Source organism: Chromobacterium sp. HL1 (assembly GCF_057418835.1).
Window position 1 is genome coordinate 5,139,708 of record NZ_CP162399.1, and the last position, 54,687, is coordinate 5,194,394.

Here is a 54,687-nt window from a genome sequence, read left to right on the forward strand (position 1 = left end):
GCCGTAGCCGCCGCCGCTGATATGGCCGCCGGCGCCCACCGAGTAGCAAGAGCCGCCGGGCACGGTCTTGCCGGTGAGCTTGTACAGGCCGACATAGCCGTCCCAGTTCTGATTGCCGGCCAAGAGCTGAAAGCCGTAACGGCGGCCATCCGCCGTCACGTCGCGGCGCAGGCCGGAGAGCTGGCCGATGTCTATGATCAGGCCGCCGGGATTGTTGCTGACGAAGCCCTCGTAGCAATGGCCGCCGCTGCGAATGGTGGGTTTGAGACGGTGGTCCAGCGCGTATTGCAAGGCGGCGGCGGCTTCGTTCTCGTCGCTGCAGACGACGATGCCGCCGGCGGCCTGGCCGGCCTCCGGCCAGCGCAGATTGAAGCCTTTTTTCAGCGTTTCGTAACGGGGGTCGTCCGGGGTGATGGCATTCAGGCCCATGCGCTCTTCTCCTTGTGCGGCCGCGACGGCGGCTATGCGTTTTGAATGACATTGTTTTATAGACGAGCGGTGAGAGGGCGAGGCTGGCAAATGCTGAGCTTGGCCTTGGGGCGGGGGAGTCGCCTGGCTTCGACGGCCGTCGCGGCTGTCTTGGCCGTGTCGCGCGTCGACAATGACGGGCTGGCGCTAGCCGATGTCGGCTTGGGGCGCGGGCAAGCCCTCGGCGGCTTCTTCAAACAGCCAGTCGCGCAAGGCCCGCGCCGCCGGCTGGTTGGCGTCGCGTTGCGCGACGCTCAGGTAATAGGCCTGGCGGAATGGCGCTTCGCCGCGCAGCGGCCGCGCCAGACGTCCGGCCAGCAAATCGTATTCCACGCACAGCGCCTGTCCCAGGGCGACGCCCTGTCCGTCTATCGCCGCCTGCAACAACATGGATTCATCCGAAAAGCTCAAGCTCGGCTGCGCCTTGAGATCCAGATCGATCTGGACGTGATCCAGCCATTGCCGCCAGCCGGCGAACTGCCGCTCGTGCAGCAGCGTGCATTGCGCCAAATCCCGCGGCCGCCGCAGGCGCCGGGCCAAGTCGGGGCTGCAGACCGGAAAGAAGGCGGAGGAGGCGAAGGGCTCGGCGTTGAAGCGGGCCGGCCACGGCGGTCCCGTGCTGATGACGATATCGGCGGCGGAATATTCGGCCGCCGGCTCGGTATGGATTTCCACCGGCAGGCCGGGGTGCCGTTTCAAAAACCGGTACAGCCGGGGAATCAGCCATTTGCTGCCAAACAGGCGCGGCACATGGATATTCAAGGCCGGCGCCGTCTGCAACATCAATCCGTCCGTGGCTTGTTGCAGCGTGCGGAATGATTCTCTGATTCTGGGTAAATAATGCTCGCCCGCCGTGGTGAGTTTTAAACGATTGTTTTGGCGTTCGAATAAGGGCTGATTCAGAAATTGCTCCAGCTGTTTTATTTGATGGCTGACGGCCGCCTTGGTGACGAATAATTCTTCCGCGGCTCGGGTAAAACTCATATGTCGCGCGGCGGATTCAAAAACTCTCAAGGCATGCAGCGGTGGCAGGCGTTGGTACATGATTTCCCCTCGTGCAAATAAAATCTGCCAGATCCATTCGTTTAATAAAACTAAACCGATGTCAAATATAACTGTCTTGCGATAAAAAATTAGCTCATTAACAATATCACACAAGTCCATTATTTAAAGCGTGGAAATGATATTGACCATTGATGCCGGCACCACGAATACCCGCGCCACCTTATGGCGCGATTCAGTGCCGATTGCGCGCGCGGCGCAGCGGGTGGGGAGCCGGGATACGGCGATGACGGGCAGCCGGAACGCATTGCGGCGGGCGGTGAGGGAAACGCTGGCGCAGGCGTTGAGCCAGGCCGATGTCGGCATCGACGAGCCAAGCCTGCTGCTGGCGACGGGAATGATCAGTTCGAATATGGGCCTGTTGGAGATTCCCCACCTGCTGGCGCCCGCCGGCCGCGAGGCACTGGCCGCCGGGATGAGGGCCTGCGTGGTGCCTGAGGTGTGCGCGCGGCCGATCTGGTTTGTGCCTGGGGTGAAGAATCTGTCCGAGGACATCGGCCTGCACAACTGCGAGCGCATGGACATGATGCGCGGCGAAGAGGTCGAGGCGATGGCCTTGATCGACAGGCTGTCCATCCGCCAGCCGGCCATTCTGGCCATTCCCGGCTCGCATTCCAAATTCATCCATCTGGACGCGCGGCAGCGGATCGCCGGCTGCGTGACCACGCTGGCCGGCGAGCTCTTGCACGTGATTACCCACAACACCTTGCTGGCGGATGCGCTGGGCGGCTCGTTCGCCGCGGAGCTGGATGTGGAGATGTTGTTGGCCGGGGCCGAGCAGGCCAGCCGTATCGGCCTGGGCCGGGCCTGTTTCATGGTGCGCACGCTGGACCAGTTCACGGTGTACGACCACAACGCCAGAGCCAATTTCCTGTTGGGCGCGGTGCTGGGCGCGGACTTGCTGACCTTGAAAAACAGCCGCGCGCTGAATATGAGTCCGGGCACGCAATTCATCGCCACCGGCCGGCCGCTGCTGCGCGCGGCGCTGGGCTGCCTGGTGGCCGGCGATGAGTTCTTCTCCGGCAATGTGGCGATGGTGGACGAGGCGACGCAGGCGGATCTGGCCGGTCATGGAGCGATTTTGCTGGCGCGGACTCGGGGCTTGCTCTGAGAGCTTGTTCAAAGTCTCGCGGGCGGGGCGGTGGATTCAACAGGGAGCAAGAAATGGACAGCAAGCTGCCGCTGGTGGCGATTTTACGGGGCATCCGGCCGGAGGAGCTGGAGCTGCACGTGCCGGCCTTGATCGAGGCGGGCTTCGAGGCGGTGGAGATACCGCTGAATTCGGAGCGCTGGGAGGCCGGCATTCAGCTGGCGGCGCAGCGCTATGGCGATCAGGCGTTGATCGGCGCCGGCACCGTGCTGCGGCCGGAACAGGTGCGGCGCTTGGCCGAGCTGGGCTGCCGCTTGATCGTTACGCCCAACGTCGATGCCGAGGTGATCCGGCAGGGCCTGGCCGCGGGCATGCAATTGCTGCCGGGCTGCGCCACGGCCACCGAGGCTTTCGACGCCATCGCGGCCGGCGCGCGCCGGATCAAGCTGTTCCCCGCCGGCGCGCTGGGGCCGGCTTATGTGGCCGCCTTGCGGACGGTGCTGCCGGAAGCGGTGGATATCTACGCGGTGGGCGGAGTGAGGCCGGAGACGCTGGCGGATTATCTACGCGCCGGCTGCCGGGGGGCGGGGCTGGGCGGCGAGTTGTATCGCGCCGGCCAGCCGCCGGAGAGGACGCGGGCGCAGGCGCGGGCTTTCGCCCGCGCTTACCGGGAGGCAATGGCGGGATAGGAGAGCAATATGCGATACGACTACTTGTTCAAGGGCGCCTTGGTGGCGGACGGCAGCGGCGCGCCGGAGCGGCGGGCGGATGTCGGGGTGATAGGCGAACGCATCGCGGCGGTGGCCGCCGAGCTCGACGGCGACGCCGGGCAGCGCATCGACTGCGCCGGCCTGGTATTGGCGCCGGGCTTCATCGACGTTCACACCCATGACGACCTGGCGGTGATCCGGCGCCCGGACTACCTGGAAAAAACCTCGCAGGGCGTGACCAGCATCATCGTCGGGAACTGCGGACTCAGCGCGGTGGGCGCGGTGCTGGGCGACGAGGTGCCGGCGCCGATCAATCTGCTGGGCGAATTGGAGGATTTCCGCTATCCGGACCTGGCCAGCTACCGCGCCGCCATCGAAGCGGCGCGGCCCTCGGTCAACGTCGCCACCTTGATCGGCCACACCACCTTGCGGCACCGCTGTCTGGCGTCGCAGCAGGGGCCGGCGGACGAGGCCGGCATCGCCGCGATGCGCGAGCATTTGATCCTGGCGCTGGAGCAGGGCGCGCTGGGCTTGAGCACCGGCCTGTCCTATGACAGCGCGGCGCAGGCGTCTACCGAGGAAGTCTGCCGGCTGGCCGCGCCGCTGGCCGAATACCAGGGCGTCTACGCCACCCATATGCGCACCGAGTACGACGGGGTGCTGGAGGCGATGGAGGAAGCCTTCCTCATCGGCCGCAGCGCCAAGGTGCCGGTGCAGATCTCGCACCACAAATGCGCCGGGCTGAAAAACTGGGGACGCTCGGTGGAGACGCTGGCGCTGATCGACATCCGTCGCTTGGGGCAGGACATCAGCCTCGATTGCTACCCCTACCGCGCCGGCTCCTCCAATCTCGACCCCGGCCAAGTCACCGCCGACTACGACATCCTGATCACCTGGTCCGCGCCGCATCCGGAGATGGCGGGGAAAACCCTGCAACAGATCGCCGGCCTCTGGGCGTGCGACATCCACCAGGCGGCCGCCCGCCTGCTGCCCGCCGGCGCCATTTACTTCCAGATGCATGAGGACGATGTGCGGCGCATCCTGAGCCACCCGGCGGCGATGGTGGGCTCGGACGGCCTGCCCTGCGATCCCAATCCGCATCCGCGGCTGTGGGGGACTTTCCCCCGGGTGCTGGGCCATTACAGCCGGGACTTGCAACTGTTCCCGCTGTCCACCGCCGTCCACAAGATGACCGGCCTGCCGGCGCGGCGCTTCGCGCTGCGCGACCGGGGCTTGATCCGTGCCGGCTATTTCGCCGATCTGGTGCTGTTTGACTACCAGCGGATCGACGACGTCGCCAGCTTCCAGCAGCCGCGGCAGGCGGCGGCGGGCATTGAGCGGGTCTTCGTCAACGGGGTGCAAACCTATGCCCAGCAGCGGATGAGCGGAGTCCGCGCCGGGCGGTTCTTGAGCAGAAGCCGTCAGGCTGGTTAGAGCGTGTTTACGCTCTAGCGAGCAAGAGCGAGACAAGGCGAAAACGGCTGAGAAAGCGGAATGTACATACGGTACATGAGCATTTCGAAGTTGTACTCGCCGTGCCACGCCTCACGACGCGCAGCAGATCGTAAACAGGCTCTTAGGGGGAGGCAGCATGATTAAACGTTATGGAGTAAGCGGCAGCGCCGGCACCGGCGGGCAAGCGCTGCCTTTCGCCGCGGCGGCGGCGGCGGACGGCTGGTTGTACGTGTCCGGGCAAACCCCGATGCGGGACGGCGAAATCATCGCCGGCGGCATCGTGGAACAGTCGCGGCTGGCGATACAGAACTGCCTGGACATTGTGGCCGAGGCCGGCTTCGCGCCGGCGGACATCGTGCATATGCAGGTCTTTCTCAGCGACGCCCGTTATTTCCCCTCCTTCAACCGGGTGTTCCGCTCGTTCTTCGCCGAGCATCCGCCGGCGCGGGTGTGCTGCGTGGCGGAGCTGGTGGTGGATTGCATGGTTGAGGTGGACATGAGGTGTTTTAACGCCAAGTTCAAATATTAAGTATTTTGCGCCAGGCGCGGCAGCGCGGCCGATGAAAAGGAGAGGGCGATGGCGAATAGCGATTTTCTGACGTGGTTTCTGATCTACGCCGCCGGCATGATGACGTTGGGCTGGTATGTGACCCGGCATCAGAAGACCGGCGAGGACTTCATCCTGGGCGGCCGCAAGATGCCGATGCTGCTGACGCTGGGCTCGACGGTGGGCACCATGGTGGGCACCGGCTCCAGCATCGGCGCGGTCAGCTTCGGTTACGCCAACGGCTGGGCCGGCATGTTGTACGGCATTGGCGGCGCCACCGGCATCCTGTTGACGGCCTGGTGGTTCGCGCCGGTCCGGAACCTCCGCTTCATGACCATGAGCGAGGAGGTCTGCTACTACACCGGCGGCAGCAAGCTGGTCAAAAACCTGGTGGCCGTCATCATTTTCTGCGCCTCCCTGGGCTGGTTGGGCGCGCACATCCTGGGCGGCGGCCTGTACCTGGCCTGGGCCTCCGGTATTGATATCCGGGCGGCCAAGACCATCGTCGCCATCGGCTTCGTGTTCTATGTCGGCATCGGCGGCTATAAGGCGGTGTCCTGGATCGACACCTTGCAGTCCATCGTGCTCTTCCTCGGCTTCATCGTGCTGGCGGCCCTGTCGGTGCGCCATGTCGGCGGCTGGGAGACGGTGGTGAGCCGGACCGATCCGGCCGCGTTCACGCCCTTCGGCATCGGCAAGCTGGGCCTGCTGCCGGCCTTGTCGCTGGCCGCGGTGATCGGCGTGGGCGTGCTGGCCACGCCCTCCTACCGCCAGCGCATCTACGCCGCCGAATCCGCCAGCGTGATCCGCCAGTCCTTCATCATCACCGGCCTGCTGTATATGGGCTTTTCCTTTCTGCCGGCCATCATCGGCATGGCCACGCATGCGATGGAGCCCAATCTGGCCAATAGCAGCTTCGCCTTCCTGCACGCCACCACCGCCTTGCCGCAGGCGCTGGCCGTGGTGGTATTGATCGCCGGCATGTCGGCCAATATGTCCTCCGGCAGCTCGGACGCGATTGCCGGGGTCTCCATCATCCTGCGCGATCTCTATGTCTGGATGCGTGGCCGGATGCCGCCGCCGGAGCGGGCGATTGCGCTGTCCCGGCTGTTCCTGCTGCTGGTGATCCTGCTGGCCTATCTCTTCGCGCTGACTTCCAACGACATCATCGGCTACATCACCAAGATGATCTCCATGGTGATGTCCGGCATGTTCGTCACCGTGCTGCTGGGCCGTTTCTGGCCGCGCTTCAATTGGCAGGGCTGCATCGCCGCGCTGCTGGGCGGCAGCCTCGCCTCGCTGGCCGTCATCCTGTCGCCGTCGTGGCTGGCGCGGCTGGGCAATCCGGTGATTCCCGCGGTGCTGCTCAGCCTGCTGCTGGCCGTTGTCGTCACCTGGCTGACGCCGGCGAGCGCGCGTTCCCGGGAGGAGGTGCTGGAGATGATTACGACTGAGCGTGAAAGCCATGGCTGAGAACCTGTTCAATGTCTGCTGCGCGTCGGCGATATGGCGTTGAAAACAACTTCGAAATGCTCATGTACCACTTGTACATTCCGCTTTCTCAGCTGTTTTCGCCTTGTCTCGCTCTAGCTCGCGAGACTTTGAACAGGCTCTACGACTGGCGGATAGGGATACCAGGGAGAACAGGATGATGCTGAGCGAATTTGGAGCGGAGCCCGCGCGGCACAAGGCGGCGCTGATGTTCCGCGGAGAGGGCGGGGCCAATATCCTGCATGAGGACGCCTGCCTGCCGGCGCTGGTGATCAAGGAGGCCGCGCTGGACGGCAATATCCGCTGGATGCAAGGTTTCGCGGACGCGATGGGGGTTTCGCTGGCCCCGCACGGCAAGACCACGATGACGCCGGCGATTTTCCGGCGGCAATTGGCTGCCGGCGCCGAGAACGTGATCATCGCCAATCAAGTGCTGGGCCGGGCGAATATGGCGCTGCTTGCCGCGCTGCTGCGGCAAGGGCGCGCCGCCCTCCATTGCTGCGTGGACAGCGTGGACAATGCGCGGCGGCTGTCGGACTTTTTCGCCGCCCGGCAACTGCGGATGTCGGTCTTGCTGGAAATGGGCGCGCCCGGCGGGCGCTGCGGTTGCCGCACCGAGCGGCAGGCCTATGCGCTGGCGGAACACATCGCCAAGCTGCCGGGCCTGGCGCTGGCCGGCGTGGCCTTCTACGAGGGCGTAATCCATGGCGACGACGAGCAGGCGGACATCGCGGCGATACAGGCGCTGATTCAGCGCGCGGTCGCGGTGTGCGGCACGCTGCTGCGCAACGGCGACTTCGCCGGCGCGCCGGAAGTGTTGCTGACCGGGGCCGGCTCGGTCTGGTTCGACATCGTCAGCCGGCAGCTGCGGGACGCCGGCCTGTCCGGGGTGCGTCATGTGATCCGCCCCGGCTGCTATGTGACGCAGGACCACGGCATCTATCGGCAGGCTTACGCCGCGCTGCAAGCGCGCGAGCCGCTGGCGGCGCGGCTGGACGGTGGGCTCTCCCCAGCATTGGAGTTGTGCGCGCTGGTGCAGTCGCTGCCGGAGCCGGGCCTGGCCGTCGCGGGCTTGGGCAAGCGCGACGTGGCCTTCGACGCCGGCCTGCCGCAGCCGTTCGCGCAGTACCGCCAGGGGCGGCGCGTGGAATTCGCGCCCGGCGGCCTGCGCACCCGCGCCTTGATGGATCAGCACGCCTTGCTGGACCGCGGCCCCGGCCTGGACCTGCGGATAGGCGATTTGCTGGTGTTCGGCAGTTCCCACCCCTGCCTGAGCTTCGACAAATGGAAGCGCGTGTTCCTGGTGGATGAGGAGTACCGGGTGAGGGAGGAATGGGAGACGGTGTTCTGAAGCGGTTTATGCGCTGCTGAGCGGAAAACGCCTTGTCCCGCCCTGGCTCGCGAGACGTTGAACCGCGGCTAAGCGACGGGTAGGAAAATTTCAGCGCCTGACCCTAAGGCTTGGATAGGCTGGAAATCCTTTTCATTCTAAATGACATTTGGATTTTGTTTTGCTACGCTCCCTGCCAAAATCAGGAGCGAGCGGACATGATCAAGCAATGGATGGGCCTGGCCCTGCTGTTGGGCGGCTTGGGCGGCGCGGCGCAGGCCGGCGAGGCGTTTGGCGCGCCGGGACTGACGGCGGTGCGCGGCCCGGCGGCCAAGTCTTTCGTGGGCGTGGCGACGGAGGGGCCGTCGCGGGTGTATTTCACCGGCTATCGCGGCGTGGTGTCCGAGGTGTTCTACCCGGCGGTGGACACCCAGGCGGCGGTGGATCTGCAATTCCTGGTGGGCGACGCCGGCGGCGGCTTCGTCGACGAGGAAAAGCGGCAGGACTACCGCGTGCAGCGGCTGCATCCGCGCAGCATGAGCTGGCAGGCGCAGACCGGCAACCCGGCCCATCACTGGCGCATCAGCAAGCGCATCTTCACTGATCCGGCGCGCGACGCGCTGATCCAGCGCGTCACCTTCAGCGCGCTGGACGGCCGCCGCGTCGGCGATTTCCGACTTTATCTGCTGTTCAAACCCTATCTGGACAACGCCGGCGCCGGCAATAGCGCCGCCACCCTGGCGCGCGCCGGCGGCGGCGCGGCCTTGGCGGCCAGCCGCAATCAGCGCGCCTCGGCGCTGCTGAGCAGCCTGCCGTGGAAGACGCAGAACGGTCGCCGCATGCTGTCCAACGGCTTTGTCGGTCTCAGCGACGGCTGGACCGATCTGCTGGGCGGCGGTGCCGACAAGCGCATGGACTGGACTTTTGATTCTGCCGGCAACGGCAATGTGGCGCAGATGGGCTGGCTGGACTTGGGCGACCCGCGCGCGGCCAGCGTGTCCTTCGACGTGGTGCTGGGCTTCGGCGCCAGCCAGGGGCAGGCGCTGGACACGGCCGAGGCGGCGCTGGGCGGTGACCTGGGCGCGGCGCAGCGGCGCTACGACGCCGGCTGGCAGGCTTACGCCGCCGGCCTGTCCGATCAGGGCGGCAGCGCCGACGACGGCTACTACCTGGCGGCGATGACGCTGAAAACCATGCAGGACAAGGCCAGCGGCGCGATGGTGGCCGGTCTGGGCACGCCGTGGGGCGCCAGCCAGGGCGACGCCAACGCCGGCGGCTATCACCTGGTGTGGCCGCGCGACCTGTTCAAGTTCGCCAATGCCCTGCTCACCGCCGGCGACCGCGCCACCGCCGCGCGGGTGACGGATTATCTGTTCAACACCCTTCAGCAGCGCCGCGACTGCGGCGCGGCGGAATACGACGCCGCCGGCTGCCCGGACGGCTTCAGCCGCAACGGCCGCTTTCCGCAAAACGCCTGGGTCAGCGGCGCGCAGTATTGGCAGGGCACCCAGATGGACGAGCAGGCCATGCCCATCCTGCTGGCCTGGCGCCAGGGGCCGGCGGTGTATTCGCCGCTGTGGCCGCGCATCAAGCTGGCCGCCGACTACATCCTGAGCGCCGGGCCGTGGACCTACCAGGAGCGCTGGGAGGAGAACAGCGGCTATTCGCCGTCCACGCTGGCGGCGCAGATCGCCGGCCTGGCCGCCGCCGCCGACATCGCCCGCGCCAACGGCGACGACGCCAGCGCCGCGCGCTATCTGTCCGCCGCCGATTACTGGCAGCAGAACGTGGACGCCTGGACCTTCACCCGCAGCGGCGGCTTTGGCGACGGCCGTTATTATCTGCGCCTCAATCCGTCCGCGCGCGCAGGCGGGGCCGATCGCGCCGGCCAGGCGCCGACGCTGGGCCCGGACACGCCGCAGGCGCTGGAAGTGAAGAACGGCGGCGGCAGCCGCGACGCGCGCCGGGTGGTGGACGGCGGCTTCCTGGAACTGGTGCGCATGGGCGTGAAGCGCGCCGACGATCCGGCGGTGCTCGCCACGCTGGGCATTTACGACGCGGTGCTGGGCCAGCGCTTGGACCTGCCCGGCGCGCCGGCGCTGCCGGTCAACGCCTGGTTCCGCTACAACTTCGACGGCTACGGCGAACGCAACGACGGCGGCGATTTCGCCGGCAGCGGCGTGGGCCGCTTGTGGCCCATCTTCACCGCCGAGCGCGGCGTCTACGAGATTGCGCGCCAGGGCGGCGGCGCGGCCGGCCAGCCCTATCTGGCCGCCTTGAAGCAACTGGCCACGCCGGAGGGCATGCTGCCGGAACAGGTGTGGCCGCACAGCGCGGTGCTGCCGGACGGCTGGGCGGTGGAGACGCCGGCCGGCAACCGCGCCGGCACGCCCACCCGTTCGATCGCGCCGCTGAGTTGGGCGATGGGCGAGTACATCAGCCTGCTGGCCTCCATCCGCGCCGGACGCGTCGTCGATCTGCCGGAAGCCGCCTGCGCGCGTTACTACGCCTGCCGGGTGGAACCCAGGGCCGGAGAGGCGACGGTGGAGATCCAGGCCGCCGCCGATACCAGCTGGGGGCAGCAGCTGTACGTGACCGGCGCGGCGCGCGCGCTGGGCAATTGGAACACCGATCTGGGCCTGCCGGCGGACGCGGCGGCCTACCCGCTGTGGAAGACCCGGGTCAATCTGCCGGCCGGCCAGCGCATCGAGTACAAGTACTACCGCAAGAACGCCGACGGCAGCGTGAGCTGGGAGCAGCGCGCCGGCAACCGGGTGTTGCAGGCGCCGGCCGGCGGGCTGACGTTGAATGATCAGGTGGTGTGGTGAGGCGGGCGGGGATCAAATGCTTATTGATTTATTTGGAATATTGAAAGCAAATTTAATTACTTTTTGATATTAAACATGGCTTTTATAGTGTGCTGAGTCCCCCTTGTTCAGGAACTCGCCATGTCCATGTTCATCGCCCGCCGTTCCCTGCTGGCGCTCAGCCTCGCCAGCCTGTCCTTCCTCGCCTTGGCGGCACACGCCGCTGAGGCGCCCATCGTCATCGGCTACCAGACCGGGGTTGATCCCTCCAAAGTGGCCCAGGCCGACGGCTTGTATGAAAAAGCCATCGGCCGGCCGCTGCAATGGCGCAAGTTCGAGAGCGGCGCGGAAGTGCTGGCCGCGCTGGCCTCCGGCGATGTGCATATCGCCGATCTGGGCTCCAGCCCGCTCAGCGCCGCCGCCACCCGCCAACTGCCGATCCAGACCTTTCTGATCGTCGCCGAGATCGGCAACTCCGAGGCCTTGGTGGCGCGCAAGGGCAGCGGCATCAAGACCCCGCGGGACCTGATCGGCAAAAAGGTGGCGGTGCCCTATGTCTCCACCACCCATTACAGCCTGCTGGCCGCGCTCAAACACTGGAAGCTGGACCCGGCCAAGCTGTCCATCGTCAATCTGCGCCCGTCCGAGATCAGCGCCGCCTGGCAGCGCGGCGACATCGACGCCGCCTATGTCTGGGACCCGGCCTTGAGCCAGGCGCTGAAAACCGGCTCGGTGCTGGTCAATTCCGAACAAGTGGGGCAGTGGGGCGCGCCCACTTTCGAAGCCTGGGTGGCGCGCAAGGATTTCGCCGCCGCCCAGCCGCAGGCGCTGGCCGCCTTCGCCAAGGTGACTTTGCAGGCCTTCGCCGATTACCGCGCCAAGCCGGCGGCCTGGAGCGCCGGCTCGCCGCAGGTGGCCAAGATCGCGCGGCTGACCGGGGCCGATCCGGCGCAGATTCCCGGCCTGCTGGCCGGCAGCCGCTTCCCGCTGGCGCAGGAGCAGCTGTCGCCGCGCTTGCTGGGCGGCGGCACCGCCAAGGCGCTGCGCGACACCGCCTTGTTCCTGAAGGAACAGAAGAAGGTGGAAGCGGTGCTGCCGGATTATCAAGCCTATGTCGAGCCGCGCTTCGTGCGGCTGGCGCAGCCGCGCTGAGCGCGAGGAGGCCGCGATGGCTAGCTTGATCGTGGGAAACGCCGGCGTCAGCTACGCCGGCCCGTCCGGCCCGGTGCAGGCGCTGGACCGGGTGTCGCTGGAGCTGCGTTCCGGCGAGATCGTGGTGGCCCTGGGGCCGTCCGGCTGCGGCAAGTCCACCTTGCTGGGGCTGATGGCCGGCTTCCAGACGCCCAGCCAGGGCCGGGTGCTGGCCAATGGCCGGCCGGTGCGCGGGCCGGGCGCGGATCGCGGCGTGGTGTTCCAGGACGACGCGCTGATGCCCTGGCTCAACGCCGAGGACAATGTCGCCTTCGGCCTGCGTCTGCGCGGGGTGCCGCGCGAGCAGCGGCGCAGCGAGGCGCGCCGCATGCTGGGCTGGGTGGGGCTGGAAGCCTTCGCCGGCCACGCGCTCAGCCAGATGTCCGGCGGCATGCGTCAGCGCCTGGGCCTGGCGCGCGCGCTGGCGGCCGATCCCGACTTCCTGCTGCTGGACGAGCCCTTGGGCGCGCTGGACGCGCTGACCCGGGAAAAGATGCAGTCGCTGATCCTCAGCCTGTGGCAGCGCAGCGGCAAGGGCATCTTCCTGATCACCCACAGCATCGAGGAAGCGCTGTTCCTCGGCACCGAGCTCTTGGTGCTGACGCCGCGCCCCGGCCGCATCGCGCTGCGGCAGAAACTGGGCTTCGCCCATCGCTACGCCGCCGGCGAATCGGCGCGCTCGATCAAGGCCGATCCCGCCTTCATCGCCATGCGCGAGCATTTGCTGGACTGGATTTTCCGCGCCGAGGAGGCCGACCATGCCGCCGCTTGAACTGACTGAATTGGGCCCGGCCGCGCAGGCCGAGCTGAGCGCGCCGCCGCCGGCCCATGCCCCCGCACCGCTCTCCGGCCGCTTCGCCGCCTGGCGTCGGCGCTGGCCCAGCGTGCTGTCGGTGGGCGGCCTGCTGCTGCTGTGGTGGGCGGCCAGCGCCGGCGGCCTGGTGTCGCCGTTATTCCTGCCCGGCCCGGCCCAGGTGGCGACGAGGCTGGCGGACCTGGCGGTCAACGGCTTCATGGACGCCAGCCTGTGGCGTCACGCCGCCGCCAGCCTGGGCCGGGTGGGCCTGGCGCTATTGCTGGCCGCGGCCACCGCGGTGCCGCTGGGCATGCTGATGGGCCTGAGCCGGCGCGCGCATGCGGCGCTGGACCCGCTGATCGAGTTCTACCGGCCGGTGCCGCCCTTGGCCTACCTGCCCTTGATCGTGATCTGGTTCGGCATTGGCGAAGCCAGCAAGGTGCTGCTGATCTATCTCGCCATCTTCGCGCCGCTGGCCATCGCCACCGCCGCCGGCGTGCGCCGCGCGGACCCGGCGCGGCTGCAGGCGGCGCGCTCGCTGGGCGCCAGCCGCGGCCAGCTGCTGCGGCTGGTGGTGCTGCCCAGCGCGCTGCCGGAGATTCTGACCGGGCTGCGCATCGGCCTGGGCGTGGGCTGGTCCACCCTGGTGGCGGCGGAGCTGGTGGCCGCCACCCGCGGCCTGGGTTTCATGGTGCAGTCCGCCGCCCAGTTCCTGGTCACCGACGCGGTGATCGCCGGCATCCTGATCATCGCCTGGATCGCGCTGGCGCTGGAATTGGGGCTGCGTTGGGCGGAGCGGCGCTTCGCCGGCTGGGCCGCGCCGGAACGTTTTTGAGCGAGTTTTCGATTTTTTGGATTTGGTTTCCGCCGCGCGGATAAGGAGCACATTCATGAGCCTGCAACTGCAAGCCATCAGCCCGGCCCTGGGGGCCATTGTTTCTGGCGTCGATCTGAGCGCGCCGCTGTCCGGCGCCGAGCGCGACGCGATCGAGGCGGCGCTGTTGCGCCATCAGGTATTGTTCTTCGAGAACCAGCCGTTGACGCCGCGCCAGCAGCGCGACTTCGCCGCCCACTTTGGCGATCTGCACCTGCATCCGGTCTACCCGACGGTGGCGGAGCAGCCGGAAATCATCGTGCTGGACACCCATGTCGACAATCTGCCGGACAACGACAACTGGCATACCGACGTCACCTTCATCGCCGCCCCGCCGCTGGGCGCGGTGCTGGCGGCGCGGCAGTTGCCGGACGTGGGCGGGGACACGCTGTGGAGCAGCAACAGCGCCGCTTACGACGCACTGTCGCCGGCCTTGCGCGCGCTGCTGGACGGCCTCAGCGCCGAGCACAGCTTTATTCATTCCTTCCCGGAAAGCCGCTTCAAGGACACGCCGCAATACGCGCGCTGGCAACAGGCCAGCCGCGACCATCCGCCGGTGGTGCATCCGGTGGTGCGCACCCATCCGGTCACCGGCCGCAAGGGCCTGTTCGTCAACGAAGGCTTTACCACCCGCATCCTGGAACTGGCGCCGCGCGAGAGCGATGCCCTGCTGGCCCTGCTGTTCGCCCACGCCGCGCGGCCGGAATTCACCGTGCGCTGGCGCTGGAAGGAAAACGATCTGGCGTTCTGGGACAACCGCGTGACCCAGCATTACGCGGTGGCGGATTACCTGCCGCAGCGGCGGGTGATGCACCGCGCCACCATCCTGGGCGACCGGCCGCGTTGAGCGCGGCGGAATGAGCAGGAAAAGGAAACCCGGCATTGCCGGGTTTTTCATGTCTTTGGCCTGACGACGCGGTGATACAGCGTCTGAGTTTGGAAGCAAACCACGGCTGGCTTTGACGCGAAATATATAAGCCAACGCTGTTTTGGCATAAATGGCGTCGACCACCGTCATATGGAAACGTATGATGCTGGACTTTCCGAGTTGGATGTTTAGAGAGCATAAAAATGAAGATCGCAAACAAATGCGTCGTATTCGCCATGGCCGCGGCGGCGGGACTGAGCGGCTGCGCGACGGAAAGCTCGCGTGCGCTGACGGTGGCCCAGGTGGAAACCGTCGGCAAGCCCTACGCCGGCCCGCGCTCCCCCATCGCGGTGGGCAAGTTCGATAACCGCTCCAGTTATATGCGCGGCATTTTCTCGGACGGCGTGGACCGTCTGGGCGGCCAGGCCAAGACCATTCTGATCACCCATTTGCAGCAGACCAACCGCTTTAATGTGCTGGACCGCGACAACCTGGAAGAAATGAAGCAGGAAGCCGCGTTCAGCAAGCAGGCGCAGGCGGTCAAGGGCGCCACCTACGTGGTGACCGGCGATGTGACCGAATTCGGCCGCAAGGAAGTGGGCGACCACCAGCTGTTCGGCATCCTCGGTCGCGGCAAGCAGCAGATCGCTTACGCCAAGGTCAACCTCAACATCGTCAAAGTGGCGACCTCGGAAGTGGTTTACTCCGCTTTGGGAGCTGGCGAGTACAGCTTGTCCAGCCGCGAAATCATCGGCTTTGGCGGCTCTGCCGGCTATGACCCCACACTGAACGGCAAGGTGCTGGACCTGGCGATGCGCGAGGCGGTGAACAAGCTGACCGCGGCCATAGATTCCGGCGCCTGGCAGCCCGCCAAATAAGATCCGCTAACAAAACCCCTGATCCTGCGTTGCGCCCCTTGTCGTACCCCTGGTACTGCCTGCGTCGGCGCGCCTTGGCTCAGGTTCTCTGCGAGGTTTTGTTAACGGCTCTAAGCGTTCAACAAGCCTCGAATGATTACAGGACGGGCCTTGCTGCCCGTTCGCGCTCGCTATAGCAAGATTGAACATCATGAAACACAAGATGGCGAAAACGCCGCTATTGGCGCTGGCCCTGCTGGGCGGCGCATTGTTGACCGGCTGCGCCAGTCAAAAACCGCTGTACCAGTGGGAAAGCTACCAGCCCCAGGTTTACCAGCATTTCAAGGGCGTGGCGGCCGAAGAACAGGTGACCGCATTGGAGAGCGATCTGCAGAAAATTCGTGCAGACGGCAAGACTCCGCCGCCGGGCTACCACGCTCATCTGGGCATGTTGTACGCCAGCCTGGGCAAGGGGGATCAGATGGCGCAGGAATTCCAAACCGAGAAGCAGCTGTTTCCGGAGTCCGCCGCCTATATGGACTTTTTGTTGAAGAAAGCCAAGAAGTGAAAACCTGCACCATGATCAAACGCATTGCCCAATGGCTGGCCTGCCTGGCCGTCGTGGCGCTGGCCACCGGCTGCGCCAGCCCCAAGCCCTATGATTACGCGGCCTACAAACAGAGCCGGCCGCGCTCCATTCTGGTGTTGCCGCCGTTGAATGAGTCGCCGGAAGTGGCCGCCAGCTACAGTATGTTGTCGCAAGTCACCATGCCGCTGGCCGAAGCGGGCTACTACGTGATGCCGGTGGCGCTGGTGGACGAAACCTTCAAGCAAAACGGCTTGAGCACGGCCTCGGACATTCACGGTGTGGCCCCGGCCAAGCTGAAGGACATCTTTGGCGCCGACGCCGCGCTATACGTGACGGTGGACAAGTATGGCACCAGCTATAGCGTGATTAGTAGCGATACCGTCGTGTCCGCCAGCGCCAAGATGGTGGACTTGAAGACCGGCGCGGTGCTGTGGAGTGGCTTCGCCTCGGCCTCGAGCAATGAGGGCAATAATAATTCCGGCGGCGGCGGTTTGGTCGGCATGCTGGTGAACGCGGCGCTGAAGCAGATCATCAATACCGCCACCGACGCCAGCCATAATATGGCGGGCGTTACCAGCCAGCGCTTGTTCAGCACTGGCTATAACGGCGGTTTATTGTATGGTCCGTATTCGCCCAAGTACGGTACAGATTGAACTCATGTCTTAAAAACACCCAGCCCGGTACTGCCGGGCTTTTTTACGGGGTTGTACAGCGTATATCTTCAAATGAAATGATATTGGCATTTTAATTTAACGGTTTTCGGGTAATATCCGTTCGCCATAAAAAGGCGGGCGGCGCGCCCGTCTCGGCATATCACAATCACAAGAGAAACCGTCATGAAGAAATTTACGCTCGCCCTGCTGTTGTCCGCCGCTTTCGCGCTGCCCAGCGCCCAAGCGCTGGCCTGGGGCCAGGAAGGCCACCGCGTCACCGGCTACGTCGCTCAGCAATTGTTGAGCCCCCAGGCCAAGGCCGCGGTCAATCAATTGATCCCCAACGCGGATTTCGCCCAGCTGGCCTTGTACATGGACCAGCACAAGCAGGAATTGAAACAGCAGCTGCCGGGCTCGGATCAATGGCATTACAACGACGAACCGGTGTGCGACGGCGTGGAAGAGGACGACTGCCCCAGCGGCAACTGCGCGTCCAATCAGATCGGGCGCTACAGCAAGGTGCTGGCCGACAAAACCGCGAGCAAGTCCGCCCGCGCCCAGGCGCTGACCTTCCTGCTCCACATGATTGGCGACATCCACCAGCCGCTGCACGCGGCCGACAACCACGACCGCGGCGGCAACGACGTCAAGACGCGGCTGGCCGGCAGCAACAAGACCGGCAATCTGCATTCGGTGTGGGACACCGCCCTGGTGCAGCAGGCCTTGAGCGGCGCCAACGAGCAGAGCTGGGCGACGCAGAACCTCAAGTACTACGCGCGCAACATCGCCGGCTGGCAGAGCGGGCAGGTCAATGACTGGATCAAGGAATCCAATCAGTACGCGCGCAGCGAGGTCTACGGCCCGCTGTCCAACTTCAGCTGCGGCCAAGCGCCCAGCGACGTGGCCTACCTGGACCGCACCTACCAGACCGCCGGCGCTCAGCTGGTCAAACAGCAGCTGGTCAAGGCCGGCGCGCGCATCGCCATGGTGATCAACCAGGCGCTGCAGTAAAACGGCGCGTCCGCGCTAGAATGGCGGCTCCGTCGTCACCGGAGCCGCCATGTCCATTCACGAGCTCAGCCTCAAGGGTTTCCGTTCCATCCGTCAGCTGCGGCTGGAGCTGGAGCCGCTCAACGTCGTCGTCGGGCCCAACGGCTGTGGCAAATCCAATCTCTACAAAGCGGTGCGCCTGCTGCACGAGGCCGCCTGCGGCCGCCTGTCCGCGGCGCTGGCGGAAGAGGGCGGCATTCAAAAGGCGATGTGGGCCGGCGGCCTGCGCCGCGGCGACCGCAAGGGCGAGCCCAAGCGCATGGTGCTGGCGGCGCGGCTGGCCGATTACGACTACGAATTGCAACTGGGCTACCCCGAGCCCAGCCGCAGCCTGTTCTCGCTGGACCCATTGGTGAAGGAGGAGACGTTGTGGCTGGCCGGCCAGGGGCGCCGCCCCTCGGCCCAGGTGCTGGAGCGGCGCAATCAGAGCGCCTTTCTCACCAGCGTGGACGGGGTCAGGACCACCTATCCCTTGGGCCTGCAGGCCGAGGAGTCGGTGTTCGGCCAATTGGCTGAGCCGCATCTTTATCCCGAGGTGTCGCAAGTGCGGGAGACGCTGCGGCGCTGGCGTTTCTACCATGAGTTCGCGGTGTGGCCCGGCTCGCCGCCGCGCGCGCCGCAAGTGGGCATCCGCTCGCCGGTGCTGGCGCACGACGGAGGCAACCTGGCGGCCGCTTTCCAGACCATTGTGGAGATCGGCGACGTCGAACTGCTGCACAGCGTGCTGGCCGACGCGTTTCCGGACAGCCGCTTCCAGGCGGAGGCGCTGCATGGCCGTTTCCAGATGCTGATGCAGCGCGACGGTATTCTGCGGCCGCTGGAGGCGGCCGAATTGTCCGACGGCACCTTGCGTTTCCTGTGCCTGGCGGTGGCCTTGCTCAGCCCGCGCCCGCCGGCCTTCATGGCCTTGAACGAGCCGGAAAACAGCCTGCATCCGGACCTGCTGCCGGCGCTGGCGCGGCTGATCGCCGAGGCTGGCCGCCACAGCCAGCTGTGGGTGACTAGCCATTCGCCGCGCTTGGCGGAGCTGATCGCGCGCCACCGGCCGCTGCGCCGTTTCATGCTGACGCAGCGCGATGGCGAGACGGTGCTGGCGGATGAGGATTGAGCCGGGGCCGCGAGCTTTTCCGGCTGTGTGCGACATGCAAAAAAAGCCCAAGCGTTCAGCTTGGGCTTTTTCCATGGCTCAGACCACGTGCTCAGACCGGTTGCAGAAACAGCGCCTGCTCCGCCGCGCGGCGGCGGGTGAGGCCGGGCAGCACTTTGCCGCCGGCCTTGTTCCAGCGCGGAAACTGGGCGGCGGCGCCGGCGTAGTCGCGCTGATTGAGCAGGCGCAGCAGGGTGGAGTTCTGCAGCGAACCCAGGCCCAGGTTGTAGCTGAAGCTGAGCAGCGCGTCGAACTGGTTCTGGTTCAGCGGCACCGAGACCAGTCGGGAGACGCCGGTTTCGAAGCGGTTCAAATCGCGCGCCAGCAGCGCGTCGGCCTGGGCCTGGCTGATGACCAGACCCGGCGTCACGTCCGGACCGGTGTGGCCGTAGCCTATGGTCCAGACGCCCACCGCGTCCTGATAGGCCTTGAGGCGCAGGCCTTCGAATTGCTGGATCAATTTGACGCCGTTGGCGCTGATATTCATGTCGGGCTCCTGGGAGGGGCCCCCGGCGGACGCGGAGAAACGCTCGAAAGAATCTGAGGCGGGAGGAGAAGCGGGCGGGGGCGGGACCGGCCGCGCGGGGCGGTTCGGGTGCGTCGTTCCCATTATGCTCAGGGTCCGGAAACGGGCCGAGGCGACGGGTGTCAGTGGCGGGAAGGGGGGCCGACTGCGGCTCCCCCACCCTAGGAGCGATTGCTCGTTATAGGTAGGGTGGGTGGAGCGTAGCGATACCCACGCGGAAATCCCATCGGGGGATGGCTTCGTGGAGCGCAGCGGACTTTGAAGCGGCTTTTAGTACACAAAGCGCTCGCGCAGGTCTTCCAGGTTCAGCTCTTTCAAAATCGCCTCCTGGCGTTCGCGCGCGCTGTTTTTGCGCTGGCCGGTGTACTTGGCGATGATCAGCTCGTTCTTCATCGAGTGTTCCCAGCCCACCAGCTCGGTGACGGTGAGCTGATAGCCGCGCGCTTCCAGCTGCAGGCAGCGCAGCACATTGGTCAGATGGCTGCCGAACTCGCGGGTGTGGATGGGGTGGCGCCACATCTCGGACAGCGGGGTCAGGCCGAAGCTCTGGTTTTTCTTCTGGCGCAGCATGCCGGCCACTTCCGCCTGGCAGCAGGGCACCAGCACGATGTAGCGCGCGTTCTTGGCCAGCGCGAAGCGGATGGCGTCGTCGGTGGCGGTGTTGCAGGCGTGCAGCGCGGTGATGATGTCCACCTGCTCCGGCAATTGCTCCGAGGTGATCGACTGCTCCACGCTCAGGTTCAAAAAGCCCATGCGTTCGAAGCCTAGGCGGGCGGCCAGCTCTTGCGAGCGGCTGACCAGTTCCGGCCGGGTTTCGATGCCGTAGACGCTGCCGGCGGCCTTGTCCTTCAGGAACAGGTCGTAAAGGATGAAGCCCAGATAGGATTTGCCGGCGCCGTGGTCGGCCAGGCTCATCTCGCCTTTTTCCGCCAGCACATCGGCCATCAGCGGCTCGATGAACTGGTACAGGTGGTAAACCTGTTTCAGCTTGCGGCGGGTGTCCTGGTTGATCTTGCCGTCGCGGGTCAGGATGTGCAGCTCTTTGAGCAGTTCCAGCGATTGCTGCGGTTTGATCTCGGGAATCAGGCTCATGGCGGCCTCCTGCGAAAAACGAATCGCCGGATTTTAGTCCAATTCGCGCCGGCGCGCTTGGGCGCTGTTTCTGATCCTTCAGGTTCGGAACCATTGCCCAATGCCTTGAATCCGCTTCGCGGATGATGATTTAGGGCCGGTTCCGCCCGGCGAACGGAAAGGGAGATTTGCGCGGCCAAATCTCCCTTTACCCTAAAGGCCGCCCTGCAAGCCTGGCCTTCGGCTTCCCGCCGGGGCCCGTCAGGCCCGAGGCGCGGCTGAACTCGCACCGCGCTAGCGTCGCGGTGCTCGAACAAGCAGCCGCTTAAGACCTCGGGCCTGCCACCCATCGGCAGGCTTGAAGGGAGTGGGGGCGCGTCGGATACGCAGGTTTCCTGCGTAGCTAACAAGGTTTCAAAGTACTGAAAAAGAATCGTGAACAGGTTCCCAGGCTCAGCCTGCAATGACCGGCTGCGCGCTAATCCGCTCAAGCCAGCGCAGCATGTCCTGCTCCACTTCCACGCGGTTGGTTTCGTTCAGCATTTCGTGGCGGCCGCCGGGGTAGACCGTGGTCTGCACATCGAGCAGGCCGGCCTCGCGGTAGCGGATTTCCAGTTGGCCCAGGCCCAGCTTGCCCAGGCTGACCGGGTCGCGGCTGCCGGCCAGCAGCCAGACCGGACAGCGGCGCGGAAGGCTGTCGCCGCTCGCCTCGCCGCGTTCCATGGCGATGATGCCGCCGAACAAATCTATCCACAGGCCGGGGCAGGGGTCGAAGCCGCATAGCGGGTCCGCCAGGTATTTGTCCACTTCCGCCGGGTCGCGGCTCAGCCAGTCCATGCCGGTGCGGGCGGGCAGAAAGCCCAGGTTGAAGCTGCCGAAGACCAGCCGCGCCAGCAGCCGGCTGGGGCGTTCCGGGCTGCCGAAGCGGGCCACCAGCCGCGCCAGGCCGCGCAGCAGCCAGGCCAGCGGCCGCTGGCGGTAGCCGGTGGCGGACAGGATCAGGCCGGACAGCGCCGCGCCGTGGCGCAGGAAATAGGCGCGGGCGATGAAGGAACCCATGCTGTGGCCGAACAGCGCCACCGGCAGGCCGGGATGGCGTTCCGCGGCGTGGCGGCGCAGGGTGTCCACGTCGGCCACCACCTTGTCCCAGCCGCCGTCGGCAGAGAAATGGCCGCGCAGCCGCGGCGCGGCGCCGTGGCCGCGATGGTCGTGGGCGTAGACGGCGTAGCCGGCGGCGCTCAGCGTTTGGGCGAAGCGGTGGTAGCGCACCGCGTATTCGCTCATGCCGTGGGAGATCAGCACCACGGCGCGCGGCGCGCCGTCCGGCAGCCAGCAGGCGGCGTGCAGGATTTCCCCGTCGTCGGCGTTCAGATGGAAGGTTTGCATGGTGTTGAGCCCTTTTATGGCCTGTTTTGACTGCGCCGCGGCATCAGGGTTGCGGCGAAGCGGCGGCTTCACAGCAGAACATGGCGCAAGGATGCTGGCAAGCGCTATCCAAATGTCCTGGCCTGTACGCCGCCATGGGGTGGGGGCCGTTTTGCTAGGCCTTCCCGGACGCGCCGCGCTTGACCAGACCAAGCTGGGTGGGCACCATGAGCCGCGTGCCGTTTCATACAGCGCGGCATCAGGAATGGAAGCCTGAATAGAATCGGGGGATATCATCCCAATGCCACGCTATAGCTGCGCCCATCAGGGCAGGTTATGGCAGGGAGGCCTTTGGCCTGCTGGCTCCGATTCGCCTGCCTTCCAACCCTGTCATATGCCTGCCCATCTTGATTGGAAGCGGGATGGCAGGCTCATTTTGGATCGGAGCCCGTCATGCCTCTATTGTCAGTTCTATCCCTGCTTTCCAAACCGCCTCCGCCCAAGGAGGCCGCTCAATCTCCAGCCGCTCTCCCAGCGGCCAGCCGTCTGATCAAGACCGTTAAACATCTGCAAGGTCTGCGTTCGGAAAATACCGCGCTTGCCGCCATCGATCCCGTTCTGATTCATTTAGCCCATTGCTGCGAGCATTACGACGATATCGTCGAAGAGCTGCGTCAATGCAATGAGGCCTTGGGCGCGGTGCTGTTGATGCTGCGTCACACCGAAAACGCGCAAGTGCGCGGCAAGGCCTTGTGGGCCTTGCTGGAGCCTTTGCAGCAGCGTTTGCAGGGGGCGATGGAGAGGCTGGAGACGGTGACGTCTTAGAACCTGTTTACGATCTGCTGCGTGTCGCGAGCAAGGCCTTGTTTCGCTTTGGTTGGCGTGATCCTCAACCGCGGGTGCTGGTGGGTATCGCCTGCGGCTCCACCCACCCTACGCACGACCGTTTGCCATGAGTAGGGTGGGTGGAGCGCAGCGATACCCACGCGGAGGTCTTGGAGAGCTTCGGATCGGCGGTGTCCTGTGCGCCAAGCCAGGGCCAAAACACTGAACAGGTCGTGCACAGGCTTTTAGCGTGGCTACTCGTCCTACTGATGCGCAGCGGATGGTGGACAGGCGCTCAGGCCAGCATGTGTTCCGGGTCGAAGTCCGGATTCAGCCGCGAGCTCAGCACGTGGTCGCGCCAGGCGCCGTTCAGATAGAGGTAGTTCTTGGCGTGGCCTTCGATCTCGAAGCCCAGCCGCTTGAGCAGGCCGGCGCTGCGCAGATTGTGCGGCTGGTAGTTGGCCTGGACCCGGTGCAGCTTGAGGGTGTCGAAGGCGCAGCGTATCACCGCCTCCAGCGCTTCGCGCATCAGGCCCTGGCCTTGGCAGTGCTGGTCCAGCCCATAGCCCAGGTGACAGGATTGGAAGGCGCCGCGGCTGATATTGCTGAGGCCGACGCTGCCTATCACCCGTTCCGGCTCGGCGTGCAGCGCCAGCAGGAAGCGGCCGCCGCGGCCTTCTTCCCAGTCGCGCGCGCGCTGGCGCAGCTGCATGGTCCAGTACAGCTCGGTGAAGAACATGTCGCCGGGCTTGGGGTCCCAGGGTTCGAAGTGCTGGCGGTTGCGGACGTGGAAATCCAGCATCGCGCGCGCCTGCGCCGGCTGAGCCGGCAACAGCAGCAGGCGCGGCGTGTTGAGGGTGGGCTGGGCGATGGGCATGCGGAGCGGTCAGGCGCTGGCGGGGAAGGCGATCTCGGCCGCCGCGCGCAGCAGGATGGGCACGCCGAAGCTGCCCAGCTTGGGCAGGGTGGCGTTTTCATGGGCGCGGATTTGGGCGGCGCTGGCGTGGTCCTTGTCGTGGGTGGTGTGCGCGTCGCTGGCCAGGATGATGGCGTAGCCGTGGGCCGCCGCGCTGCGGGTGGTGGTGTCGATGCAGAATTCGCTGGCGTAGCCGGCGATGACCAGTTGGCCGACGCCCCATTGTTGCAGTTGCTGATGCAGGCCGGTGCGCAGGAAGGAGTCCGGCGTGGTCTTGCGCAGGTAGTGGTCGTCCGGCTGGGCGTCCAGGCCGCGGGCCAATTGCCATTCCGCCGAGCCGTGGATCAGCGGCGCGCTTGCGCGTTCATGCTGAACCCAGACCACCGGCGTTCCGGCCGCGCGCGCGGCGGCGGCCAGTTGATTGAGGCGGGCGATGACGGCGTCGGCGTGGTCGGCGCGGGGTTCGTGGTCGAACATGCCGCTTTGCACGTCGATGATCAGCAGGGCGGTTTTCATCGGGGTTTCCTGTCGCGGGATTGAGTCGCCAATGTCATATGAAACGGCTTAAAAAGCAAGCCCCGCCGAGGCGGGGCTTGGAGCTTGTTCAAAGTCTAGCGAGCTAGAGCGAGACAAGGCGAAAACGGTAGAAGAAGCGGAATGTACAAGTGGTACATGAGCATTCTGAAGCGGTTTTCAACGCCGTATCGCCGACGCGCAGCAGATCGTAAGCAGGTTCTCAGGCGGTCAGCCTGTCCAGCGCTTCCCTATACTTGGCCGCGGTCTTCTCGCGCACCTCCAGCGGCACCGTCGGCGCCGGCGCCTGCTTGTTCCAGCCGGAGGCTTCCAGCCAGTCGCGGACGAACTGCTTGTCAAAGGACGGCGGGTTGCCGCCCGGCGCGTAGCTGTCCGCCGGCCAGAAGCGGCTGGAGTCCGGGGTCAGCGCCTCGTCCATCAGCGTCAGCACGCCGTTTTCGTCCAGGCCGAACTCGAACTTGGTGTCGCAGATGATGATGCCGCGGCTGGCGGCGAATTCGGCGGCGGCGCGGTAGAGCTTGATCGCAGTGTCGCGCACCTGGGCGGCCAGTTCGGCTCCGACGATTTCTTCGCAGCGCTGGTAGCTGATGTTTTCGTCGTGGTCGCCCACCGCCGCCTTGGTGGACGGGGTGAAGATGGGTTCGGGCAGCTTGTCGGCCTCGCGCAGGCCGGCCGGCAGCGCCAGGCCGCAGACGGTGCCGCTCTGGCGGTATTCCTTCCAGCCGGAGCCGGCCAGGTAGCCGCGCACCACGGCTTCGATCGGCACCGGTTTCAGGCGCTTGGCCACCACGGCGCGGCCGGTCACTTGCGGCAGGTCGGCGGCGGAGACTACGTCTTCCGGCGCGTCGCCGGTCAGGTGGCAGGGCACCAGCTCTTTGAGCTTGTCGAACCAGAAGTTGGAGATGGCGGTGAGGATCTGGCCCTTGCCGGGAATGGGGTCGTCCAGGATCACGTCGAAGGCGGACAGCCTGTCGGTGGCGATCATCAGCATGCGCTGGTCGTCGATCTCGTACAGGTCGCGGACCTTGCCGGAGTAGATTTTCTTCAAGCTGGTCAGTTGGGTGGTGTTGAGTCCGGTCATCGGAAATCCTCGGTGGAGCGGGCAATGTGTTTCAAGGCTTCGCGCCGGCTGAGCCCGGATAGCGGCGTGGCCGCGACAAAGGCGCGCACGGCGCGGGCGTCGGTGTAAGCGTATTCGCGCAAGGCCCAGCCTATGGCCTTGCGGATGAAGAATTCGGCGTCGCCGGCATTGGCGGCGCAGTAGCGGAACAGGCGTTCGGCGTCGGTTTCGGTTTTCCAGCGCAGCTGGTGCAGGATGGCGACGCGGCGCAGCCAGAAGTCGGCGTCGCCGCTGAGCGCGTCCATATCGTGTTGCAGGTCGCGGTGTTGGCGCGCGAGCGTGCCGACCACCCAGGCGGCCAAGCCGTCCACGCAGTCCCACCAGGGCTTGGCGGCGGCCAGAGTCAGCAGCCGCGGCAGGCTGGCGGCCGGCAGTGCCTCGGCGCGCGCGGTCAGCAGGTCCACCGCCGCGTATTGGAATTCGCGTTCCGGCTGCCGCCACAGTTGTTCGGCCAGCTCCAGGCAGTATTCCGCGGTTTGGGTCTTCAGCGCGCGGATCCAGGGCGTGGACACCTTGCGGCGCGCCGGCGTGGGCACGCCGAGAAAGTCGAACTGCTCGCGCATATAGGCGCGCATCGGCGCGGCCTGTTCCGGGACGGCGGCGGCGCTCAGTCCGGCGCGCAGCGCGGCGATGTCGGCGTTCATGCCGGCGCCTCGTCGAAGAAGCGCATGCCGGCGTAAGGCCGGGCGCGGCAGGCGGCCAGCCGCGAGGCCAGCGTACCGACGTGCAGTTCCAGTTGATGGCCGTCCGGGTCCAGGAAGTAGAGCGAGTCGCCTTCGCTGCGGTTGTCCCGCCATTGGCGGACGCCGGCGGCGGCCAGGCGTTCGCGCCAGGCCGGGAAGTCGGCGGCGTCCACGCCGAAGGCGTAATGGGTGTAGCCGGGGGCTGGCGCGGCGGCCGGGTCCAAGGACAGACACAGCCACAGGCCGTCCAGGCTCAGATAGCCGCCGCCGTCCCAGCGCGCATGGGGCTGGCAGCCCAGGGTGAGGGCGTAGAAGTCCCAGGCGCGCTCCAGATCGCGCACCGCCAGGGTCAGGTGATTCAGTCCGTTCAGCTTCATGGCGGAAAAATGGCGAAACCCTGAGGTTTCGCCATGCGCTTACAAAGTGTCCTTCAAGGCCCGGGCCTGATCCAAGGCTTCGTCGGCCGTAGCCGCCATCACATTGAAGTGGCCCATCTTGCGGCCGGGGCGCGCGCTTTTCTTGCCGTACAGATGCAGTTGGGCGTTGGGCGCTTCCGCCAGCACGTCCCAATTGGGCTGGGCGCCGTTGTCCTTCCACACATCGCCCAGCAGATTGACCATCACCACCGGGCTGAGCAGCTCGGTGCGGCCCGGCAGCAGGCCGCACATCGCGCGCACCTGTTGCTGGAACTGGTCGGTCAGGCAGGCGGTGAGCGTGTAATGGCCGGAGTTGTGCGGCCGCGGCGCGATCTCGTTGACCACCAGGCTGTCGTCGGCCAGCACGAAGAATTCCACCGCCAGCACGCCAACGTAGTCCAGCGCCTCGGCCAGCCGCATCGCCATGGCTTGCGCTTCGGCCGCCAGCGCCGGCTTGATGCGCGCCGGCACGATGGATTCGTCCAGGATGCCGTCGGCGTGGATGTTCTCGGCCACCGGGAACACCGCGCTCTGAGTGGCGCTGACCCGGGTGACGATGGCGGACACTTCCAGTTGCAGGTCCAGCATTTTTTCCAGCACGCAGGCCTGTCCGCCCAGATTGGCGTAGGCGGCGCGCGCCTCGGCCGCGGTGCTCACCCGCACCTGGCCTTTGCCGTCGTAGCCCAGACGCGCGGTTTTCAGGATGCCGGGCAGATAGGGCGAGAGTTCGACCTGTATGTCTTCCACGCTCTGGATGGCCAGATAGGGCGCGGTGGGCAGGCCGGCCTTGGCGATCCAGGCTTTTTCCGCGATGCGGTCCTGGGCGATGGCGACGCAGTCGCCGGACGGGGACACGCGGGTGGTCTTGGCCAGCAGGCGCATCGCGTCGGCGTTGACGTTCTCGAATTCGGTGGTGACGGCGGCGCAGCTTTTGGCCAGGTCTTCCAGCGCGGCCGGATCGTTGAACGGCGCGCACAGGTGGCGGTCGGCGAAGTCCGCCGCCGGCGCGGCTTCGTCCGGGTCCAGCACGGTGACGCGGTAGCCCATGGTCTTGGCGGCGACGGCGAACATGCGGCCCAACTGGCCGCCGCCCAGGATGCCCAGCATCGCCGGGGGCAGGATGGCGGCCATTATTCGATCTCCGGCAGGGTCATCGCCAGCACGGTTTCTTCTTGCTTGCGGCGGAAGGCGATCAGTTGTTCCGCCAGTTCCGGGCGGGTGGCGGCCAGCATGGCCACGGCGAACAGCGCGGCGTTGGCGGCGCCGGCCTCGCCGATGGCGAAGGTGGCCACCGGGATGCCCTTGGGCATTTGCACGATGGAGAGCAGGGAATCCTCGCCGCGCAGGTATTTGGACGGCACCGGCACGCCCAGCACCGGCACATGGGTCTTGGCGGCCAGCATGCCCGGCAGGTGGGCGGCGCCGCCGGCGCCGGCGATGATGGCCTTCAGGCCACGCTCGGCAGCGGTTTCTGCGTATTGGAACAGCAGGTCGGGAGTACGGTGGGCGGAGACGACGCGGGTTTCACAGGCGATGCCGAAGTCTTTGAGCACGCGGGCGGCGTTCTGCATGACTTCCCAATCGCTGTTGCTACCCATCACGATGCCGACTTCAATCATGGCGGAGAAGCTCGCTGGTTGAGGCTAAAGCCGGGATTTTACCCGATTGGGGCCTGCTGCCGTTATGGTTTTTTATTTTGACATCAAGGTACTTAGGGCATATCACATCAGCCGCGGATAAGTGAACAGAATCAGGTGCACAGCGTTGAAGGCGACATGGGCCAGCACCGCCCACAAGACCTGGCGGGTGGCGGCGTAGACCAGGCCGTAACCCAGGCCGGCCAGGGTGGCGAGCCCCACCCAGACCCAGCCGCCGGCGACGTGGACCAGGCCGAAGGCCACCGCGGCGGCCATCAGGGCGGGAAAGGGTTCGGTGCGCAACTCCAGCCAGCGTTGCAGGCCGGCGCGGAAGAAGGCTTCCTCCGCCAGCGAAACCAGGAAGAAGTTGGCGAACAGCCAGGGCAGCAGCCAATGCGGCCATTTCGGCGCCCAGGCGATGACGCCGGCCACGCTGGCCAGGCCCAGCACGACCAGCAGCAGCAGCGCGCCGACGCCGGCCGCCGCCGGGCCCCAGCGCCGTTCCACTTGCGGGCTGGCGGCCAGCACCATCAAGAGCAGCCAGCCGGCGGCGCCCTTGTCGTAACTCCAGTACAGTCGGTAGGGCGCGCTGTTCGGCGTGCTCAGGCCCTGCCACAGCAAGGGGTTGTCGAAGCCGGGCAAGGCGTGCAGCGCCAGCGCCAGCAGCAGCGCGATCCAGACCAGCCACAGCTCCGGCCGCCGGTAGTGGCGCGCGGCCAGGCTGACGGCGAGGGCGGCGAGGAGGGCCGCGGCGCCCAAGGGCTGCACCAGGCCGCAGGCGACGGCGACGCCGGCGCTGCTGAGCGCGGCCAGGCGGGAGGGCCAGCGCAGGCGCAGGCTTTCGGCCAGCAGGGCCAGGGCCAATAGGAGGAAGGCGGCAAGGGATAGGGAATCCGGCAGGGGCGGGGTGGGCAGAGGCATGGCGGGCTCGCGGCGGGATGGGTTTGGATACTGAATGATACCTAAGAACCTGTTTACGATCTGCTGCGCGTCGTGAGACGTGGCACGGTGAGTATGGCATTCAAAATGCTCGTGTACCGTGTGCGCATTCCGCTTTCCCCACCGCAACGCCATGTCATGTCTTGGTTCGCGAGATCGTAAGCGCGCCCTGAAAGCGTTGAGAAAAAAGCCGCCGCCGTCTGGTTTTGGGCCAGAGCCGCGGCGGCAGGCTCCTGGTGTGCAGGGAAAGGAAGCCGCAAGCGAACCGGCGGCCGGCGCCGGGGCGCCGACCGCCGGCCGGCTTAGTTGGCTTTGGCCGCGCGCACCGCGGCGGCGGCGTCGGTGATGCCGGCGGAGCAACCTTCGCAATCCGCCGCCGGTTGGCGGGCAGTCTTGATCAGGATGTTGCGCACCGCTTTCCAGTTGAGGCTGGGGTTGGAGGACAGCATCAGCGCCACCAGGCCGGCCACGTGGGGCGTGGCCATGGAGGTGCCCTGGAAGGCGGCGTAGCTGTCCGCGCCCGGCACGGTAGTACCACTGTTCAGCGTGGAGTAGATGCCGGGGTCGCCGCTGTTGAGGTCGCCGCCCGGCGCGGTGACGGTGGTGATCGCGCCGTAGTTGGAGTAGGAGGCGATGCCGCCGGACTTGCCGTTGGAAGCGACGGTGATCACGCCGGGGCAGCTGGCCGGGTTGGTGTTGCGCACGTTCTTCATCGCGTTGCCGGCGGCCACCACCACCACGCCGTTGCGGGCGTTGACCTGCTGGATGGCGTCGCGGTAGGTGCGGCTGCACGGCTGGGCGCCGCCCAGCGACATGCTCAGCACCCGCGCCACATTGGCGTTGACCGGCGCGCCGGGCACGGTGGCGCCCACCGCCCACAGCATGGCGTCGGCGATGTCCGAGCTGGCGCCGCCGCATTGGCCCAGCACGCGCAGCGGCAGCAGCTTGGATTTGGGCGCCACGCCGGTCAGGCCGTTGGCGTCGCCGGCGGCCGCGGCGATGGTGCCGGCCACGTGAGTGCCGTGCCAGCTGCTGTTGCCGGCGCGGCACAGGCTGCCGTCGCTGTAATCCCCCTGATCCAGGCCGTTGTTGGTGCGCGCGTTTTGCACCGGTTGGCCGTTGCTGTCCAGCAGCGGGCTGCCGTCGGCATTGGTCTGCGCCACCGCCGGCAGGCGCGCGCGCTTGGGATCGGAGATGAAGTTGTAGCCCGGTTCCAGCAGATTGGGCTTGAGGTCGGCGTGCGGACGGTAGCCGGTGTCCAGCACCGCCACGGTGACGCCGGCGCCCAGCGACAGGTCCCAGGCCGCCGGCAGGTTCATCGCGCCCGGTTCGCCGGCGCTAGCCTGCATATCCCATTGCTTGGTCGCGTAGAGCGGGCTGCTGGGCAGGTAGTTGGGGCTCATGACGAAGTCCGGCTCGGCGTATTCCACCGCCGGGTCTTGCTGGATCTTGCGCGCCAGGGTCTGGGCTTCGGCCACACTCATCGCCTTGCCGCTTTGATAGACGTAGGCGCCGGTGCCCATCTGGTGATGGAATTGCAGCGGGCTGCCGCTCAGTTGCTGCACGCGTTGGGTGCGGGCGGCGAAATCCGCCGGGCGGCTGGACGGGGCGCGGCCGCCGTTGGCGATGCGAGCCTGGGTCAGTTGCAGCTGGGAGACGCTGTGGTATTTGACGATGATGCCGGTGATGCCGGCGGCGGAGGGCGCCGCGGCGGCGATGTCGGCGCCGGCGCCGGCCAGCAGCGCGGCGGTCAGCAGGGACAGCGAGGTTTTGCGGTTCATGTGTGATTGCTCCAATGCGGCGACGGCTTAGTTCTTGACGTAGGGGATGGCGGCGAGGCCGGCCGGGGCATTGCCGCCGGCGGACGGGCTGCCCCAGGCGACGAACTTGCCGTCCTTGGCCACGGCGAGGAAGCCGCCGAGCGGAGTGCTGTAAATGGCGCGGATATTGACCAGGCGCGAGCGGACGGCGGAGCTGTCGCCGCCGTGGGTGGGCGCGCCCCAGGTGACCACGCTGCCGTCGGCCTTCAAGGCGGCGAAGGCGTAGTCGTTGGCGAACACGGCCACCACATCGCGCAGGCGGTGCCGCACCGCGCTGCTGTCGCCGCCGCGCAGTTCGTCGCCCCAGGTCACCACGCTGCCGTCCTGACGCAGCGCGGCGAAGGCCAGCTCGGTGGAGGCGATGGCGCGCACGCGGTTGAGCTGGTGTTGCACGCCGCTGGCGTCGTTGCGGGCGCTGTCGCCCCAGGTGACCACGCTGCCGTCCTTGCGCAAGGCGGCGAAGGCGGTCTTGCTGGCGTAGAGCTTGGCCACGCCGGCCAGGTTGCCGGCCACCGGGCCGGTGTCGGCGCCGCGGTCGAAGTAGGCGCTGCCGATGGTGGCCACCGAGCCGTCCTGCTTCAGCGCGGCGAAGACGTTGAGGTTGGTCTGCACGGCGCTGACGCCGGCGGGCATGGGCTCGCTGCCGTCGTAGTAGTCGCTGGTCTGGCCGTCCCAGTTCAGGCCCCACACCACCACGCTGCCGTCTTTTTTCAGCGCGGCGAAGTTGTAATCGGTGGCGGCGATGCTGGCCACATTGTTGAGTTTGGCGGCCAGCGGCGAGGCGTCGCCGCCGGAATTGGGGTCGCCGAAGGCGAGCACGCTGCCGTCCTTCTTCAGCACCGCCACCGCGCCCAGATTGTGGCTGACGCTGGCGACGTCCTTCAGCGCGGCCAGGCGCGCGGCGTCGAAGTAGGAGGAGATGGATTTGGAGCCGCCGCTGCCGTCGAAGGTGGTTTCGATATTGCCCCAGCTGGTGGCGCTGCCGTCGCCGTTGAGCGCGACGAAGCCGCGTTTGGTGGGCCACAGCTTGGCGATCTTGCCCAGCGGCGCCACCGGGGAGGTGGCGTCGGCGCTGCCTACGCCCACCGGGCCGGCGAAACTGGCGCCGGAGCCGGCGCGGCCCCAGCCGACGACGGTGCCGTCGGCCTGCAGCGCGGCCATCGCGCGCTCATTGCCGGCCACCGCCACCACGTCCTTGGGTTGGGCGGGCAGGGCGGAGGTGTCGCCGCCCAGGCGGCGGCTGCCCCAGACCGCCAGCGTGCGGTCCGCCTTGAGCACGGCGAACACCGACGGCGCGCTGAACACGTTTTGCGGCACCAGGGTCTGGCTGGCGCTGGTCAGCGCGCAGCTGACGGTGGCGGTCAGCGGCTGGTCCGGCGCGCTGTCTTCGGCGCTGAAGCCGCGGGCGCCATTGCTCCATTGCACGCGGGGCTGGCCCAGGCACAGGCCGCTGGGCACCGCGGTCAGCACGCCGCCGCGGTTGCCGAAGATGTCCACCGCCAGGCGGCCGCTGCCGCCATGATGGCTGGAGCCGTCGCCGGGCTGGCTGCCGCTGCCGTCGTCTTCGCAGCCGGAAAGGCCGCCGATCAGCGCTACGCCCACGGCGATAGCGCCAAGCCGGAACCATTGGGTTCCGCTTGCTTGTGTGGTTCTCATCACGGGTAACTCCTTTGTAGATCTTGTCGTTTGTATTTTTATCCTGGGTTTAAACCCAGAACGAATATATTGTCATGCGATAAGCATGTTTGGTAGAGAAAACGCATGGATAAGGCAAGCGGGAGCGGAGGCGGCGGAGGGAGGGGGAGGCGGAGCGCTGCGCCATTTTGGTGCGGCGAGCGGATAACCATTGGTTATAATTATTTGTGTTTTAATTTTTTATTGAAAAATCAGCTATTTGCCAGCGACGGAAACGACGCGGAAGACAAAGCCAGCCGCGGCGGGCTGGCTTCAAAATGGGGCATGACGGCCGGAGGGGAGCCGGCCGGGGTGTTACATTTTTGCCAGTTGTTGGCGCGCTTTTTGGGCGGAGTCCGTCTTGGGATACAGTTTGATCAGGCGTTTGTAAGTGGCTTTGGCCTGGTCCATCTGGCCTAGGTCGCGCTGGCAATTGCCGATATTGCGCAGGGCTTCCGGCGCGAAGTGGTTGTCCGGAAACTGCTCGACGAAGCGGCGATGGATGTCGATGGCGGCGTCGTATTGGCGCAGCGCGGTGTGGGACACGCCCAGCCAGTATGTGGCTTCCGCCACTTGCGGCGCTTGCGGGTTTTGTTCGATGAAGCCGCGCAGCGCGTCGGCGGCCTTGGCGAAGTCGCGAGCGCGCAGCAGGTTCAGCGCCTTGTCGTAATCCGGGCTGGTGGCGGCGCCGCCGTCCGCGGAGCCGGAGGCCGCGTCGCCGTGCGTGGCGGGCATGGGCTTGGCGCCGCTGTTCTCCAGATGGCCCAATCGGCCGTCCAGATCGTTGTACAGGTCGTTCTGGCGCTTCTGCGTGGTTTGCAGATTGTAGTTCAGCACTTCCACGTCGCCGCGCAGCTTGGCCACTTCGGCCTTCATCGCTTCCAGCTGGCTGACCATTTCCAACAGCTTTTCATTGGAAAGCTTGCTTTCCACTTCATTGAGCCGGGTGGACGCCTGGCGGTTGACTTGGTCCAGCTGGCGGCGGGTTTCTTCCAGATCGCCGGTGGTGGCGCAGCCGGTGAGAACCAGCAAGAGCGCGCTGCAGAGGGTGAGCCGTTTCATGGTTGTCCCGGGATGTCCCGCCGTCCGGCCCGGAGGGGACGACGCTTGTAAGGTGGGTGGCAATGAATACAGCCGGATATCTTAACGGCAAGCGCGTGAAAACGCATCCGCCCGATGTCCGGCTGTAAAAGCCGGCCCTGAATCGGGCCGGCGGTTTGGGCTTAGTGGCCTTGGTACACGATGTCGGCGCGACGGTTCTCGGCGAAGTCCGCGTCGGTGTTGCCGGTGGCGCGCGGTTTTTCCTTGCCGAAGCTGACCGCTTCCAGCTGGCTTTCCTTGGCGCCCAGCACTTCCATCGCCTTTTTCACGCTTTCGGCGCGACGCTGACCCAGGGCCAGGTTGTATTCGCGGCTGCCGCGGGCGTCGGTGTTGCCCTGGATGATGACTTTTTTGTCAGCGTTCTGCTTCAGGTAGGCGGAGTGGGTTTCCACTACCGGCTTGCCGCTGGCGTCAACGGAGGAGGAGTCGAAGCCGAAGTAGACGCTGCGCTTGGCCAGCGGGCTGTTGGGATCGTTCAAGGGATCCACGGACACCTGGTTCTGGTTGCCGCTGCCAGTGTCCACCGGCGCGGTGGTCTGCGGCGTGGTGGGCTGCTGGGTGCCGGCGGTGGTGTCAGCCGGTTTGGTGCTGGCGCAGGCGGCCAGCAGGGTAACGGTGGCGGTGCCGAGGACGAGTTGTTTCCAGTTCATATCAATAGCTCCAATTAAGGACGATTAAATGGGCCCCAAGCCGGGTCCTGTACATCGCCGTTGATCACGGCCAATTTCACTTTGCTGCTGCCATCCGTGGTGGCGGCGTACAACACGCTCTTGCCGCCGGCGTCGCTGGCGTACAGCACCATGCGGCCGTTGGGGGCGAAGCTTGGGCGTTCGTTGTAGCCGCTGTCCGACAGCGCGCGGCTGTCGTTGGTGGCCAGGTCTTGCGCCATCACGCGGAAGTTGCCTCCCTCGCGACGGATGTAACTCAGGGTCTTGCCGTCCGGCGACACCTTGGGCGACACGTTGTAGCGTCCTTCCCAGGTGACGCGCTGGGCGTTGCCGCCATCGGCGGACACGCGGTAGATCTGCGGGCCGCCGGCGCGGTCGGAGACAAAGTACAAGCTGCCGCCGTCCGGGCTCCATGTGGGCTCGGTGTCGATGCCGCCGTTGTACATCAGCCTGCGCGCGCCGCCGCCGTTGGCGTTGATCACGTAAATCTGCGAATTGCCGCTGGTGGTCAGCACCACCGCCAGCTTGCCGCCGTCCGGGCTCCAGGCCGGCGCGGAATTGCTGCCCTTGAAGTTGGCGGCGGCGAAACGCTGGCCGGTGGCCAGGCTCTGCACCCAGACCACCGGCTTCTTGCTTTCAAACGACACATAGGCGATGCGTCCGCCGTCCGGGCTCCAGCTGGGGGAGATGATGGGCTCCCTGGAGCGCAGAATGGTCTGGGCGCGTCCGCCGTCCACGTCCGCCACTTGCAAGAGATAGCTGCCGCCGGTCTTCAGCACGTAAACGATGCGGGTGTTGAAGAAGCCTTTCTGGCCGGTGATCGCCTCGTAGATCATGTCGGCGATCGCGTGCGCCACCTGGCGGGTGCGGTCCGGGGTGACGGTGAATTCGCCGCCGGTCAGCTGCTTCTTCTGCGCGACGTCCATCAGCCGGAAACTGATTTTCAACTGTCCGCCGCCCGCCGCCTCCACTTTGCCGATGGCGACGGACTGCGCGCCGGCGGCCTGCCACAGCGGGTAGCGGATGTCGGCGGGCTCAAACGGCGTATTGGCCACGCCGGCGGCGTCCACCATGCGGAAGACGCCGGAAATCGTCAGATCGTTCTTGATCACCGGGCTCAGGCCGCCCTGGGCGTTGGCTTCGTCCTTGAACGGCGCGATGGCGATGGCGTGGCGATTGGCCCCGCCGCCGACGATCTCGATGGTCATTTCCGCTTGCGCGCCGCCTGCGGCCATCAGGCCCAGCGTGACGAGCAGCATATTCAACAGAGTTTTGAAGCTGGACATTAGTTCCCTCGAATCAGTCTATCGGCATGAGGCGACGCCGCAGCCGGTCCATCATGGCTTGTGTTTGGTCCGCCTTATGACTTGGGCCGGAACTCCATCTTGAACTGCCGGTAGCCATCGTTGAAATTGGCGCCGGGCGGCAGCGCCGGAAAGGTTTTCGCTTCCCAGATCGCCCTTTGCACCGCGTCGTCGTAAGCCTTGCTGCCGCTGCTTTGCAGCAGCTGCACCCGGTTCACTTCCAGCGAGGGCAGCAGGCTGACCTGCAACACCACTTTGGGGTTGCCGCTCAGTTCCGGCGGCACTTGCACCAGCGGGGTGACTTTGGCCTTGACCCGGCTGATCCAGCCGGCCTTGGCCGTCGACGAGCCGTTGGCCGCGCCGCCGGCCACGCCGTTGGGCGAACCGGCCTGATCGCTGCGCGCATTGGCCTTGCCGCTGGTGCGCGGGCTGTCCAGGCTGGCCAACAGGTCGTCGGCTTCCGGGTTGTAGGTTTTGGACGGCTTGGGCTTGGCCTGCGGTTTGGCGGCCGGCGCCGGCGGCGCTTTGGCCTCCGGTTTTTTCTCGGCGGGCTTGTCCGCTCTTTTCGCTTCGGGCTTCTTCGCCGGTTCCGGCTTGGGCTCCGGTTTAGGCTCGGGCTTGGCTTCCGGCTTGAGCTTGGGCGGTTCCGGCGGTTTCTTGTCGCGGCCCAGGTTGACGTCGGCCGGCGGCTCGGCCACGACGGGGCGCGGCGGTTCCGTCACCGGCGCGGGCTTGGGTTCGGTCACCGCGGCCGGCGCGGGCGGCGGCGGCGCGGTGGTCCACAGCTCCAGCGCCACCGGCGCCTGTTCCTGCAGGGTTTGGGAATGGAAGCCGCCCCACAGCAGCAGGCCGACCACGGCGACGTGCAGCAGTACCGAAACGATCAGCGACCAAGGACGCGGCGAGGTGGACACTGCGGCCATCATCCCTGCTTCTGCTGCTTGACCGTCAGCGCCACGCGCTTGACGCCGGCCTGGTGGAGTTTGTCGGCGATCTGCACCACCTCGGCGTATTTGAGGTTGGCGTCGGCGGAGATGGCCACCGGGCGTTCGGCCGCGCCCAAGGCCTGGATTTGCACCGCAAGATCGGCGACGGAGGCGACGTCGGTCTTGCGGTCGTTGTCTATCAGTTGGATCTTGCCTTGGGCGTCCACGGTCACTTCCAGCGGACGGGTGTCGATGCTGGCGGCCTGGGACACGCTGGGCACTTCGATCACGCCGGGCGTGAACATCGGCGCGGTCACCATGAAGATGACCAGCAGCACCAGCATCACGTCGATGTAAGGCACGACGTTCATCTGGTTCATCTGGCGGCGGGGACGGCGATTGAGCATGGAGCGTCTGTTAGCGTTGGCAAGCGGTCATGATACACCGGGCTCCGGTCTAGGTGTCCGGGGGAAGCGGATCAGACCGCGGCGGATCATGAAAAGTTCATGGCCACGGTCGCCTGTGGGGCTCAGGCCAGCCGCGTGCACAGGGTCAGCCCGTCCCCCACCGGCAGCACGCACATGCGGATGCGCGGGTCGTGCTTCAGGCCGGCGTTGAAGTCGTGCATCAGATGCACGCCGGGCGGGTCTTCCGGCTTGGGCTCCACCACGCGGCCGGACAGGAAGATATTGTCGATGGCGATCACGCCGCCGGGGCGCACCAGCTGCAGGCAGGCTTCGTAATAGTCGCGGTAGGCGGGTTTGTCCGCGTCGATGAAGGCCAGGTCGTACTGGCCGGCCTGGCCGGCGTCCAGCTGTTGGCGCAGGGTGGCGAGCGCCGGTTGCAACACCAGTTCGATGCGCTCGGCGACGCCGGCGCGGGCCCAGTAGTCGCGAGCGACGGCGGTGAAGGTTTCGCTGACGTCGCAGGCCAGCGTGCGGCCGTCTTCCGGCATCGCCAGCGTTACCGCCAGCGCGCTGTAACCGGTGAATACGCCGATCTCCAGATAGCGGCGCGCGCCTATCAGCTGCGCCAGCCAGGCCATGAACTGGCCCTGTTCCGGCGCGATCTGCATTTTGGCCATGCGGTGGGTGGCGGTGAATTCGCGCAGATCGCGCATCACCGGGTGTTCGCTGAGGCTGATGTTCAGCAGGTAATCGTGCAAGGCGCCGTCTAGCGCCACGGTGCGGCTGGTCATGGGGTGTGCAGTGCAATCGGAAACGCCCGCGGCGCGGGCGTCGGGTCAGGCGGGGAGCCGGGCTTATTCCGGCTGGTAAACATAGGGCTGCTGCGGCACGCGGGATTCTTTCCAGCGTTCCTGGTCGTCGGCGTTCACTTGACGATCCCACAGGGTCAGGCGCAGGTCGCGGCGCTGGCTGTCCACTTCCGGATGCTCTTCCAGGAAGCCGTTGATGAATTGGGTGAAATCGGACTGATACATCGCATCGTTCCTTCTGGGGTGATGTCGTGATTTTAATCGATAAATCGCCGCGCAGTCAGCTTGAGCGCCCGCTTTACATTCTTTTTGACAACAGATTTCAAACTGTAACGCAAATCTGGTTGCGTCGGAGAAGCTTTGCTGCGATATTGCGTAAAAGATTTAAAGACATTTAAGCAAAATTTTAAACTGAAAAGGCGTTTTTGTTTAAGCAAATTAAACTTAACGGTTTATGTGATGCGAATTCGCAATGTGGACAGCTTGGTGCAGTTCTACCCCGAGACCTTGACCTATCTGCGGCTGCTGGCTCGGCTGACGCATTTGGCGATGGTATTGGCGCCCGGCTGCGTTTTGCTGCTGCTTGAGCCGGTTTCGACGGAGGCCCGCGGGCAGGCCGTGCAGGTCTTGCTGCTTGCCGGCGTCCTGGCCTTGCTGTCTTTTCAGGCCTTTGGCGTCTACGGCGGCGGCATGTTTCTGCGTCAGCTGCGTTTGCGGCCCTTGGCCGCGGCGTGCGCGCTGCTGTTTGCGGTCCTGTGGCTGGCGCGCGGGCTGTCGCCGGCGCTGGCGGCCTTGCCGGACCGGCTATGGCCGGTCTGGTTCGCGACGACGCTGATGCTCTTGCTGTCGCAGCGCTTGCTGGTGCACGTCTGGTGCCGCCGGCTGGTGCGCCGCGGCGTGGGCCTGCAACGCACGGTGATTCTGGGCTGTACCGCCAGCGGCCACCTGCTGGCCGGCTTCCTGCGGGAGAACGCGGACATCCGCGCTTGCGTGATTGGTTTCGTCGACGACCGCTCCGACCGTTTGCAGCACGCGATGGCCGGCCTGCCCTATTTGGGCGGCATGCAGCGGCTGGAAGCGATGGTGCGCGAGGGCGAGGTGCAGCAAATCCTGGTGGCGCTGCCCTGGGCGGCGGTCAAGCGGATGGGGGATTTGGTCAGCCTGCTGCGGCGCTTGCCGGTGACGGTGCTGCTGGCGCCGGACATGGCGGGCTTGCGGCACGCCCATCATCGGGTGAGCGCGGTGGCCGGGCTGCCCATGTTCAATATTTCAGAGCGGCCGCTCAAGGGCTGGTCGCCTTTGCTCAAGCGCTGCGAGGACGTGTTGCTGGCCGCTTGCGCGCTGACGCTGGCCGCGCCGCTGATGTTGTTGATCTCCGCGGCGATCAAGCTGGATTCGCCGGGGCCGGTGTTGTTCCGGCAGCGGCGCTACGGCTACAACAACCGCCTGATCGAGGTCTACAAATTCCGCTCCATGTACGTGGAGCAGGCCGACGCGGACGCCGAGGCGCAAACCACCCGTCGCGATCCGCGCGTGACCCGCGTCGGCCGTTTCATCCGCAAGACCAGCCTGGACGAGTTGCCGCAATTGCTCAATGTGCTGGGCGGCAGCATGTCCATGGTGGGGCCGCGTCCGCACGCCACCGCCACCAAGGCCGCCGGCGTCTTGTTCGAGGACGCGGTGGCGGAATATTCCGCCCGCCACCGGGTCAAGCCGGGCATTACCGGCTGGGCCCAGGTCAACGGCTACCGCGGCGAGACCGACACGCTGACCAAGATAGAGCGCCGGGTGGCGCACGATCTCGAATACATCGAGAACTGGTCGCTGTGGTTCGACGCCTACATCCTGATCCGCACCCTGCCGGCCGTGCTCTCGGCCGACGAAGCCTATTGAGGCCGCCATGCAAAGCCCAAGACCAGAACTGATTCCCTGCATCGTGTCCGGCGGCGCCGGCACCCGTTTGTGGCCGGTGTCCCGGCAAGCGTTTCCCAAGCCCTTCATCCGGCTGGCCGACGATCAGAGCCTGTTGCAGAAAGCCTTTCTGCGCGCCGCGCGCCTGCCGGGGGTGAAACGGGTGATGATCATCACCAATCAGCAGGCGCAGCTGCGCACCCTGGACGAATGCCGGGCGGTCAACGCCGGCGGACTGGCGCTGGAGCTGCTGCTGGAGCCGGAAGGGCGCAACACCGCGCCGGCGCTGGCGGCGGCCGCCGCGGACCTGCTGGAGCGCGAGCCGGAGGCCAACCCGCTGCTGCTGGCGTTGCCGGCGGATCATCTGATTGCCGACGAAGCCGCTTTCGCCGCCGCGGTGGAGAAGGCCGCGCGGCTGGCCGCCGCCGGTCGCATCGTCGTTTTCGGCCTGACGCCCAGCCGCGCGGAAACCGGCTTCGGCTATATCGAGGCCGGCGCGGCGATCGGCGTCGACGGCCAGGAGGTGGCGCGTTTCGTGGAAAAGCCGGACCGCGCCGCCGCCGAGAGCTATCTGGCCGGCGGCCGTCATCTGTGGAACAGCGGCATGTTCTGTTTTTCCGCCGCCGCGCTGTGCGCAGAGATGGCCGAACACGCGCCCCAGGTGCTGGCGGCGGTGCGGGACTGCCTGGCGCACAGCCCGGCGTCCCCGCACGCGGACCACAGGCTGCGCGCGCTGGAGCATGAGCGCTTCGGCCGCTGCCCGGACATTTCCATCGACTACGCGGTGATGGAGCATACCCGCGCCGCGGCGGTGGTGCGCTGCGAGCTGGGCTGGAGCGATATCGGCAACTGGGACAGCCTGGCCGAGCAGTTCCCGGCCGACGCGGACGGCAACCGCGTCAGCGGCGACGCCTTGCTGCGGGACAGCCGGGATTGCTTCATCCAGAGCCGCGGCCGGCTGATCGCGATGCTGGGCGTGGACAATCTGGCGGTGGTGGACACCCCGGACGCCTTGTTGGTGGCCAAGCGCGAGCGCAGTCAGGACGTGAGGGAGCTGGCGCGGCGGCTGCAGGAGCAGAACCACCCGGCCTGGCGGCTGCACCTGAGCTCGCAGCGGCCCTGGGGCCATTACACCGTGCTGGCGGACAGCGAGCGCTACAAGATCAAGCGCATCGTGGTGAAGCCCGGCGCGGCGCTGTCCTTGCAGATGCATCATCACCGCAGCGAGCACTGGATCGTGGTCAGCGGCACCGCGATGGTGACCCACGGCCAAGAAGAGCGCTTGCTGCACACCAATGAATCCACCTTCATTCCCGCCGGCGAAACCCATCGATTGAGCAATCCCGGCCTGATCGACCTGGTGTTGATCGAGGTGCAGAGCGGCGAGTACCTGGGCGAGGACGACATCGTGCGCTTCGCCGACGACTACGGCCGTTCGGAGGCCGCGCCGTGAGCCGAACCGCGCTGATCCTGCCGGTGCGCAACGCCGGCCGCCATCTGGACCGGCTGCTGCCGGCGCTGGCGGCGCAAAGCCTGCGCCCGGACGAATGGCTGGTGCTGGACAGCGAGTCCAGCGACGGCAGCCGGGCGCGCCTGCTGGCCGCCGGCGCCAGCGTGGTGCCGGTGCGCGCCGCGGACTTCAATCACGGCGGCACCCGCCGGCTGGCCAGCGAGCTGACCGACGCCAAAGTGCTGATCTATCTGACCCAGGACGCCATTCCCGCCGGCCCCGACGCCTTGCGCCGCTTGCGCGACGCGCTGCTGGCGGAGGACGACATCGGCGTCGCCTACGGCCGTCAACTGCCACAGCCGGACGCCGGCTTGCTGGGCGCGCACGCGCGCCGCTTCAATTATCCGCCGTTCAGCCGCACCAAGCGGCTGGCCGACGCCGCCGAGCTGGGCATCAAGACCTGTTTCAGCTCGGACTCCTTCGCCGCTTATCGCCGCGAGGCGCTGCGCGGGGTGGGCGGTTTCCCCGTGGACGTGATCGGCTCCGAAGACGCCCACGTCGCCGGCCGCATGCTGCTGGCCGGCTGGTCGGTGCGCTACGAAGCCGCCGCCTGCGTCCACCATTCCCACGATTACGGGCTGTGGGAGGAAATGCGCCGTTATTTCGACATCGGCGTGTTCTACGGCCGCGAGCGCTGGATCGCCGAACGCTTCGGCCGCGCCGGGGCGGAAGGGCGGCGCTTTGTGCGTTCGGAACTGGAGACGGTCCGCCGCGCCGGCCAGCCCTGGCGGCAGTCCGAAGTGCTGCTGCGCTGCGCGCTCAAGCTGGCCGGCTACCGGCTGGGCCATGTCGAACGCTGGCTGCCGCGCGCGCTCAAGCGCCGCCTCAGCATGTTCCCCGCTTACTGGAAATGAACGCGATGACCACCGCCAAGCTCGCCGCCGTCTTGTTGTCCGCCCTTGTGGGCGGACTGACGGCCTGTTCCACCCCCAGCACCATCGCGCTGCCGGACGCCAAGACCGTGGAAGCGCGGCGGCTGGCGCTGCGCGACATCAGCCAATTGCCGCCGCCGACGACGCGGGTGATGAACGGCGACACCCTGCGCATCGTCCGCGACGCGCAATCCCCGGCGGAAAAAGACGAGATGGCGCTGTTCTTCGTGCGCCCGGACGGCAGCTTTTCTTATCCCAACGCCGGCCTGGTCCGCGGCGGCGGCCGCACGCCGGAGGAGATAGGGGCGGAGATCACCGAGCGGCTGTCCGCGCTGTACCGCCAGCCGCAAGTCACCGTCAACATCGCCATCGCGCCGGGCAACCGCGTCTTCGTCGGCGGCGCGGTGCGCAATCCGTCCGCCTTCGAGCTGAGCGCCGCCGCCAGCATCGAACAGGCGGTGATAGGCGCCGGCGGCGTGCTGCCGTCCGCCGACAGCGAGCACGTGGCGCTGCTGCGCATGGACGAGACCGGCCTGTATCAGATTTATTTCACCGATCTGGCGCGGATGCTGGACCCGGCCGCCGGACGGCGCGGGGTGATGCTGCAGCGCGGCGACATCGTGTTCGTGCCCAAGTCCGCCATCGGCAAGGCGGTGGAAGGCGTGGACATGTACGTCAACCAGCTGCTGCCCTTCTCCAAGGCGATAGGCATAGGACTGAATTACGACCTGGGCGGCAAGGGCAGCAACAACGTCAACATCCAGAACAACCCCACCATCAAGGCCGGCGGCTAGCCCCTGGTCCGCACCGGCGATAGCGATATGATAGAAATCCGCTCCTTCCGCGACCTGGCCCGCCTGTTCTTCATCTTCCGGCGCGAGTTCAAATGGGCCTTCGTCGCCACCGTGCTGGTGGCGGCGCTGGGCGCCTTCCTGCTGCCGGCCCGCTACGAATCCGAAGCGCGGCTGCTGGTCAAACCCGGCCGCGACACCAGTACGTTGCCGATCGAATACGCCGACCGTCAGACGCTGGTGGCGCCCAGCACTCAGCGCGATCCCATCGTCGACGAGGAAAAGCTGCTGACCGGCCGCCCCATCATCCACCAAGTGGCCGACTACTACCTGAACGAGATGCGCTCGCCGCCGCCGCAAGGCTGGTGGAAAACCGTCAAGCATCGGCTAAAGCAGGCGGCCGGCGCTGTGCTGGACGGCGCGCGCGACGCGCTGGCCCTGATCGGGGTGGTGGAAACGCAGACGCCGCAGGAGCGGCTGGCCGCCAAGCTGGAAAAGCAATTCAGCGTCAGCCACCAAAGCGGTTCGGCGGTGATGGAAATCGCTTTCAGCTGGGATGATCCGGCGGTGGCGCGGCAAGTGCTGAACAAATGGCTGGCGCTGTACATCGACGAGCGCAGCCGCGCGCTGGGGCGCAAAAGCCTGTACGCGTTTTACGAAACCGAAAGCGGCAAGCTGGCCGAGCAGATCGCCGGCTACAAGGAGCGGATCGGCCAGCAATTGCGCCAGATCGACGGCATCAGCTCCAAGGAGCGTCTGGACAGCCTCACCGACCAGCTCAACAAGCTGGAGGCGGCGCGCCGCGCCGATCAGGCGGAGTGGACGGCGATGCAGGGCGGCATCGCCAACGCCCAGGCCAGCGGCGGCAAGCTGCCGCGCGAAATCGTCAAGGAGCGCGAACTGAGCCTGAACCCGGCGCGGCAAGACCTCAAGCTCAAGCTCAACGGCCTGGAGCTGGAACGGCTGGACAAGCTCAAGACCTATCTGCCGGACGCGCCGCCCATCCGCGAACTGGATGAAAACATCGCCGCGCTTAAGAACTTGATCGCCCGGGAAAAAGACACGGTGCAGCGCTCGGAAAACCGCGCGCCCAGCGACCTCGTCAATCTGCTGGAGCGCGGCAAGTTGGAGCGCGGCATGCGCGCCGGCGAGCTGAAGGCCAAGGTGGCGGCTTACGACAAGGCCATCGCCGAGCTGAAGGACGAGCGCGCGCGCATTCTCGGCGTGGAGCCGGAGCTGTCGCGGCTGGAACGCAATCTGGCGGTGGCGGAAAAGAACTACCTGCTCTACCGCGACAGCCTGGAAAAAGCGCGCATAGACCGCGAGCTGGACAACAGCCGCATCAGCAATATCGCGGTGATAGAGCAGGCCACTTTCAGCCCGGCGCGAGTGTTTCCCAAGAGCCTGGCCATCCTGCTGGCCGCGGCGCCGGCCGGCCTGGCGGTGGGCCTGTTCGCCCTTTACCTGTGCTATCTGCTGGACCAGCGCATCCACGACGGCGGCGGCGTAGAGCGCCGTTTCGGCGTGCCGCTGTGGAGCACGCTGATGGAGTTGGAACCGGGGCGGACCCCGCCACCGGCCTTCGAGGCCAGCGTCTATCGCCTGTACAGCCAGTTGCCGGCCGACAAGCTGGCGCGGGACGGCCTGGTCATCGGCCTGGCGTCGTCGCGGCGCGGCGAGGGCGTCAGCTTCGTCGCCGGCCATTTTTTGCGGGTGCTGGCCGAGCGCGGCGTGCCGGCGCGGCTGGCCGCCGGGGACGCGCGCGTCGCCGCCGGCGAGGTGGCGCTGATCGAAGCGCCGGCGCTGCTCGACAATCAGCAGGCCTTCGTGCAGCTGAAGCGCGCCGATCTGATCTTGCTGGTGGTGGAGGCGCGCGCCTCCACGGTGCCGGTGGTGGAAAACGCGCTGGCCATCCTGGGCGCCGCGTTCGGACAGGTAGACGGCATTGTGCTCAACCGCCGCCGTTTTGAAATCCCCGCCGCCGTGTTGAGAGGCGCGGCGCGTTGGAAAGGAGAAGGCCGATGAAGATCGCCCTGCTGGCTCCGCTGCCGTCGGAGCAAAACGGCATCGCCGACTACGCCGACGCCTGGCGTCGGGCTTTGGAAGACGAAGGCGTCAGCGTCGTCTCCCCGCTGGACGGGCAGCCGCTGGCGCTCAATGCGCTGGAACTGTCCTGGCAGATGCAGAACGTGGACTGGCGGCGTTTCGATCTGGTGCACGCAGAACTGGGCGGCGGCCGCTGCGGCGAATTCATGGCGCTGGAGTGGTTGGCGCGCCATCAGCCGGGGCTGAGGCTGACGGCCACTGTCCATGATCCGGAACGCCTGGTCTGGCGGCCGCCCGGCTTGCCGCGGCGGCTGCCGCGCCCGCTGGCCCAGGCCGCGGCCTTGCTGGCCGCCCCGCTGACGCTGGCGCGCGAGCGGCGGCTGGCGCGGCGCTTGACCCGGCTGGTGACGCTGACGGCCACCGGCGCGGAAGGCCTGGCCCGGCGGATGCGCTTGCCGGACGGCCGGGTGTTCCACATTGCGCACGGCAATCGCGAAATCGCCGTCGAACCGCTGCCGGCCTTGCCGCCGCAGGGGCCGTTGCGGCTGCTGTACTTCGGCTACATCTACCAGGGCAAGGGCATAGAGGATGTGCTGGACGCGCTGGCCCTGCTGCAGCAAGAACCGGACACCCGGGACCGGGTGCGGCTGACCCTGGCGGGCGGGGTGGCGCCGGACGTCGCCTTCGGCCGCTCCGGCTCTTATCTGGAATCCCTGCGCCAGCAAGCCATCCTGCTGGGGCTGCACCGGGACATGCTGGAGTGGCGGCCGGACCTGCCGGCCACCGACATCCCCGGCCTGATCCAGGCCCATCACGCCATGGTGCTGCCGTATCGGGAATCGTGGAAGCTGGCCTTGCTGGGCCGGATGTGCGGCGCCAGCGGCGCGCTGTCCTGGGCCGTGGCCTGCGGCCGCGGCGTGGTCTGTTCCGACGCGCGCGCGCTGGCCGAGGAGGCCTCCTTCGGCAACGGCGAGGTCTACGCCCGCGGGGACAGCGCGGCGCTGGCCCGGACCCTGATCAGCCTGCTGCGTCAGCCCGAGCGCTTGCGTCTGCACAGCGAACAGGCGCGCAGCCTGGGGCGGGAACGCGCCTGGCCGCGCGTGGCGACGCAGTTTCTGCGCATGTTCCAGACCGCGCTGGGGGAGAGGGCGCATGGCTAGCGCGCGCGGCGCGGCGTGGCGGGCGCTGGTCCTGGCGGCGGCGCTGACGTTGGCCGCGGCCGGCCCGCGCGCCGAAACCACCGAGCTGACCGCCGGCCGGCCGGTGGTGTGGCGCGACTTTCTCGGTGTCAACGCGCACTTCCTCTGGTTCACGCCGGAGCAATACCAGCGCCAGATGCAGCAGCTCAAATCGCTGGGCCTGAGCTGGGTGCGGGTGGACCTGCATTGGGACCGCCACGAACCCAAGGAAAACCAGTTCGTGTTCGCGCCGCTGGATCAGCTGGTGGACACGCTGAAGGCGCAGAAGCTCAAATCGGTGTTCTACCTGGTGGGATCGGCGCCCTTCGCCAGCAGCGTGCCGCCGCTGCTTGGTTCCAGCGACCAGTACCCGCCCAAGGACGACAAGGTGTTCGCCAAGCGCATGGCCATGTTGGCCAAGCGCTATCCGGCGGTGGACGCCTGGCAGGTGTGGAACGAACCCAACCTGCCCGGCTTCTGGCGGCCGCTGCCCAGCCCGGAAGGTTACGGCCGTTTGTTGCAGGCCAGCGCGGAAGCGCTGCGCGCCGCGGCGCCGGGCAAGCCGGTGGTGATGGCCGGCATGGCTTATTACAGCCAGATGCCGGTGCGCGGCGGCCTGATGCTGGAGGAACTGGGCAAGAAGGGCACGCTGAATCTGAAAACCATCGTCGCCTACCATCCCTACAGCCAGCAGCCTGAGGGCGATGATCCTAAAACGCGGGACTTCGTGCTGCGCGCTCAGCAGATCAACGCCCGGCTGCGCCAGGTCAAGGCGCCGGGCATCTGGGCCACCGAATGGGGCTGGTCCAGTTACGCCGGCCCCAAGGAAGAGCAGGACATCATCGGTCGCGACGGCCAGGCGGATTATTTACTGCGCCGGCTGGCGCTGATGAGCGCGCTGGACTACGACCGCGTCTTTCTGTTCGCGCTGTCCGATCTGGACCAGCGCGCCAGCGCGCGCGACCGCGGTTACGGCTTGCTGGATCTGAACGGCAAGCCCAAGCCCGCCTACAAGGCGCTGGCGCGCTTTCTCGCCATCACCGGCCCGCGGCTGGAGCCGGCGCCGCCGCCGCGCCTGGACGCCGCGCCGGACGGTTTGTACAGCATCGCCTGGCGCAAGCCGGACGGCGCGCGCCTGTGGATGTTCTGGAGCGCGAACGGCGGCGCGGCGCGCTTGCCCGGTGTCGCCCGCGCCACGCTGCGCCAGCCCTTGAGCGGAAGCAGCGCCGTCTTGAGCGCCGCCGGCGACAGCCTGAGCGTGGCGGTGAAGCCGCAGCTGCAAATCCTGGAGTGGCGAGAATGAAGCCGGCCTCTCTTTCCCTTGGCGGCTGTCCGCCGCTGCGCATTCTATGGACCCTGCCGTATCTGCCCTGGCCCACCACCAGCGGCGGCAAGCTGCGCCAGTTCCAGCTGCTGCGCGCCTTGGCGGCGCGCGGCCACCGCATCACCTTGCTGGTGCAGAGCAAGGAACCGGCCAGCGAGGCCTGCCGCCGCCAGCTGGAAGGCATTGTGGAACGGCTGATCGTGCTGCCGCGCCGGCCGCTGAAGCACCCGCTGACGCTATTGGCGGCGGCCTTGGGACCCTACCCGATGCTGGCCAGCGTCAACGGCCTGTCGCCTGATCTGAGCCGCACATTCGACGGCCTGCTGCGCCAGCGCTGGGACGTGGTGCAGATCGAGCACAGCTACGGCTTGCAGCCCTTCCTGGAAGCGCTGGACCGCCGCCGTCAGCCCTTTTTGCTGACCGAGCACAATGTCGAGTCCGAACTGGGCGCGGCCACCTATCAGCATCTGCCGCGCTGGTGCGCGCCCTTCGTCTGGTGGGACCGCTGGCGTTACCGGCGTTGGGCGGCCCTGGCGCTGAACGCCGCCGAGCGCGTCGCCGCCGTCACCTGGGAGGACGCCGCGGCGATGGCCCAGCACAGCGGCCGGCTGGTGGACGTGGTGATCAACGGCGTGGACGCCGACGCCTTCGCCGAAGTCCGCCCGGATTACGCCAGCCAGCGTCTGCTCTTCGTCGGCAATTTCGAATACCCGCCCAACCGCGACGCCGCCGCCTGGCTGGCGGCGGAAGTGATGCCTAGGCTGTGGCGGCGCTTGCCGCGGGCGCGGCTGGCGATATGCGGCTACGCGATGCCGGAGGACTGGGCGCGGCGCTGGCCGGACGCGCGGCTGGAGTGGCTGGGCTTCGTGCCGGAACTGCCGACGCAGCAGCGGCGCGCCGCGGCCTTCATCGCCGGACTGCGCCAGGGCGGCGGCTCCAAGCTCAAGGTGCTGGAGGCGCTGGCCGCCGGCCTGCCGCTGCTGAGCACGCCGCAGGGCGCGTCCGGGCTGGACCTGCGTCCCGACAGCGAATACCTGCGCGGCGACGACGCCGAGCAACTGGCGGAGGCGGCGGCCGCGCTGCTGAGCCGGCCGGAGCGCGCGGCCAGCCTGGGCGCGGCCGGGCGCGAATTCGTGCGGCGGCGGCACGATTGGGCCATCGCCGCCGACCAGCTGGAAACCTTGTACCGGGAGCTGAGACATGCGCATCGGAATTGACTACCGCCCGGTGACCGCCGCGCCGCGCTCTGGCATCGCGCGGCAAGTGCTGGCGCTGGAGGCCGCGCTGGCGGCGCGGCCGAACGTGGAAGTGTTGCGTTTCACCGCCTGTCCGGCCGACCATCCCCACCGGAGGCTGGCGGAATGCCCGGCGCGGCCCAGCCCGGCCGACGGGCTGCATCGCCCGCGCGAGCGCTGGCATTTCGAATGCCGCTTTCTGCCACAGGCCATCCGCGCCCGGCGGCTGGATCTTTACATCGCCACCGCCAACACCGGGCTGCCGCCCTGGCGCGCGCCCGGCGGCGTGCGCTACGCCATGCTGTTGCACGACGTGTTCCAGCTGACCCTGGACAACTACCACGTCAGCCTGCTGCGCGCGCTGGCCTATCGCGTGATCGATTGGGCCGGCACCGCGCGCTCCCTGCAACGCGCCGACGCGGTCTGGACGCCGTCGCAATTCACCGCCGACGCCGCCGCGCGGCTGTTCCCGCGCCAGCGCGCCAAGCTGGCGCTGCTGCCCAACGCGGTGCCGCAGCCGGCGAGGCCGGCCGCGGAGCCGCCGGCCGGCTTGCCGGCGCGTTATTGGCTGGCGGTGGGCGCGCGCGAGCCGCGCAAGAACATGCCCTGGTTCGTCGAGCAATGGCGGAAAGCGCGTCAGCGCCAGCCGGACCTGCCGGCGCTGGCGCTCGTGGCGCGGCCGGAAGACCTGCCGGCTGAGCTGCGGCGGCTGGACGGCCTGATCTGGCTCAGCGATCTGGACGACGCCATGCTGAGCGCGGTGTACGCGGGGGCGGAACGGCTATGGCAGCCGTCCTACGCCGAAGGCTTCGGCCTGCCGGTGATCGAGGCGCTGGCGCAAGGCACGCCGGTGGCGGTGGCCACCGGCTCCGCGCTGGACGAGGTCGCGCCGCCGCAAGCGGCGCGTTTCGCCCCCAACGACGGCGGCGAGCTGCAAGCCTTGATGCACCGGCTGGCCGCGGCCGGGCCGGACGGCGATGTCGACGCCAACCGCGCCTGGGCGCGCCGCTACGATATGGACGCCTACCGCCGCCGCGTGGATCAACTGCTGGACAGGCTGCTGGCATGACGCCGCTGAATCGCGCGCTCGCCCTGAGCTGCGGGCTGTTGTTCGGCGGCCTGCTGGCCCTGCTCAGCCCGGCCGCCGCCGCGCTGGCGCTGGCCGCCGCCTGCGCCGGCGTCGCCGTGCTGCGCGCGCCCTTGCTGGGACTGGCGCTGTTCGGCCTCGCCGCCACCCTGGCGCCTTACGCCACGGTGCAACTGGGCGTGCGCGTCACCGTGTCCGAGGCCTTGCTGGGCCTGGCCTGGCTGGGGGCGCTGCCGCGGCTGGCCGTCGGTCTCCTGCAATGGCCGCGCGGTCGCGCCGAAGAGCTGCTGCTGTGGCTGATGGCCTTCAGCCTGCTGCCGTTTCTGGCGGGCCAACTGATGGTGCAGGCCGACGGCAACGGCCCGGTCAACTGGGCGCGCTGGCTGCTGAATCTGTCCGCCTTGTTTCTGGCGCCGCTGCTGCTGCCGGACGAACGCAGCCGCGACCGCCTGATCGTGACGCTGCTGCTGGGCACGCTGGCCATGCTGTTGCTGTCCATCGGCTATTTCCTCAAGGACCGCGACGCCAACAGCTTCATCCCGGTGCTGGAAAAACTGCGCTACGCCCATCCGGAAGCGGTGCGCGACATCTTCTCCGCCAACTACACCCGCATGGCCTCGCCCTGGGTGCATCCCAATCTCACCGGCGGCGCGCTGGCGCTCTTCCTGCCGCTGGCCTTCTTCTATGGCCTGGCGCAGCGCGGCTGGCGGCGCTTGCTGGGCCTGACGGTGGCGCTGCTGGGCGCGGCCGGCCTGCTGTTCAGCATCTCGCGCGGGGCCATCGTCAGCCTGGCGCTGGTCTTGCTGTGGCTGAGCTGGCGGCGCGCGCCGCACGCCGGCCGCATCATCGGCCTGGCCGCGGCGCTGGGCCTGGCCCTGGTCTTGTTCTATCCGCCCTTGCAGGAACGCCTGGCCACCACCTTCTCCGCCAGCAACGCCAGTACGGAAATCCGCATGGACGAATACCGGCGCTTCCCCGACGCGATGCGCGCCTATCCGCTGGGCCTGGGCTTCAAAGTGGATCCGCCGCCGCCGGACAGCGGCCTGCTCGGCATCTCCAACCTCTGGCTCAATTACGTTTACAAGCTGGGCGCGCCCGGCATGCTGCTCTTCGTCGCCGTCACCGTCGCCTGGTGGCGCGAGGCGCGGCCGCGCGGCCCGCTGTCCGCGCTGGACCCGGAGCGCGCGATCTGGCTCGGCACCCTGTCCGGCCTGCTGGCGGCGCTGCTGACCGGCCTGTTCGACCACTACTACAGCTTCACCATGGTGCTGATCGGCCTGTTCTGGCTGCTGATGGGCGTCAATCTGCAAGCGGCGCGCCGGCTGGCCGGCCGCGGCGATCCGCTATTGAGCGCCGTCGCGCCCTCCGGCCCGAAAACCGTTGATCCGAAAGCGAAACCGCGATGAAACCCACCGATCTTCCCGCCGCGCCGGCGCTGACGCTGCGCCACCGCATTTACCACAGCAGCGCGCTGCGCGAGCGGCTGGACGGCTACGCCGCGCGTCTGGGCGCGCCGGCGGCGGAACTGGCCGCCGCCTACGACTGGATGCTGGCCAACAACGTGGCCTTCGAGGAGGGCGACGCCGCGGAACCGCGCGTGTCCATCGTCTCCGTCGACATGGAAAGCCGCATCCCGCACCCCTTGGCGAGCCGCTTCTACGCGCTCTTGCGCGACGAAGTGCCCACCCAGCTGGTGCCGCGTTACGGCCTCAACTGGGCCACTTTCAAGGACCGCTGGCTGCGCGCCTGGGAGCAGGGCTACAACATCCTGATCAACAAGCTGCCGTCCCACCATCTGCGGCTGGCCTGGCTGCGCCTGGGCGGCGCGCGCATCGGCAAGGGCTCCAGCGTGTGGCGCAACACCGAGGTGCTGGGCGTCAACAATCTGGTGATAGGCGCGGACAGCTGCGTGGCCTGGCACTGCCTGCTGGACGCGCGCGCCGGGCTGATCATCGGCGATCACGTCGCCATCGCCTCCTACGCCAAGATCATCGCCGGCAGTCACGACCTGAGCGCGCCGGAATTCTGGTCGGTGTCCGCGCCGGTCTATATCGACGACTACGCCTGGATCGCCACCGGCGCGCTGATCGGCCACGGCGCGCGCATCGGCCGCGGCGCGGTGGTCACCGCCAACACCGTGGTGGGCAAGGAAGTGGCGCCGTACAAGATCGTCGGCGGCAGCGGGGCCAAGCCCATGGGCGAACGGCCGCGCGATCTCAATTACAAGGTGGGCGGCAAGGGGCTGTTCACCCTGTTCCACTAATGACATTGAGCCCATGTTCGGTTCCGCCGCGCTCTTGACCCTGGCCACGCTGGCCGGCCTGCTGGCCGGTTTCGCCCGCGAGTGGCTGCTGGTGGCCGCCTGGGGGGCCGGCGGGCGCAGCGACGCCTTTCTGGTGGCGATGTTCCTGCCGGAAGCCTTGCGCACCCTGCTGGCCGGCGGCTTGCTGTCCGCCGCGCTGCTGCCCTTGTGGCAAGCGCAGACGCCGGAGCGGCGCTGCGCTTGGCTGGCCGGTCAACTGCGCCACTGGCTGGCCGCGGGCTTGGGTCTGGCGGCGCTGCTGAGCCTGGCCGCCCCGTGGCTGACGCGGGCGCTGGCCCCCGGCATCGGCGCCGCTCACGCGGAATCGGCCGCCGCCGCTTTGCGCTGGCTGGCCTGGCTGGCGCCCGGCCTGCTGGCTCAGGCGGTGCTGGCGGCGCCGTTGCAAGCGCAGGGCCGCTTCCTGCTGGCAGGACTGGGCTCGCTGCTGTTCAATCTGCCGGCGGCGCTCTATCTGTACTGGGCTGGGCCGGCCGCGGCGGCGGCGACGCTGGCGAAATGCTTTCTGGCCGGCAGCGGGTTGATGGCGGCGGCGCTGCTGCCCGGCAACTGGCGGCTGGGCTGGCGGCCCTGGCTGCGCGCCGGCCGCGGCGATGTCCGGCAGGTCTGGCGGCGGCTGTGGCCGCTGCTGGCCAGCGGGGCCGCCAGCCAGGGCCTGGGCTTGTTGGAGCGCCTGGCCGCCTCGCTGCTGGGCGAGGGGACGATTACCCTGCTGAATCTGGCGCGCAAGCTGATCAATCTGCCGCTGATCGCCTTGATGAGTTTGAACCAGGTCTTGTTGAGCAAGATGAGCGGCGCGCAGGACGCGGACCGGCTGCGGCTGCTGGACCGCGGCCTGGCCGCCTGCGGCCTGCTGACCCTGCCGGCGGCGGCCGGACTGATCGGCGCCGCGCCGGCGCTGGTGACGCTGCTGCTGCCGGCCGGCTTGGCCGCGAGCGAGCTGCCGCTGCTGCTGGCGCTGTACGCGCCGGGTATCGTGTTCGGCGCCTGGAACGCGCTGCTGGCGCGCTATTGCTACGCCGGCGGCGACACCCGCGGCCCGTTGGCGGTGGAACTGGCCGGCAGCGCGCTGAGCGCCGCGCTGTTGCTGACGCTGCCGCGCTGGCTGGGTCTGCCCGGCCTGGCCTTGGCCGCCTTGGCCGGGGTGTGCTTGACCGGCGCGCTGCTGGCCGTCCGGCTGGGGCAGGGCTTGCCGTCAAGGCTGGCGCGCCAGGGCGCGGCGGCGTGCGCGCCGCTGATCGTCGCCGGGCTTGTCTTGTTCCCGCTGCGCGGCTCCGGGCCGTGGCCGCAACTGGCGCTGGCCGCCTTGGCCGGAGTCGTGCTGCTGTTGGGGTTGGGCTGGCGTTTTAGATCGGAGAGCATAGCTCCAGCAGCAGCCCATCCGGACAACGCAGATGGGACACCGTCTGGCCCCAGGGCTTGAGCGAGGGCGCTTGCAGCTCAACGCCGCCGTGGCGCAAGGCCTGGGCGTGGGCGGCGGCCACGTCGTCGGTCGTCAGCGCGATCTCCATGCCCAGCGGCAGCGGCGAGGCGTCCGCCGCCACATAGCCTTCCGGCAGATTGCTGCGGCCCAGCGGGTGGGCGGCGAAAGCCAGCGTGGTGGCGCCGGTGTCCAACTCGCCGTAATCGCCGGATTCGTCCAGGAAGCGGCGCTTCATGCCAAAGGCGTTTTCAAAGAAGGCCAGCGAGGCGGCGACGTCGGAGACATAGAGAATGGTGTAGGCGAATTGCATGGTTGGGCTCCTGATCAGGGTTTATTGCAGCTGCCGCAGCATGTCGGCGCACAGCACGACGCGGGCGTACTCTCCGTCCAGATTGGCCAGCGCCATTGAGTGTACCTCGTCGGCGCTGCGCGGGGTGCCGGCGTAGTCCGCCTTGTCGAAGGCGAAGCAGGCGTCGGCGGCCACCAGGGTGCGGAAGCCGAGGTTGCCGGCGCTGCGGGCGGTGGCCTCCACCGAGTTGTTGGTGCTGACGCCGACGATGAGCAGTTGTTCGATGCCGCGTACGCGCAGCCAGCGTTCCAGGCCGCTGTGGGCGAAGGCGTCCGGCACGTTCTTTTCCATCACGTGTTCGCTGGCCAGGGGGGCCAGCGCCGGCTGGAATTCGACGCCGGGCTGTCCGGGCCAGAACGGCGAGCCGGGGGTGCGGGAGATGTGGCGTACGTGAAGCAGCGGCGCGCCGGCCTGGCGCCAGGCGTTCAGCAGTTGGGCGATATTGGCTTCGGCCTGGGGGTTGTTGCGCGGGCCGGCTTCGGGGCGGCTCATGCCTTGTTGCATGTCGATGATGATGAGGGCGGGGGCGGTGTGCATGGTGGGGATGCCGGGGTCATGGCGGGGATTTAGTGTAGCAGGGGAGGCGGGGGTGTTCGATAGATTGCTCTGTATTTGGAGAGGGTTGCTTTGTTGAATCTGCTTTCACGGAGAGATGTGTCCTCCTTTGATTGCGCTGTGATTTGTGAGGGCTTTTCTGTTGAGTCCGCTGCGCGGATGATGATTTAGGTGCCGCTTTCCGCGCGGCGAACGGGGAGGGGGCGGGCCGCCGCCCCCTTCCAGCCCCCCTCGTCCCCCAGGACGCGAAACCCCGAAGAAAAAGGGGCCTGCAAGGCGCGGCTGAACTCGCGATTTGCTAGCGTCAAATCGCTCAAACAAAGCAGCCGCTTAAAACCTTGCAGACCCCTTTTTCTCCGG

At 67.2% G+C, this 54,687-nt stretch carries 53 protein-coding genes (1 of these 53 cut by a window edge); 29 read left to right on the forward strand and 24 right to left on the reverse strand.

Annotation, left to right across the window (positions count from 1 at the left end; genetic code table 11):
- Positions 1 to 429, reverse strand: the beginning of a protein-coding gene (locus tag AB1Z25_RS23465; protein WP_486636302.1) for an FAD-binding oxidoreductase. The gene continues 1,176 nt to the left of window position 1, outside the view; only the first 429 of its 1,605 coding nucleotides appear in the window; it begins with the start codon at positions 427 to 429; its stop codon lies off the left edge, out of view.
- Positions 430 to 615: 186 nt separating this feature from the next.
- Positions 616 to 1,632, reverse strand: coding sequence for a transcriptional regulator GcvA (gcvA, locus tag AB1Z25_RS23470; protein ID WP_486636303.1), 1,017 nt, complete (start codon positions 1,630 to 1,632; stop codon positions 616 to 618).
- A 22-nt stretch (positions 1,633 to 1,654) separates the two neighbouring features.
- Between gcvA and AB1Z25_RS23475 the strand changes: the two genes are divergently transcribed.
- The 16 genes from AB1Z25_RS23475 to AB1Z25_RS23550 all read left to right on the forward strand — a co-directional run bounded on the left by AB1Z25_RS23475 (position 1,655) and on the right by AB1Z25_RS23550 (position 18,946).
- Positions 1,655 to 2,641, forward strand: a complete 987-nt coding sequence (locus tag AB1Z25_RS23475) for a 2-dehydro-3-deoxygalactonokinase (RefSeq protein ID WP_486636304.1) — start codon at positions 1,655 to 1,657, stop codon at positions 2,639 to 2,641.
- 53 nt (positions 2,642 to 2,694) lie between these two features.
- Complete coding sequence (locus AB1Z25_RS23480) at positions 2,695 to 3,309, forward strand: 2-dehydro-3-deoxy-6-phosphogalactonate aldolase (RefSeq protein WP_107801448.1); 615 nt, start codon at positions 2,695 to 2,697, stop codon at positions 3,307 to 3,309.
- Between the two features lie 9 nt (positions 3,310 to 3,318).
- Positions 3,319 to 4,764 (forward strand): N-acyl-D-amino-acid deacylase family protein, encoded by a 1,446-nt coding sequence (locus AB1Z25_RS23485; RefSeq protein WP_486636305.1) that lies wholly within the window; start codon positions 3,319 to 3,321, stop codon positions 4,762 to 4,764.
- A gap of 157 nt (positions 4,765 to 4,921) precedes the next feature.
- Positions 4,922 to 5,314, forward strand: coding sequence for a RidA family protein (locus AB1Z25_RS23490; protein ID WP_486636306.1), 393 nt, complete (start codon positions 4,922 to 4,924; stop codon positions 5,312 to 5,314).
- Between the two features lie 48 nt (positions 5,315 to 5,362).
- Positions 5,363 to 6,805, forward strand: a complete 1,443-nt coding sequence (locus AB1Z25_RS23495; protein ID WP_486636307.1) for a sodium:solute symporter family protein — start codon at positions 5,363 to 5,365, stop codon at positions 6,803 to 6,805.
- A gap of 175 nt (positions 6,806 to 6,980) precedes the next feature.
- Positions 6,981 to 8,174 carry an alanine racemase gene (locus AB1Z25_RS23500; protein ID WP_486636308.1) on the forward strand — a complete coding sequence of 398 codons (1,194 nt, stop codon included), beginning with the start codon at positions 6,981 to 6,983 and terminating at the stop codon, positions 8,172 to 8,174.
- Positions 8,175 to 8,371: 197 nt separating this feature from the next.
- On the forward strand, positions 8,372 to 10,981 hold the full coding sequence (locus AB1Z25_RS23505) for a glycoside hydrolase family 15 protein (RefSeq protein WP_486636309.1): 2,610 nt from the start codon (positions 8,372 to 8,374) through the stop codon (positions 10,979 to 10,981).
- Positions 10,982 to 11,101: 120 nt separating this feature from the next.
- Positions 11,102 to 12,112, forward strand: coding sequence for a taurine ABC transporter substrate-binding protein (gene tauA, locus AB1Z25_RS23510; RefSeq protein ID WP_486636310.1), 1,011 nt, complete (start codon positions 11,102 to 11,104; stop codon positions 12,110 to 12,112).
- Between the two features lie 16 nt (positions 12,113 to 12,128).
- Complete coding sequence (locus AB1Z25_RS23515) at positions 12,129 to 12,923, forward strand: taurine ABC transporter ATP-binding protein (RefSeq protein ID WP_486636311.1); 795 nt, start codon at positions 12,129 to 12,131, stop codon at positions 12,921 to 12,923.
- Positions 12,910 to 13,782 (forward strand): taurine ABC transporter permease TauC, encoded by an 873-nt coding sequence (gene tauC, locus AB1Z25_RS23520; protein WP_486636312.1) that lies wholly within the window; start codon positions 12,910 to 12,912, stop codon positions 13,780 to 13,782. The genes AB1Z25_RS23515 and tauC overlap by 14 nt, the downstream gene beginning before the upstream one ends.
- Positions 13,783 to 13,837: 55 nt before the next feature.
- Positions 13,838 to 14,668 carry a taurine dioxygenase gene (tauD, locus tag AB1Z25_RS23525; protein ID WP_486636313.1) on the forward strand — a complete coding sequence of 277 codons (831 nt, stop codon included), beginning with the start codon at positions 13,838 to 13,840 and terminating at the stop codon, positions 14,666 to 14,668.
- 224 nt (positions 14,669 to 14,892) lie between these two features.
- Positions 14,893 to 15,567: a CsgG/HfaB family protein gene (locus AB1Z25_RS23530; protein ID WP_486636314.1), complete on the forward strand. Its 675-nt coding sequence runs from the start codon at positions 14,893 to 14,895 to the stop codon at positions 15,565 to 15,567.
- Between the two features lie 190 nt (positions 15,568 to 15,757).
- Positions 15,758 to 16,114 (forward strand): DUF4810 domain-containing protein, encoded by a 357-nt coding sequence (locus AB1Z25_RS23535; RefSeq protein ID WP_247877816.1) that lies wholly within the window; start codon positions 15,758 to 15,760, stop codon positions 16,112 to 16,114.
- A gap of 11 nt (positions 16,115 to 16,125) precedes the next feature.
- Positions 16,126 to 16,788, forward strand: a complete 663-nt coding sequence (locus AB1Z25_RS23540; protein ID WP_486636315.1) for a DUF799 domain-containing protein — start codon at positions 16,126 to 16,128, stop codon at positions 16,786 to 16,788.
- Between the two features lie 183 nt (positions 16,789 to 16,971).
- Positions 16,972 to 17,799: a S1/P1 nuclease gene (locus tag AB1Z25_RS23545; RefSeq protein ID WP_227106258.1), complete on the forward strand. Its 828-nt coding sequence runs from the start codon at positions 16,972 to 16,974 to the stop codon at positions 17,797 to 17,799.
- A 49-nt stretch (positions 17,800 to 17,848) separates the two neighbouring features.
- Complete coding sequence (locus AB1Z25_RS23550; protein WP_486636316.1) at positions 17,849 to 18,946, forward strand: AAA family ATPase; 1,098 nt, start codon at positions 17,849 to 17,851, stop codon at positions 18,944 to 18,946.
- 91 nt (positions 18,947 to 19,037) lie between these two features.
- Here the strand turns inward: AB1Z25_RS23550 and AB1Z25_RS23555 are convergent, their stop codons facing one another.
- From AB1Z25_RS23555 to AB1Z25_RS23565, 3 genes are all read right to left on the reverse strand, one after another.
- Positions 19,038 to 19,472 carry a lysozyme gene (locus AB1Z25_RS23555; protein WP_227106263.1) on the reverse strand — a complete coding sequence of 145 codons (435 nt, stop codon included), beginning with the start codon at positions 19,470 to 19,472 and terminating at the stop codon, positions 19,038 to 19,040.
- Between the two features lie 309 nt (positions 19,473 to 19,781).
- A complete protein-coding gene (locus AB1Z25_RS23560) occupies positions 19,782 to 20,603 on the reverse strand; it encodes a class I SAM-dependent methyltransferase (protein WP_486636317.1) in 822 nt (273 codons plus the stop codon).
- Positions 20,604 to 21,035: 432 nt separating this feature from the next.
- On the reverse strand, positions 21,036 to 21,968 hold the full coding sequence (locus AB1Z25_RS23565; protein WP_486636318.1) for a lysophospholipase: 933 nt from the start codon (positions 21,966 to 21,968) through the stop codon (positions 21,036 to 21,038).
- A gap of 432 nt (positions 21,969 to 22,400) precedes the next feature.
- Between AB1Z25_RS23565 and AB1Z25_RS23570 the strand changes: the two genes are divergently transcribed.
- Positions 22,401 to 22,772 (forward strand): hypothetical protein, encoded by a 372-nt coding sequence (locus AB1Z25_RS23570; RefSeq protein ID WP_486636319.1) that lies wholly within the window; start codon positions 22,401 to 22,403, stop codon positions 22,770 to 22,772.
- 295 nt (positions 22,773 to 23,067) lie between these two features.
- Here AB1Z25_RS23570 and AB1Z25_RS23575 read toward each other — a convergent pair whose 3' ends face one another.
- The 17 genes from AB1Z25_RS23575 to AB1Z25_RS23655 all read right to left on the reverse strand — a co-directional run bounded on the left by AB1Z25_RS23575 (position 23,068) and on the right by AB1Z25_RS23655 (position 37,951).
- Positions 23,068 to 23,649 (reverse strand): GNAT family N-acetyltransferase, encoded by a 582-nt coding sequence (locus AB1Z25_RS23575; protein ID WP_107801464.1) that lies wholly within the window; start codon positions 23,647 to 23,649, stop codon positions 23,068 to 23,070.
- A 9-nt stretch (positions 23,650 to 23,658) separates the two neighbouring features.
- Positions 23,659 to 24,204: a cysteine hydrolase family protein gene (locus tag AB1Z25_RS23580; RefSeq protein ID WP_107801465.1), complete on the reverse strand. Its 546-nt coding sequence runs from the start codon at positions 24,202 to 24,204 to the stop codon at positions 23,659 to 23,661.
- Between the two features lie 220 nt (positions 24,205 to 24,424).
- Positions 24,425 to 25,303, reverse strand: a complete 879-nt coding sequence (locus AB1Z25_RS23585; protein WP_048408156.1) for a phosphoribosylaminoimidazolesuccinocarboxamide synthase — start codon at positions 25,301 to 25,303, stop codon at positions 24,425 to 24,427.
- The gene (locus AB1Z25_RS23590; protein ID WP_486636320.1) at positions 25,300 to 25,986 is read right to left on the reverse strand and encodes a DNA alkylation repair protein; all 687 of its coding nucleotides are present in this window, start codon (positions 25,984 to 25,986) and stop codon (positions 25,300 to 25,302) included. The genes AB1Z25_RS23585 and AB1Z25_RS23590 overlap by 4 nt, the downstream gene beginning before the upstream one ends.
- The gene (fos, locus tag AB1Z25_RS23595; protein ID WP_486636321.1) at positions 25,983 to 26,402 is read right to left on the reverse strand and encodes a fosfomycin resistance glutathione transferase; all 420 of its coding nucleotides are present in this window, start codon (positions 26,400 to 26,402) and stop codon (positions 25,983 to 25,985) included. The genes AB1Z25_RS23590 and fos overlap by 4 nt, the downstream gene beginning before the upstream one ends.
- 39 nt (positions 26,403 to 26,441) lie before the next feature.
- Positions 26,442 to 27,572, reverse strand: coding sequence for a 5-(carboxyamino)imidazole ribonucleotide synthase (locus AB1Z25_RS23600; RefSeq protein WP_227106279.1), 1,131 nt, complete (start codon positions 27,570 to 27,572; stop codon positions 26,442 to 26,444).
- Entirely contained in the window at positions 27,572 to 28,060 is a 489-nt protein-coding gene (gene purE / locus AB1Z25_RS23605; RefSeq protein WP_191186231.1) for a 5-(carboxyamino)imidazole ribonucleotide mutase, read from the reverse strand. The genes AB1Z25_RS23600 and purE overlap by 1 nt, the downstream gene beginning before the upstream one ends.
- A 102-nt stretch (positions 28,061 to 28,162) precedes the next feature.
- Positions 28,163 to 28,999, reverse strand: a complete 837-nt coding sequence (locus tag AB1Z25_RS23610) for a CPBP family intramembrane glutamic endopeptidase (protein WP_146176772.1) — start codon at positions 28,997 to 28,999, stop codon at positions 28,163 to 28,165.
- Between the two features lie 320 nt (positions 29,000 to 29,319).
- Positions 29,320 to 30,798: a S8 family peptidase gene (locus AB1Z25_RS23615; protein WP_486636322.1), complete on the reverse strand. Its 1,479-nt coding sequence runs from the start codon at positions 30,796 to 30,798 to the stop codon at positions 29,320 to 29,322.
- Positions 30,799 to 30,825: 27 nt separating this feature from the next.
- Positions 30,826 to 32,493, reverse strand: a complete 1,668-nt coding sequence (locus AB1Z25_RS23620; protein ID WP_146176773.1) for an RCC1 domain-containing protein — start codon at positions 32,491 to 32,493, stop codon at positions 30,826 to 30,828.
- Between the two features lie 333 nt (positions 32,494 to 32,826).
- The gene (gene ybgF / locus AB1Z25_RS23625; RefSeq protein WP_107801474.1) at positions 32,827 to 33,573 is read right to left on the reverse strand and encodes a tol-pal system protein YbgF; all 747 of its coding nucleotides are present in this window, start codon (positions 33,571 to 33,573) and stop codon (positions 32,827 to 32,829) included.
- Positions 33,574 to 33,734: 161 nt separating this feature from the next.
- Entirely contained in the window at positions 33,735 to 34,262 is a 528-nt protein-coding gene (gene pal / locus AB1Z25_RS23630; protein WP_107801475.1) for a peptidoglycan-associated lipoprotein Pal, read from the reverse strand.
- Positions 34,263 to 34,276: 14 nt separating this feature from the next.
- Complete coding sequence (gene tolB, locus AB1Z25_RS23635; RefSeq protein WP_486636323.1) at positions 34,277 to 35,566, reverse strand: Tol-Pal system beta propeller repeat protein TolB; 1,290 nt, start codon at positions 35,564 to 35,566, stop codon at positions 34,277 to 34,279.
- Positions 35,567 to 35,640: 74 nt separating this feature from the next.
- Positions 35,641 to 36,510 (reverse strand): energy transducer TonB, encoded by an 870-nt coding sequence (locus AB1Z25_RS23640; protein ID WP_486636324.1) that lies wholly within the window; start codon positions 36,508 to 36,510, stop codon positions 35,641 to 35,643.
- Positions 36,507 to 36,917 (reverse strand): biopolymer transporter ExbD, encoded by a 411-nt coding sequence (locus AB1Z25_RS23645; protein WP_227106289.1) that lies wholly within the window; start codon positions 36,915 to 36,917, stop codon positions 36,507 to 36,509. The genes AB1Z25_RS23640 and AB1Z25_RS23645 overlap by 4 nt, the downstream gene beginning before the upstream one ends.
- A gap of 122 nt (positions 36,918 to 37,039) precedes the next feature.
- Entirely contained in the window at positions 37,040 to 37,708 is a 669-nt protein-coding gene (locus AB1Z25_RS23650; protein ID WP_474455320.1) for a class I SAM-dependent methyltransferase, read from the reverse strand.
- Between the two features lie 63 nt (positions 37,709 to 37,771).
- The gene (locus tag AB1Z25_RS23655; protein ID WP_486636325.1) at positions 37,772 to 37,951 is read right to left on the reverse strand and encodes a DUF3460 family protein; all 180 of its coding nucleotides are present in this window, start codon (positions 37,949 to 37,951) and stop codon (positions 37,772 to 37,774) included.
- 234 nt (positions 37,952 to 38,185) lie between these two features.
- Between AB1Z25_RS23655 and AB1Z25_RS23660 the strand changes: the two genes are divergently transcribed.
- Genes AB1Z25_RS23660 through AB1Z25_RS23715 form a run of 12 tightly spaced genes read left to right on the forward strand, consistent with a single transcriptional unit; the run spans position 38,186 to position 53,423 of the window.
- Positions 38,186 to 39,619, forward strand: a complete 1,434-nt coding sequence (locus AB1Z25_RS23660) for an undecaprenyl-phosphate glucose phosphotransferase (RefSeq protein WP_486636326.1) — start codon at positions 38,186 to 38,188, stop codon at positions 39,617 to 39,619.
- 7 nt (positions 39,620 to 39,626) lie between these two features.
- A complete protein-coding gene (locus AB1Z25_RS23665; protein ID WP_486636327.1) occupies positions 39,627 to 41,090 on the forward strand; it encodes a mannose-1-phosphate guanylyltransferase/mannose-6-phosphate isomerase in 1,464 nt (487 codons plus the stop codon).
- Positions 41,087 to 42,001 (forward strand): glycosyltransferase family 2 protein, encoded by a 915-nt coding sequence (locus AB1Z25_RS23670; protein WP_235085160.1) that lies wholly within the window; start codon positions 41,087 to 41,089, stop codon positions 41,999 to 42,001. The genes AB1Z25_RS23665 and AB1Z25_RS23670 overlap by 4 nt, the downstream gene beginning before the upstream one ends.
- 5 nt (positions 42,002 to 42,006) lie before the next feature.
- Entirely contained in the window at positions 42,007 to 42,813 is an 807-nt protein-coding gene (locus tag AB1Z25_RS23675) for a polysaccharide biosynthesis/export family protein (RefSeq protein ID WP_107801483.1), read from the forward strand.
- 27 nt (positions 42,814 to 42,840) lie between these two features.
- The gene (locus AB1Z25_RS23680; protein WP_486636328.1) at positions 42,841 to 44,835 is read left to right on the forward strand and encodes a GumC family protein; all 1,995 of its coding nucleotides are present in this window, start codon (positions 42,841 to 42,843) and stop codon (positions 44,833 to 44,835) included.
- Complete coding sequence (locus AB1Z25_RS23685) at positions 44,832 to 46,016, forward strand: glycosyltransferase (protein WP_486636329.1); 1,185 nt, start codon at positions 44,832 to 44,834, stop codon at positions 46,014 to 46,016. The genes AB1Z25_RS23680 and AB1Z25_RS23685 overlap by 4 nt, the downstream gene beginning before the upstream one ends.
- The gene (locus tag AB1Z25_RS23690) at positions 46,009 to 47,337 is read left to right on the forward strand and encodes a cellulase family glycosylhydrolase (protein WP_486636330.1); all 1,329 of its coding nucleotides are present in this window, start codon (positions 46,009 to 46,011) and stop codon (positions 47,335 to 47,337) included. The genes AB1Z25_RS23685 and AB1Z25_RS23690 overlap by 8 nt, the downstream gene beginning before the upstream one ends.
- A complete protein-coding gene (locus AB1Z25_RS23695; RefSeq protein ID WP_486636331.1) occupies positions 47,334 to 48,575 on the forward strand; it encodes a glycosyltransferase family 4 protein in 1,242 nt (413 codons plus the stop codon). The genes AB1Z25_RS23690 and AB1Z25_RS23695 overlap by 4 nt, the downstream gene beginning before the upstream one ends.
- Positions 48,559 to 49,662 carry a glycosyltransferase family 4 protein gene (locus AB1Z25_RS23700; protein WP_227106306.1) on the forward strand — a complete coding sequence of 368 codons (1,104 nt, stop codon included), beginning with the start codon at positions 48,559 to 48,561 and terminating at the stop codon, positions 49,660 to 49,662. Before AB1Z25_RS23695 ends, AB1Z25_RS23700 begins: the two co-directional genes overlap by 17 nt.
- Complete coding sequence (locus AB1Z25_RS23705) at positions 49,659 to 51,086, forward strand: O-antigen ligase family protein (RefSeq protein ID WP_486636332.1); 1,428 nt, start codon at positions 49,659 to 49,661, stop codon at positions 51,084 to 51,086. The genes AB1Z25_RS23700 and AB1Z25_RS23705 overlap by 4 nt, the downstream gene beginning before the upstream one ends.
- Positions 51,083 to 51,943 carry an acyltransferase gene (locus tag AB1Z25_RS23710; protein ID WP_199225973.1) on the forward strand — a complete coding sequence of 287 codons (861 nt, stop codon included), beginning with the start codon at positions 51,083 to 51,085 and terminating at the stop codon, positions 51,941 to 51,943. The genes AB1Z25_RS23705 and AB1Z25_RS23710 overlap by 4 nt, the downstream gene beginning before the upstream one ends.
- A 13-nt stretch (positions 51,944 to 51,956) precedes the next feature.
- Positions 51,957 to 53,423 (forward strand): lipid II flippase MurJ, encoded by a 1,467-nt coding sequence (locus tag AB1Z25_RS23715; RefSeq protein ID WP_486636333.1) that lies wholly within the window; start codon positions 51,957 to 51,959, stop codon positions 53,421 to 53,423.
- Here the strand turns inward: AB1Z25_RS23715 and AB1Z25_RS23720 are convergent.
- Both AB1Z25_RS23720 and AB1Z25_RS23725 read right to left on the reverse strand, forming a co-directional pair.
- A complete protein-coding gene (locus AB1Z25_RS23720; RefSeq protein ID WP_227106312.1) occupies positions 53,347 to 53,733 on the reverse strand; it encodes a VOC family protein in 387 nt (128 codons plus the stop codon). The genes AB1Z25_RS23715 and AB1Z25_RS23720 overlap by 77 nt on opposite strands.
- Before the next feature lie 21 nt (positions 53,734 to 53,754).
- Positions 53,755 to 54,309, reverse strand: coding sequence for a cysteine hydrolase family protein (locus AB1Z25_RS23725; RefSeq protein ID WP_227106314.1), 555 nt, complete (start codon positions 54,307 to 54,309; stop codon positions 53,755 to 53,757).
- Between the last annotated feature and the right edge of the window lie 378 nt (positions 54,310 to 54,687).

What these genes read in the sequence shown, in the direction of transcription:
- gcvA (WP_486636303.1), bottom strand. Translation starts at nt 1,632, where the DNA reads ATGGACTTGTGTGATATTGTTAATGAGCTAATTTTTTATCGCAAGACA.
- AB1Z25_RS23480 (WP_107801448.1), top strand. Translation starts at nt 2,695, where the DNA reads ATGGACAGCAAGCTGCCGCTGGTGGCGATTTTACGGGGCATCCGGCCG.
- AB1Z25_RS23485 (WP_486636305.1), top strand. Translation starts at nt 3,319, where the DNA reads ATGCGATACGACTACTTGTTCAAGGGCGCCTTGGTGGCGGACGGCAGC.
- AB1Z25_RS23490 (WP_486636306.1), top strand. Translation starts at nt 4,922, where the DNA reads ATGATTAAACGTTATGGAGTAAGCGGCAGCGCCGGCACCGGCGGGCAA.
- AB1Z25_RS23495 (WP_486636307.1), top strand. Translation starts at nt 5,363, where the DNA reads ATGGCGAATAGCGATTTTCTGACGTGGTTTCTGATCTACGCCGCCGGC.
- AB1Z25_RS23500 (WP_486636308.1), top strand. Translation starts at nt 6,981, where the DNA reads ATGATGCTGAGCGAATTTGGAGCGGAGCCCGCGCGGCACAAGGCGGCG.
- AB1Z25_RS23505 (WP_486636309.1), top strand. Translation starts at nt 8,372, where the DNA reads ATGATCAAGCAATGGATGGGCCTGGCCCTGCTGTTGGGCGGCTTGGGC.
- tauA (WP_486636310.1), top strand. Translation starts at nt 11,102, where the DNA reads ATGTCCATGTTCATCGCCCGCCGTTCCCTGCTGGCGCTCAGCCTCGCC.
- AB1Z25_RS23515 (WP_486636311.1), top strand. Translation starts at nt 12,129, where the DNA reads ATGGCTAGCTTGATCGTGGGAAACGCCGGCGTCAGCTACGCCGGCCCG.
- tauC (WP_486636312.1), top strand. Translation starts at nt 12,910, where the DNA reads ATGCCGCCGCTTGAACTGACTGAATTGGGCCCGGCCGCGCAGGCCGAG.
- tauD (WP_486636313.1), top strand. Translation starts at nt 13,838, where the DNA reads ATGAGCCTGCAACTGCAAGCCATCAGCCCGGCCCTGGGGGCCATTGTT.
- AB1Z25_RS23530 (WP_486636314.1), top strand. Translation starts at nt 14,893, where the DNA reads ATGAAGATCGCAAACAAATGCGTCGTATTCGCCATGGCCGCGGCGGCG.
- AB1Z25_RS23535 (WP_247877816.1), top strand. Translation starts at nt 15,758, where the DNA reads ATGAAACACAAGATGGCGAAAACGCCGCTATTGGCGCTGGCCCTGCTG.
- AB1Z25_RS23540 (WP_486636315.1), top strand. Translation starts at nt 16,126, where the DNA reads ATGATCAAACGCATTGCCCAATGGCTGGCCTGCCTGGCCGTCGTGGCG.
- AB1Z25_RS23545 (WP_227106258.1), top strand. Translation starts at nt 16,972, where the DNA reads ATGAAGAAATTTACGCTCGCCCTGCTGTTGTCCGCCGCTTTCGCGCTG.
- AB1Z25_RS23550 (WP_486636316.1), top strand. Translation starts at nt 17,849, where the DNA reads ATGTCCATTCACGAGCTCAGCCTCAAGGGTTTCCGTTCCATCCGTCAG.
- AB1Z25_RS23555 (WP_227106263.1), bottom strand. Translation starts at nt 19,472, where the DNA reads ATGAATATCAGCGCCAACGGCGTCAAATTGATCCAGCAATTCGAAGGC.
- AB1Z25_RS23560 (WP_486636317.1), bottom strand. Translation starts at nt 20,603, where the DNA reads ATGAGCCTGATTCCCGAGATCAAACCGCAGCAATCGCTGGAACTGCTC.
- AB1Z25_RS23565 (WP_486636318.1), bottom strand. Translation starts at nt 21,968, where the DNA reads ATGCAAACCTTCCATCTGAACGCCGACGACGGGGAAATCCTGCACGCC.
- AB1Z25_RS23570 (WP_486636319.1), top strand. Translation starts at nt 22,401, where the DNA reads ATGCCTCTATTGTCAGTTCTATCCCTGCTTTCCAAACCGCCTCCGCCC.
- AB1Z25_RS23575 (WP_107801464.1), bottom strand. Translation starts at nt 23,649, where the DNA reads ATGCCCATCGCCCAGCCCACCCTCAACACGCCGCGCCTGCTGCTGTTG.
- AB1Z25_RS23580 (WP_107801465.1), bottom strand. Translation starts at nt 24,204, where the DNA reads ATGAAAACCGCCCTGCTGATCATCGACGTGCAAAGCGGCATGTTCGAC.
- AB1Z25_RS23585 (WP_048408156.1), bottom strand. Translation starts at nt 25,303, where the DNA reads ATGACCGGACTCAACACCACCCAACTGACCAGCTTGAAGAAAATCTAC.
- AB1Z25_RS23590 (WP_486636320.1), bottom strand. Translation starts at nt 25,986, where the DNA reads ATGAACGCCGACATCGCCGCGCTGCGCGCCGGACTGAGCGCCGCCGCC.
- fos (WP_486636321.1), bottom strand. Translation starts at nt 26,402, where the DNA reads ATGAAGCTGAACGGACTGAATCACCTGACCCTGGCGGTGCGCGATCTG.
- AB1Z25_RS23600 (WP_227106279.1), bottom strand. Translation starts at nt 27,572, where the DNA reads ATGGCCGCCATCCTGCCCCCGGCGATGCTGGGCATCCTGGGCGGCGGC.
- purE (WP_191186231.1), bottom strand. Translation starts at nt 28,060, where the DNA reads ATGATTGAAGTCGGCATCGTGATGGGTAGCAACAGCGATTGGGAAGTC.
- AB1Z25_RS23610 (WP_146176772.1), bottom strand. Translation starts at nt 28,999, where the DNA reads ATGCCTCTGCCCACCCCGCCCCTGCCGGATTCCCTATCCCTTGCCGCC.
- AB1Z25_RS23615 (WP_486636322.1), bottom strand. Translation starts at nt 30,798, where the DNA reads ATGAACCGCAAAACCTCGCTGTCCCTGCTGACCGCCGCGCTGCTGGCC.
- AB1Z25_RS23620 (WP_146176773.1), bottom strand. Translation starts at nt 32,493, where the DNA reads ATGAGAACCACACAAGCAAGCGGAACCCAATGGTTCCGGCTTGGCGCT.
- ybgF (WP_107801474.1), bottom strand. Translation starts at nt 33,573, where the DNA reads ATGAAACGGCTCACCCTCTGCAGCGCGCTCTTGCTGGTTCTCACCGGC.
- pal (WP_107801475.1), bottom strand. Translation starts at nt 34,262, where the DNA reads ATGAACTGGAAACAACTCGTCCTCGGCACCGCCACCGTTACCCTGCTG.
- tolB (WP_486636323.1), bottom strand. Translation starts at nt 35,566, where the DNA reads ATGTCCAGCTTCAAAACTCTGTTGAATATGCTGCTCGTCACGCTGGGC.
- AB1Z25_RS23640 (WP_486636324.1), bottom strand. Translation starts at nt 36,510, where the DNA reads ATGATGGCCGCAGTGTCCACCTCGCCGCGTCCTTGGTCGCTGATCGTT.
- AB1Z25_RS23645 (WP_227106289.1), bottom strand. Translation starts at nt 36,917, where the DNA reads ATGCTCAATCGCCGTCCCCGCCGCCAGATGAACCAGATGAACGTCGTG.
- AB1Z25_RS23650 (WP_474455320.1), bottom strand. Translation starts at nt 37,708, where the DNA reads ATGACCAGCCGCACCGTGGCGCTAGACGGCGCCTTGCACGATTACCTG.
- AB1Z25_RS23655 (WP_486636325.1), bottom strand. Translation starts at nt 37,951, where the DNA reads ATGTATCAGTCCGATTTCACCCAATTCATCAACGGCTTCCTGGAAGAG.
- AB1Z25_RS23660 (WP_486636326.1), top strand. Translation starts at nt 38,186, where the DNA reads ATGCGAATTCGCAATGTGGACAGCTTGGTGCAGTTCTACCCCGAGACC.
- AB1Z25_RS23665 (WP_486636327.1), top strand. Translation starts at nt 39,627, where the DNA reads ATGCAAAGCCCAAGACCAGAACTGATTCCCTGCATCGTGTCCGGCGGC.
- AB1Z25_RS23675 (WP_107801483.1), top strand. Translation starts at nt 42,007, where the DNA reads ATGACCACCGCCAAGCTCGCCGCCGTCTTGTTGTCCGCCCTTGTGGGC.
- AB1Z25_RS23680 (WP_486636328.1), top strand. Translation starts at nt 42,841, where the DNA reads ATGATAGAAATCCGCTCCTTCCGCGACCTGGCCCGCCTGTTCTTCATC.
- AB1Z25_RS23685 (WP_486636329.1), top strand. Translation starts at nt 44,832, where the DNA reads ATGAAGATCGCCCTGCTGGCTCCGCTGCCGTCGGAGCAAAACGGCATC.
- AB1Z25_RS23690 (WP_486636330.1), top strand. Translation starts at nt 46,009, where the DNA reads ATGGCTAGCGCGCGCGGCGCGGCGTGGCGGGCGCTGGTCCTGGCGGCG.
- AB1Z25_RS23695 (WP_486636331.1), top strand. Translation starts at nt 47,334, where the DNA reads ATGAAGCCGGCCTCTCTTTCCCTTGGCGGCTGTCCGCCGCTGCGCATT.
- AB1Z25_RS23700 (WP_227106306.1), top strand. Translation starts at nt 48,559, where the DNA reads ATGCGCATCGGAATTGACTACCGCCCGGTGACCGCCGCGCCGCGCTCT.
- AB1Z25_RS23705 (WP_486636332.1), top strand. Translation starts at nt 49,659, where the DNA reads ATGACGCCGCTGAATCGCGCGCTCGCCCTGAGCTGCGGGCTGTTGTTC.
- AB1Z25_RS23710 (WP_199225973.1), top strand. Translation starts at nt 51,083, where the DNA reads ATGAAACCCACCGATCTTCCCGCCGCGCCGGCGCTGACGCTGCGCCAC.
- AB1Z25_RS23715 (WP_486636333.1), top strand. Translation starts at nt 51,957, where the DNA reads ATGTTCGGTTCCGCCGCGCTCTTGACCCTGGCCACGCTGGCCGGCCTG.
- AB1Z25_RS23720 (WP_227106312.1), bottom strand. Translation starts at nt 53,733, where the DNA reads ATGCAATTCGCCTACACCATTCTCTATGTCTCCGACGTCGCCGCCTCG.
- AB1Z25_RS23725 (WP_227106314.1), bottom strand. Translation starts at nt 54,309, where the DNA reads ATGCACACCGCCCCCGCCCTCATCATCATCGACATGCAACAAGGCATG.